Annotated in this window: 49 protein-coding genes (1 of these 49 running past the window's edge); 15 read left to right on the plus strand and 34 right to left on the minus strand. The window is 49.1% G+C overall.

All coding sequences use genetic code 11. The features are described 5' to 3' along the window. Nucleotides 1-384 precede the first annotated feature (384 nt). Nucleotides 385-594: a hypothetical protein gene (locus AC14M5_RS12335; protein ID WP_484029969.1), complete on the minus strand. Its 210-nt coding sequence runs from the start codon at nt 592-594 to the stop codon at nt 385-387. 443 nt (nt 595-1037) lie between these two features. Here AC14M5_RS12335 and AC14M5_RS12340 point away from each other — a divergent pair, with 443 nt between their 5' ends. After that, entirely contained in the window at nt 1038-1724 is a 687-nt protein-coding gene (locus AC14M5_RS12340) for a response regulator transcription factor (protein WP_484029970.1), read from the plus strand. Here the strand turns inward: AC14M5_RS12340 and AC14M5_RS12345 are convergent. Continuing rightward, complete coding sequence (locus AC14M5_RS12345) at nt 1693-2658, minus strand: polyprenyl synthetase family protein (protein ID WP_484029971.1); 966 nt, start codon at nt 2656-2658, stop codon at nt 1693-1695. The two genes, AC14M5_RS12340 and AC14M5_RS12345, sit on opposite strands and share 32 nt — an antisense overlap. A gap of 48 nt (nt 2659-2706) precedes the next feature. After that, nucleotides 2707-2880: a hypothetical protein gene (locus AC14M5_RS12350; protein WP_484029972.1), complete on the minus strand. Its 174-nt coding sequence runs from the start codon at nt 2878-2880 to the stop codon at nt 2707-2709. Between the two features lie 162 nt (nt 2881-3042). Between AC14M5_RS12350 and AC14M5_RS12355 the strand changes: the two genes are divergently transcribed. From AC14M5_RS12355 to AC14M5_RS12370, 4 genes are all read left to right on the plus strand, one after another. Continuing rightward, the gene (locus AC14M5_RS12355) at nt 3043-5295 is read left to right on the plus strand and encodes a sensor histidine kinase (RefSeq protein ID WP_484029973.1); all 2253 of its coding nucleotides are present in this window, start codon (nt 3043-3045) and stop codon (nt 5293-5295) included. 116 nt (nt 5296-5411) lie between these two features. Further along, nucleotides 5412-6812 carry a helix-turn-helix domain-containing protein gene (locus tag AC14M5_RS12360; protein ID WP_484029974.1) on the plus strand — a complete coding sequence of 467 codons (1401 nt, stop codon included), beginning with the start codon at nt 5412-5414 and terminating at the stop codon, nt 6810-6812. Then, a complete protein-coding gene (locus AC14M5_RS12365) occupies nt 6788-8125 on the plus strand; it encodes a tetratricopeptide repeat protein (protein ID WP_484029975.1) in 1338 nt (445 codons plus the stop codon). Before AC14M5_RS12360 ends, AC14M5_RS12365 begins: the two co-directional genes overlap by 25 nt. Continuing rightward, nucleotides 8122-9255: a hypothetical protein gene (locus tag AC14M5_RS12370; protein WP_484029976.1), complete on the plus strand. Its 1134-nt coding sequence runs from the start codon at nt 8122-8124 to the stop codon at nt 9253-9255. Before AC14M5_RS12365 ends, AC14M5_RS12370 begins: the two co-directional genes overlap by 4 nt. Before the next feature lie 123 nt (nt 9256-9378). Here AC14M5_RS12370 and AC14M5_RS12375 read toward each other — a convergent pair whose 3' ends face one another. Further along, nucleotides 9379-10041: a nucleotidyl transferase AbiEii/AbiGii toxin family protein gene (locus AC14M5_RS12375; RefSeq protein WP_484029977.1), complete on the minus strand. Its 663-nt coding sequence runs from the start codon at nt 10039-10041 to the stop codon at nt 9379-9381. Continuing rightward, nucleotides 10034-10327 (minus strand): hypothetical protein, encoded by a 294-nt coding sequence (locus tag AC14M5_RS12380; RefSeq protein ID WP_484029978.1) that lies wholly within the window; start codon nt 10325-10327, stop codon nt 10034-10036. Before AC14M5_RS12380 ends, AC14M5_RS12375 begins: the two co-directional genes overlap by 8 nt. 37 nt (nt 10328-10364) lie before the next feature. On the opposite strand from AC14M5_RS12380, the gene recQ reads away from it, so the two are divergent. Together recQ and AC14M5_RS12390 are read left to right on the plus strand one after the other, a co-directional pair. Next, nucleotides 10365-12542: a DNA helicase RecQ gene (gene recQ, locus AC14M5_RS12385; protein ID WP_484029979.1), complete on the plus strand. Its 2178-nt coding sequence runs from the start codon at nt 10365-10367 to the stop codon at nt 12540-12542. A gap of 328 nt (nt 12543-12870) precedes the next feature. After that, on the plus strand, nt 12871-13773 hold the full coding sequence (locus tag AC14M5_RS12390; RefSeq protein WP_484029980.1) for a YihY/virulence factor BrkB family protein: 903 nt from the start codon (nt 12871-12873) through the stop codon (nt 13771-13773). 97 nt (nt 13774-13870) lie between these two features. On the opposite strand, the gene AC14M5_RS12395 is transcribed toward AC14M5_RS12390, so the two are convergent. The 5 genes from AC14M5_RS12395 to AC14M5_RS12415 form a co-directional block, all read right to left on the minus strand. After that, on the minus strand, nt 13871-14806 hold the full coding sequence (locus AC14M5_RS12395) for an HD domain-containing phosphohydrolase (protein WP_484029981.1): 936 nt from the start codon (nt 14804-14806) through the stop codon (nt 13871-13873). Between the two features lie 95 nt (nt 14807-14901). Then, complete coding sequence (locus AC14M5_RS12400) at nt 14902-15177, minus strand: hypothetical protein (protein ID WP_484029982.1); 276 nt, start codon at nt 15175-15177, stop codon at nt 14902-14904. Beyond that, nucleotides 15174-15764 (minus strand): DUF5317 domain-containing protein, encoded by a 591-nt coding sequence (locus AC14M5_RS12405; RefSeq protein WP_484029983.1) that lies wholly within the window; start codon nt 15762-15764, stop codon nt 15174-15176. The genes AC14M5_RS12400 and AC14M5_RS12405 overlap by 4 nt, the downstream gene beginning before the upstream one ends. Beyond that, the gene (locus AC14M5_RS12410; protein ID WP_484029984.1) at nt 15764-15907 is read right to left on the minus strand and encodes a hypothetical protein; all 144 of its coding nucleotides are present in this window, start codon (nt 15905-15907) and stop codon (nt 15764-15766) included. Before AC14M5_RS12410 ends, AC14M5_RS12405 begins: the two co-directional genes overlap by 1 nt. 153 nt (nt 15908-16060) lie before the next feature. Beyond that, the gene (locus tag AC14M5_RS12415; protein ID WP_484029985.1) at nt 16061-19282 is read right to left on the minus strand and encodes a tetratricopeptide repeat protein; all 3222 of its coding nucleotides are present in this window, start codon (nt 19280-19282) and stop codon (nt 16061-16063) included. A gap of 254 nt (nt 19283-19536) precedes the next feature. Here AC14M5_RS12415 and AC14M5_RS12420 point away from each other — a divergent pair, with 254 nt between their 5' ends. The 3 genes from AC14M5_RS12420 to AC14M5_RS12430 all read left to right on the plus strand — a co-directional run bounded on the left by AC14M5_RS12420 (nt 19537) and on the right by AC14M5_RS12430 (nt 25765). Further along, on the plus strand, nt 19537-20820 hold the full coding sequence (locus AC14M5_RS12420) for a hypothetical protein (RefSeq protein WP_484029986.1): 1284 nt from the start codon (nt 19537-19539) through the stop codon (nt 20818-20820). 187 nt (nt 20821-21007) lie between these two features. Further along, nucleotides 21008-24961 carry a DNA polymerase III subunit alpha gene (locus tag AC14M5_RS12425; RefSeq protein ID WP_484029987.1) on the plus strand — a complete coding sequence of 1318 codons (3954 nt, stop codon included), beginning with the start codon at nt 21008-21010 and terminating at the stop codon, nt 24959-24961. Nucleotides 24962-24982: 21 nt separating this feature from the next. Continuing rightward, complete coding sequence (locus AC14M5_RS12430; RefSeq protein ID WP_484029988.1) at nt 24983-25765, plus strand: S1 family peptidase; 783 nt, start codon at nt 24983-24985, stop codon at nt 25763-25765. Nucleotides 25766-25923: 158 nt separating this feature from the next. On the opposite strand, the gene AC14M5_RS12435 is transcribed toward AC14M5_RS12430, so the two are convergent. The 12 genes from AC14M5_RS12435 to AC14M5_RS12490 all read right to left on the minus strand — a co-directional run bounded on the left by AC14M5_RS12435 (nt 25924) and on the right by AC14M5_RS12490 (nt 39448). After that, nucleotides 25924-26235, minus strand: coding sequence for a hypothetical protein (locus AC14M5_RS12435; protein ID WP_484029989.1), 312 nt, complete (start codon nt 26233-26235; stop codon nt 25924-25926). Continuing rightward, entirely contained in the window at nt 26223-27464 is a 1242-nt protein-coding gene (locus AC14M5_RS12440) for a TolB family protein (protein ID WP_484029990.1), read from the minus strand. The genes AC14M5_RS12435 and AC14M5_RS12440 overlap by 13 nt, the downstream gene beginning before the upstream one ends. Before the next feature lie 111 nt (nt 27465-27575). Then, nucleotides 27576-27836 (minus strand): cyclic-di-AMP receptor, encoded by a 261-nt coding sequence (locus AC14M5_RS12445; protein ID WP_484029991.1) that lies wholly within the window; start codon nt 27834-27836, stop codon nt 27576-27578. A 119-nt stretch (nt 27837-27955) separates the two neighbouring features. Then, nucleotides 27956-28294, minus strand: a complete 339-nt coding sequence (locus tag AC14M5_RS12450; RefSeq protein WP_484029992.1) for a cyclic-di-AMP receptor — start codon at nt 28292-28294, stop codon at nt 27956-27958. Nucleotides 28295-28317: 23 nt separating this feature from the next. Further along, nucleotides 28318-29604 carry an ArsB/NhaD family transporter gene (locus tag AC14M5_RS12455; RefSeq protein WP_484030028.1) on the minus strand — a complete coding sequence of 429 codons (1287 nt, stop codon included), beginning with the start codon at nt 29602-29604 and terminating at the stop codon, nt 28318-28320. Between the two features lie 2 nt (nt 29605-29606). Continuing rightward, nucleotides 29607-30065, minus strand: coding sequence for a CBS domain-containing protein (locus AC14M5_RS12460; protein WP_484029993.1), 459 nt, complete (start codon nt 30063-30065; stop codon nt 29607-29609). Between the two features lie 58 nt (nt 30066-30123). Next, a complete protein-coding gene (locus AC14M5_RS12465) occupies nt 30124-30684 on the minus strand; it encodes a histidine phosphatase family protein (protein WP_484029994.1) in 561 nt (186 codons plus the stop codon). Next, on the minus strand, nt 30681-32480 hold the full coding sequence (locus AC14M5_RS12470; RefSeq protein ID WP_484029995.1) for a glucosyl-3-phosphoglycerate synthase: 1800 nt from the start codon (nt 32478-32480) through the stop codon (nt 30681-30683). The genes AC14M5_RS12465 and AC14M5_RS12470 overlap by 4 nt, the downstream gene beginning before the upstream one ends. A 59-nt stretch (nt 32481-32539) precedes the next feature. Then, a complete protein-coding gene (locus tag AC14M5_RS12475; protein WP_484029996.1) occupies nt 32540-33754 on the minus strand; it encodes a glycosyltransferase in 1215 nt (404 codons plus the stop codon). Between the two features lie 127 nt (nt 33755-33881). Further along, on the minus strand, nt 33882-35225 hold the full coding sequence (locus tag AC14M5_RS12480) for a glycosyltransferase (protein ID WP_484029997.1): 1344 nt from the start codon (nt 35223-35225) through the stop codon (nt 33882-33884). Nucleotides 35226-35298: 73 nt separating this feature from the next. After that, entirely contained in the window at nt 35299-36981 is a 1683-nt protein-coding gene (locus tag AC14M5_RS12485; RefSeq protein WP_484029998.1) for an alpha-amylase family glycosyl hydrolase, read from the minus strand. An 82-nt stretch (nt 36982-37063) separates the two neighbouring features. Then, on the minus strand, nt 37064-39448 hold the full coding sequence (locus AC14M5_RS12490) for an MGH1-like glycoside hydrolase domain-containing protein (RefSeq protein WP_484029999.1): 2385 nt from the start codon (nt 39446-39448) through the stop codon (nt 37064-37066). Between the two features lie 119 nt (nt 39449-39567). Here AC14M5_RS12490 and AC14M5_RS12495 point away from each other — a divergent pair, with 119 nt between their 5' ends. The 3 genes from AC14M5_RS12495 to rpoC all read left to right on the plus strand — a co-directional run bounded on the left by AC14M5_RS12495 (nt 39568) and on the right by rpoC (nt 47705). Continuing rightward, the gene (locus AC14M5_RS12495) at nt 39568-40017 is read left to right on the plus strand and encodes a MaoC/PaaZ C-terminal domain-containing protein (RefSeq protein ID WP_484030000.1); all 450 of its coding nucleotides are present in this window, start codon (nt 39568-39570) and stop codon (nt 40015-40017) included. 54 nt (nt 40018-40071) lie between these two features. Continuing rightward, the gene (locus AC14M5_RS12500) at nt 40072-43164 is read left to right on the plus strand and encodes a transglycosylase domain-containing protein (RefSeq protein ID WP_484030001.1); all 3093 of its coding nucleotides are present in this window, start codon (nt 40072-40074) and stop codon (nt 43162-43164) included. Between the two features lie 293 nt (nt 43165-43457). Then, the gene (gene rpoC, locus AC14M5_RS12505; protein WP_484030002.1) at nt 43458-47705 is read left to right on the plus strand and encodes a DNA-directed RNA polymerase subunit beta'; all 4248 of its coding nucleotides are present in this window, start codon (nt 43458-43460) and stop codon (nt 47703-47705) included. 240 nt (nt 47706-47945) lie between these two features. On the opposite strand, the gene AC14M5_RS12510 is transcribed toward rpoC, so the two are convergent. The 11 genes from AC14M5_RS12510 to AC14M5_RS12560 form a co-directional block, all read right to left on the minus strand. Then, complete coding sequence (locus tag AC14M5_RS12510; RefSeq protein ID WP_484030003.1) at nt 47946-48653, minus strand: SH3 domain-containing protein; 708 nt, start codon at nt 48651-48653, stop codon at nt 47946-47948. A gap of 83 nt (nt 48654-48736) precedes the next feature. Next, complete coding sequence (locus AC14M5_RS12515; RefSeq protein WP_484030004.1) at nt 48737-49129, minus strand: protease inhibitor I42 family protein; 393 nt, start codon at nt 49127-49129, stop codon at nt 48737-48739. Between the two features lie 10 nt (nt 49130-49139). Then, the gene (locus tag AC14M5_RS12520; RefSeq protein WP_484030005.1) at nt 49140-49556 is read right to left on the minus strand and encodes a sensor histidine kinase; all 417 of its coding nucleotides are present in this window, start codon (nt 49554-49556) and stop codon (nt 49140-49142) included. A gap of 13 nt (nt 49557-49569) precedes the next feature. Continuing rightward, nucleotides 49570-50214 carry a hypothetical protein gene (locus tag AC14M5_RS12525; protein WP_484030006.1) on the minus strand — a complete coding sequence of 215 codons (645 nt, stop codon included), beginning with the start codon at nt 50212-50214 and terminating at the stop codon, nt 49570-49572. 65 nt (nt 50215-50279) lie between these two features. Further along, nucleotides 50280-51476: an aminomethyl transferase family protein gene (locus tag AC14M5_RS12530; protein ID WP_484030007.1), complete on the minus strand. Its 1197-nt coding sequence runs from the start codon at nt 51474-51476 to the stop codon at nt 50280-50282. Between the two features lie 19 nt (nt 51477-51495). Beyond that, the gene (locus tag AC14M5_RS12535) at nt 51496-52248 is read right to left on the minus strand and encodes a hypothetical protein (RefSeq protein WP_484030008.1); all 753 of its coding nucleotides are present in this window, start codon (nt 52246-52248) and stop codon (nt 51496-51498) included. 12 nt (nt 52249-52260) lie between these two features. Then, a complete protein-coding gene (locus AC14M5_RS12540; protein ID WP_484030009.1) occupies nt 52261-52587 on the minus strand; it encodes a cupin domain-containing protein in 327 nt (108 codons plus the stop codon). A gap of 181 nt (nt 52588-52768) precedes the next feature. Next, a complete protein-coding gene (locus AC14M5_RS12545) occupies nt 52769-53329 on the minus strand; it encodes a hemerythrin domain-containing protein (protein ID WP_484030010.1) in 561 nt (186 codons plus the stop codon). 44 nt (nt 53330-53373) lie between these two features. Beyond that, a complete protein-coding gene (locus AC14M5_RS12550) occupies nt 53374-53955 on the minus strand; it encodes a DUF998 domain-containing protein (RefSeq protein WP_484030011.1) in 582 nt (193 codons plus the stop codon). Nucleotides 53956-54043: 88 nt separating this feature from the next. Next, nucleotides 54044-54355, minus strand: a complete 312-nt coding sequence (locus AC14M5_RS12555) for an RNA recognition motif domain-containing protein (protein ID WP_484030012.1) — start codon at nt 54353-54355, stop codon at nt 54044-54046. Between the two features lie 107 nt (nt 54356-54462). Continuing rightward, on the minus strand, nt 54463-54867 hold the full coding sequence (locus AC14M5_RS12560) for a hypothetical protein (RefSeq protein ID WP_484030013.1): 405 nt from the start codon (nt 54865-54867) through the stop codon (nt 54463-54465). 311 nt (nt 54868-55178) lie between these two features. Here AC14M5_RS12560 and AC14M5_RS12565 point away from each other — a divergent pair, with 311 nt between their 5' ends. Both AC14M5_RS12565 and AC14M5_RS12570 read left to right on the plus strand, forming a co-directional pair. Then, nucleotides 55179-55952 (plus strand): enoyl-CoA hydratase-related protein, encoded by a 774-nt coding sequence (locus AC14M5_RS12565; protein ID WP_484030014.1) that lies wholly within the window; start codon nt 55179-55181, stop codon nt 55950-55952. 60 nt (nt 55953-56012) lie between these two features. After that, complete coding sequence (locus tag AC14M5_RS12570; protein ID WP_484030015.1) at nt 56013-56792, plus strand: AAC(3) family N-acetyltransferase; 780 nt, start codon at nt 56013-56015, stop codon at nt 56790-56792. 117 nt (nt 56793-56909) lie between these two features. Here the strand turns inward: AC14M5_RS12570 and AC14M5_RS12575 are convergent, their stop codons facing one another. Next, nucleotides 56910-57671, minus strand: partial view of an ABC transporter ATP-binding protein gene (locus tag AC14M5_RS12575; protein ID WP_484030016.1) — the final stretch only. It continues 1248 nt past the right edge of the window; the window shows 762 of its 2010 coding nt (coding positions 1249-2010); its start codon lies off the right edge, out of view; its stop codon occupies nt 56910-56912.

A 57671-nucleotide genomic window follows, 5' to 3' on the forward strand; every position in this document is an offset into this window, starting at 1 on the left:
ATATTCTTCTGAACCCTCAACTAGCACGATGTAATATTTTTTTTCTGAATCAAGCACGGGAGTCGGAACTGCAATAATTTCTTCGCACTCCAATACAGTATTAGGATTCTTACCCTCGAACATTGAACAACTCGATAGTGTATAAATAATGAAAGATAAGAAGATTACCTTTTTCATATACATGATTATCCTCTTTCTCCTTTAGCAGAATATATTATAGTTACATCTTCTTTGTATGTTTCATAAAGTTGTATAGATTAGAAAACAAAAAAGCCACGACAACACCTGATCAGGATGTGTCATGACTTCCGGGAATCTTTCGCCCTCGCCAAAGCCGAGTTGTTCTTAAGTTGTCGTACGGGATAATCTGGAAGATATTACAAACTAACTATTGTCTTCCTTATTCCACAGTTTATAACTTTCAACCTTATTGATATATCTTAACTCGCCTTTTTGCACAATAATGTGTACCTCACCATATTCTCCAAGTTCGTCAATTATTTCATCAATCCGCCTGATCTGTTCAAGCGTGAGCTTGTACAATTTCAGGTCGACAGGAAGCTGAACTTTCCTCAAATGTTCCTGATCTTTCATTTTCTCCTCCCAAAATAGATAAACGAATAAAATACGAAAAACTGTTTGAAATTACTTGGTATGGGGGGAACTTTCAACAACCACCCAAAAGTACTATGTCAAGTATTTTACATCTTTTCTTCATAATTTCAAGCCCCAATTTCCCCCAAAATACCCAGATGCGCTTCAACCTCACCCACCGGTCTCCCGGCGTTCGAGCCGCCCGCAAGGTTGAAGCACATCCTATCCCCTTCCCCGCTTTGCAAATGGAATTGAGAACAATGGGCCATTCCGTATGACACAGAGTCTGGTATCTTCACATTGCTTTCATTATTGTAGGGGTTTCCAATTTCATCTTCAATAGACAGGCAATCAAAAGACATAGGCATTTGTACTGAATCCTTGAAAGGTCTTGTAATAGGAGAGCCTTTTTGTTACTCTAATATGGAGAGGGAACATATTGCATGAATAAAAAAATACGCGTAGCAATACTGGACGACCATCAATCCATTGTGGATGGATATGTTTATCGATTGGAGAAAGAGCCTCAGATCGAAGTAGTGGCAATGATGGGTTTTGGGGATGAATTGGAGCCCACGCTCAAAAATATTCCTGTGGATGTTCTGTTGTTGGATGTAAACGTCCCCACATCAAGTGAAAATCGAAATCCTTACCCGATCCTGCACGCCATTCCGAGGCTGCTGCAAGCGCACCCCGACCTCAACATCCTGGTCATCAGTATGCACGCCGAACGCGGATTGATCCGCGCAGTGATGGATGCGGGGGTAGGCGGATATATCTTGAAAGACGACCAGGCCGTTCTTAAGGATTTGGGAAGCGTGGTGAAAGGCATTGCAGGGGGCGGAATCCATTTCAGTCAGATCGCGCATAAGTTATATTCCAAATATTTATCCACCGAATCAACTGAACTTCTCACCCCGCGTCAATTGGAAGTATTGTCCCTGTGCGCCGCATACCCCGATGACTCCACTGCTGACCTGGCAGAGAAGATGAACGTGAGCAATTCCACAGTGCGAAACTTGCTCTCCGGTGCATACTTCAAACTGGATGTTCACAACCGCGCCGGGGCCATCGCCAAAGCGCGGCAACTGGGGTTGATCACGCCGAATCAACCTGAGACGCCCAGGTAAAAGTTTTATCCACTTCCTGAAAAAGCTGAAAGACAGGCTGAACTACATCTTCAAAAATCTTTTCAAGGATTTCACGCCGCTTAATTGGCAGGTCAGTTAAAATTCCCTGCACCATCTCATATCGACTCAATAACTGATAAACACAATAACTAATCGCCCCGCAGCGGATCAGGATTTCCTGCGCTTCATCCAAAAGCTTTGGGTTGCTCCTGACATGCGGATGGATTTCCTCAAACCGCGCGCGCAAGGGGTGTTCCACCAGGCGGGCAAAAAGGATCGGCAGCGGCGAGCGACCATCATCCCAATCAGGCTTTGCGGGAACAGCCAGCGTATCATTGATATCATCGTGGATTTGGATCATTTCCCCATACAAATTCCCCAACTCTTTAATTTGCAAGGCAAGCTGTACCGAAGCCCCACCCATCAACGCACCGATTTGCAATGACACGCTGAAGAACGGCGAGCTCTTTGCCTTCGCTATTCTCCAATACGAATCTTCATCCGCAACAATCGAGTTGACGTCCCAATGCTGGCCAATGGTTGTAGCAAGGAACATTTCGTTCACGCTTTCCATCGCCAGCAACTTTGCGTCTGAGGTCATTTCACAATGGGAAACTATCGCCAGCGCCGCGGATTGCAAAGCAGAAGCCATATTCGCAACGGCAGGCTCTCCAACTCTCAAATGCTCGCCGCGTGGGTCAGCATCCAGCATATCGTCCACCAGCACAATGCCAATATGGCTGCAAGCTACAGCCACCAATGCCGGGATGGATTGCTCCACAGTTCCTCCAACGGCTTCACAGGTATGCAAAGGCAGGAGCCAATGTGCGGGCTTCACCGATGCAACGCGGCGAAACAACGTCTGTAATTCAGGCCATTCCTTTACGTGCGAAATTTCTGAGAACTCATCAACAATTTTTTCATATAGTTCCATTTAATTTACTCCTTGTGCAGGCCGGGTTTCCCCGGCCTGCATACTTTCTTACGATACGCTGGCAGGTTCGCCAGCTTCCCAAATGTACCAGGGGTTGAACGCGGCAGCCGAATTGACCTGGTCGCGGCTGAGGCGGGTCAATGCTGCCAAATGGCGTTGAAGGGATGTGGATCCCACATTCACAGCGGATAACCACTCGCGAAAGCTATTCATTTGTTTCATTGGAAATACCTCCAGAATATAGTTTTTACAAACTGCCGGCTTTTATCAAAAAGCTTTGGCATGAACGGATAAATTACGTTAAAAATCTTTACACTGCGCTATAATCGAACCACCTCCTTCTTTGAACAAGCAAACCCAATCCAGTTCCATAAAGAGAAACCCATGCGCAAAACCTCACCCCAACGCTGGCAAATCAGTGAACTGCTCATTCCCGTTTCTGTATTATTCATATTGGTTTGGTATACCTACGGCGTTTTGTTCGTCGACCCCTATTCCGGCTTCGCCTTTAATAACAGCAATGGGCGTGTTGTAGAGATTTATTCCCAACCCGAGCAAGCACCCACTCTGCAAAAAGATGATTTGTTGGTACAGATCGGGCCTGTCACCTGGGAAAATTACAAAAGAGATGCCAGAGTTCTCTTCTTCGAAGGTGTGCAAGTGGGGGAAATCGTGCAGATCACCGTTATCCGCAATGGCGAAAAATTAACCATCCCGTGGGAATTCCAGGGGTTCGATCCGGCTGTATTCAAAACGCGCTTCATTAACATCTGGGGGCTGGCTTTCATCTTCTGGTTCTTTGGCACCGCCGCGCAATTGTTGATTCGTCCAAAAGATGATCGTCGCAGGTTGTTTATTGCTGCCAATTATCTGACCGCGCTTTGGCTTATCTTTGGCACTTTGTCTGCCTCTCATCTTTGGGAAAGCTCGATCCTGTTACACGCTATCACCTGGCTGCTCTTACCTGTTTACCTGCACTTGCATTGGGTATTTCCCCGTCCGCTTAAAGAACTGCCAAAAGTAGCATGGATTCTCCTCTATCTGACAGGCCTCACTTTTGCAACAGCGGAGATCACACAATCCCTTCCAAAAAGCCTGTATGCTCTTGCCTTTCTTGCGGCCCTGCTTGGAAGCATCACTCTTGAAATCATGCACTTTGTTCAGCAGAAAGACCAGCGCCGTGATGTGAGTTTGCTTGCCTCTTCCATGATCCTCGCTTTTGTTCCATCGATCATTTTTGGGATTCTTGTAACCGTCGGCGCGGTTCCATACATCGGGCCTGCCGCCCTCTTTGCCCTGCCCTTCATGCCGCTGGCTTATTTCTACGTTATCTACCGCCGCCAAATGGGAGGGCTGGAAGTACGTCTGAACCGGTTCATCTCGCTTTATGCTTTTCTGATTCTTTTTGGAACAGCACTATTAATTCTTGTTGTCCCCATCACAAGCCTGGATATGAACCTTGAAACAGCGATCTTTATCGGTGTACTGGTGATCCTTGCCGCCATGTATACGGCAATTACCGCTTTCCCTATTTTTCAAGCCTTCGTGGATAAACGTTTTTTCGGCATCAAACTTCCCTACCAAAACTTTCAGGAAGCCTATTCAAACCGCATTACTTCAAGCACATCAATTCCCAGTCTTCTGCAATTTCTTAATGATGAAGTATTTCCAAGTCTGCTTGTCCGTCAGTTCGTCTTCATGCAGGTTTTCAATGGAAAACTAAAGACACTGCTCACTGGAAACATCAACCCTGAACAACTCCCTCACGAAAACGACATGAATGAACTCGCCTCGCAAGCGGGGGTGTATCTTCCATATGTTTCTTCAGCCAGCGGTTGGACCCGCCTCATTCTGCCGCTCAAGGTTGGTGATTCTTTCATCGGCTTCTGGCTTCTCGGACGCCGCGACCCGGACGATATCTATCCCCAGGCAGAGATTCCGATCCTGCAATCTATTGCCAACCAGACTGCCATCGCGCTAAGCAATATCCTTCACTCAGAACAATTACGGAAGTTGTATCAGACCGACATTGAAAGGAATGAACAGGAACGCATGCATCTCGCGTTGGAATTGCACGACAGTATTTTGAATGAGCTTGCATTCCTTCGCACAAACCTTGGTGAAACCAGCCTTTCACCAAAGTTCCAGACTTCCTACGAAGAGATAACCCATCGCTTGCGCGAAATCGTCAGTAACTTGCGCCCACCTATGTTAATGTATGGTCTCAAACCCGCCATCATTGAACTTGCAGATAACCTCATGGAGCGAAGTGGCGACAAGGTCAGGATAAAAGCAGATCTTGAAGCCAGCGAGGAGAGAGTTCCGCAGCACATCGAACAGCATTTGTTCCGCATTGTGCAGGAAGCCTGCAAAAACAGTCTTCAACACGCCGATGCAAGAACTATTTCCATCTATGGAACCCTAACTTCGGAAAAAGTGGATTTAAATATTCATGATGACGGCAAAGGCTTTGATGCTGATTCAAAACTTGAGCTGGACAGCCTGCTGGCGAATCACCACTTTGGCCTCTCTGGCATGGTCGAGCGTGCGACCCTGGTTGGCGCAAACATCAAAATCCACTCCGGCTCAAATAACGGCACGAGAATTCACGTCACGTGGGATAGTAATAAGGATTAAATTATTAAGGTGCAGTGGAACACAAACTTGCCTTACCGCCACTTATACGATTAGCCGATACGGGAGTCCATCAGCATTTGCTTATGGCTTCTCAAGCGTTGCTTAAGGGATGATTTATGGAAAATTTCGGAACATTATTGCGTGGCTTTCGCAAACGCTGCAAGGACCCAGATGACCCCGAGCGAATTCTCAGCCAGGCAAAATTTGGGGAATTATTGGGAGGGGATATGGGAGCCGGTTTCAGCGGTGCCGCAGTCAGCGACTGGGAACGTGGGGTTAGTAAAATTCATGCCGACCAGCGCCCGGTTCTGTTGAAGATCATCAAGGTGTTTCATCAATGCAGTGGAATGACTAACCCGGGCGAGGCAAACAGCTTACTTCACGCTGGAAATTATCGTTCCCTCGATCAGGAGGAAATTGATTCTATATTTCCCCTCACCGAATCTGCACCCCATAACGGGAACAACCTATCATCGATGGATTTATGGCCCCCTGGAATCCCAGATGAAGACTACTTTTCCTTGCCACAACGCGAGCAACAATTTGCAAAACTACTGGAACTCATGGAAAGCGATAATGGCCTTCCATTGATTTCGATTGACGGCCTGGGAGGAATGGGAAAAACTTCGATGGCTGCTGAATTGGCTCGTCGTTGCATAGGAAAGGGTTTGTTTCAAGGAGTGATCGGAGAAACGGCCAAACAGGAGATGCTTACCGGAAACGAAATTATTTCATTGCAATCCCCGATTCTCAACTATGAAAACCTGCTGGATGCGTTGGCACGCCAGTTGCAATTGTGGGATTTATTCACACGCGATATGAAAGCCAGAGAAACTGTGTTGAGTCAGATTTTAAGGCGTGACCGCTATCTGGTTTTTGTGGATAACCTTGAAACCATTGAGAATGCAAATGTACTTGTGGGTCGTCTGAGAAATATTTTGGGAGCAAGCCGGGCCATTATCACAAGCCGCGTCAAAGTCCACTTTGGCTTTGCCCATTCCTTTACACTTGAAGGTTTGGAATTGGGTGATTCCATCCTGTTTATTCACTCTCTAGCTGCAAGACTTGGCGTGAAGCAAATTCAAAACGCAAACACGGAGACACTTGCGGAAATTTGGCAGCTCACTGGCGGCTCGCCTTTGGCAATCAAACTAGCAATTGCCCAGGCCAGGTTCGTAGATCTGGATTACATTCTCAACCAAATGCGCGGAGCAAATAACAATTTGTATTTCTTTATTTTCAAAGAAAGCTGGGGACAGTTATCTGAAACAGCCCGGAGTATTCTGGTCTATATTGGAAAAACAGCCATCGAAACAGTTGGCCTGCAAGAGTTGCTCGGCACCGGACTCGCGGAGAACAAGACCGAACTTGCAAATTCCCTTGAACAATTGATTAATTATTCTCTGCTTGATGTGTCTTATGCAGAGGAACAAATCCGTTATGGCATTCACCAACTTACGAGACAGTTCATCGCCAGAGACCTGCCGGTAATATGGAAAGAACAGGGATTGCTCTGATAGAGTCAGCCTTACATTCCGTAGGAAATAAGCATCAAGAAAATGCCTTTCTTCTGTGGCACTCTTCCGGCCCGAAGCTTGCCGCTGAGGGACGCCTGAGACTGTTATCAAGTATCAAGGATCAGCCCGGCCAGATCGACAGGGAGTTCGCAAACATCCGCGCCTCAGTGGAGTGGTTAAAGAAACAACACGAGCGCTACGCTGCTGAACTTTTGCTCGCGTACATGGAAATTTTGGAACCTTATCTTCATTTGAGAGGTCGTGATTTCGATCTTGCGGATTGGTGTACAACAGGGTTGGATGCGTGCGACAGATTGAAAAGGAATCCTTCGCAAGTATTGTTAATCCTTGGGAATGCACAATATTCGCTTGGGCAGTGGGAACAGGCAGATGCTAGTTGGCAGGCTGCTATAACAGCAAGCCAGGAGAATAATCAGAATATCCACGCACGTGCGGTATCTGCGCTTGGTCGGCTTCAGATCAATCAGGGAAAATACAGAACTGCATTGAAAACGCTGGCACACGCAGAGGAGTTGCTTAGCAAAGTCAATGACACGCAGTCGATTATCAGTGTTCGTTCTGAGGTCGCTGCCTACTACCTGAATCGGCGCGAACTAGATAAGGCGCTCAGGTTGTATCTCGAAATCGATGATCTCTGCAAAAAAAATGGAATGGTAGCATCGTCTGATCAGATTACCCTCATGCTCGGAGTTGTCTATAGACAAAAGGGGATATTCGATAAGGCAAATGATTACCTGTTGGAGTTGTGCCGTCGTGGTGAGGTGCACAAGGATATCTCCAGCCTGGCCACTGGGACGCATCACCTGGCATGGCTCCATTATGAATTGGGGGATTTAGAGCAGGCACGCTATCTGTGTGGGAAGGCGCTGGCACTGTATGATGAACTGAAGGATCCAAGAGGTCTTTCGGATGGTTATGAACAACTGGGCGCCATCTTAATGGAAATGGGCGAGTTGGAAGGTGCAATTAATTTCCTTGAACAATCAATCCAGGTCCGTCAACAAATTGGGAATGACCCAGGCTCCATCAGCAGCCTGCGCCGTCTGGCGCTGGCATATATGTTAAAGGGAGATCGCGGCTTGGCTATAAGGCTATCCATTCGTGTGTTGATGCGTTATATGCAATTGGGAATTCTCAGCCCCCAACGCATTTTGGCTCTTTTCAGGGATTTCCTGGCTGGAATCTCGCAAATGCTACTTTACTGGATTAGAGGGAGCAAAATCAAGTCCGTTATGGAAAGATTTTCACATGCCTTGGTGCGACCTAAAAAGCAGGACCGCACCCGTTTATGAACGCCTTTGGCAAGCTTTTGCGTAACTTTCGCAACAAGTGCGCCGATCCCTACCATCCCTATCGAAGGCTTTCACAGGAGAGGCTTGGGGAGTTGCTCGGGGAGGAGCTGGGTGATCTGGGCTTCAGCGGCGCAGCCGTCAGCGATTGGGAACGCGGCAAAAGCCAGATCTATAAGAATAACCGCCTTGTATTAATCGCTATTCTCAAGATACTGTACAAAAACGGCGGTCTCGGGACTTTATCGGAGGCAGAATCCCTCTTGGAAGCCGGGAACTATCGCGCGCTTGATGAAAATGAAAAACAGCAGATCTTCCCAAAAGAACTGCTTGAAATACCAATGCAACCCATAATCAGTAATATGCAAGAAGACCCGCCTCCTGCCGAACTGTCATCAGGGGATGTCTTTTCTATATTTGGCATTCAAAGACTGGTGAATGAAGTCCGCGATGGGCCATTGCCCGTCTGGCCGCGTGTTACAACAGCTATCATGCGGAAAATAGGAGATTGGGTTGGAGGCTTAGACCTGATTCATGCATTTATCTGGCTCGCTATATGGATTCTCTCTTACATCCTAATAATCCCTGCCCTGCGATGGCCCTTTCCCAACCGCCAAATAGCAAAAGACTTGGTTACCATTTATATCGGCGCTTCATTTATCTTGCCACTTCTCATTGGTCTATTGACAATTACAGATAAAAACCCTGTATGGAAGGATAGACAAGGGGCATCTCATGTAATAATCCGCTTGTATACCCATCAAGGTGCGTTTATCGGATTTCATGTAGGGTATTTCGCAGTTTTCGCCATCCACCTGATTGCGTTCTACTTACAGTTCGGACTTGCCGTGTGGTTTCAATTCATGCTCGCAGGATTTCCCCTCTTCATGGGTGCGGTTGCAGCGCATGTTGTCCCGGACAATTTGTGGCGTGCTTATAAGCGGTTATGGCTCTCCGATGGATGGATCTTTTTTGTATTTATCCCACTTGGCCCAGTTTGGGGTTGGTTCTTTTTGGAATACTACTTGTGGCTGATCTATCCCGTTCTGGGGTCGATCATCATCGTAGCTGCTCTGATTCTCACCACACGGTTAACAAAGCGCAAACAACCAATCTCTTCAACTCACCACTAATATTATTGATTTCTCATAGAAACCTACAAAACAGGGGAAGGATAATCAGCCAACCATGTCCAACTCCGAATCCATCCTTAAATCCACTTTTGGATACCGTACTTTCAAGCCGCGGCAGTGCTACTACACTAACAATAACCCTTCCCCCAATTGATTTACTTGAGAAATAAAAAGGTCAACGGGCGGCGCGTTAATCCAGCGGACTGCTTGCCAATCTGCTGGTTCTACAGAACAGAGTACGCGCGCGAGGTCGGCAGGAAAAACTCCAATTGCCTTTCCCTGCGCGCCGTTGATCGCTTCTTTTAAAGAAAGTCCCTTTCGAGTGCAAAGCCCCCAAATATCTGCAAAGTCTTTTGGCTCTTCACGATCCAAAACGGCGGTTATTTTATTTGCAAGAATATTTTCAGCAGAATCCATCCGCCCAAGTATGGGATGATTCACAATCTTTCCCACGCGAGCGGGAACATCATTTACAAACTCCAGTTTGAGCAAAAGATCATTTTCGGTCAAATTCAGTCGGGCAAATCTTTCTTCTTTCATCAAGACTTGGCATGACCAACCTTTGGGTTGTGCGATGGCTTGAATAATACGCTCCACCCATAAGCCAAAACGATTATCGTCGTTGACGAAATAATCCAGGTCATCTGAAAAGCGATGTTGTAGATAACCACGCGAGGAAGCCGTTCCGCCCGTAAGATAAAACTCAGTATCCGCCTGGTTGAGAACTTTAATCACACGGTCCTGAAAAGGATATAGTGTGTCCAGGTAAAAAGAAGGATTATTCATTTAACAACTCCGGATGTTTCTCTGGCAGCCACTGTACCAAAAAATCCAGGCCGCGCACACGGCTTTTTGAGCGAATTTTTCCACGCCAGCGCCGCCAATTTTCCACGAGACGTTTGAATCCTATTAGATGAACGATCTCCTCATAAGAAGCATATTCAATCAAACGACGTGCCGCCCAATCTGAATCCAGCCGCCCTAACGTACGGCGGCCTTCCAAAATCTCCTTGAATTGAGTTGCGTCAAAGTCGTAGTCCCAAAGATAAGGCAATCGTCGTGTCTCTTGCATGGTTTGATTATACACTTCACGACGGTATAATCGAGCGATGCCCAACTCCGAATCCATCCTCAAATCTACTTTTGGATACGATACCTTCAAGCCGTTGCAGCGCGAGATCATCGACAACGTGATGGCGCGGCACGATACGCTGGTCATTATGCCGACGGGCGGTGGCAAGTCGCTCACTTATCAAGTGCCCGCGTTGATGCTTGAAGGCCTTACCGTTGTCGTTTCGCCGCTCATCGCTTTGATGAAAGATCAGGTGGAGCAGCTACGCGCGCTGGGCGTGCCTGCTGTTTTTCTCAACAGTTCGCTGGCTCCCGAAGAATATCAAATGAATATGGACTCTGTGAAAAGCGGACAGTCCAAACTGCTTTATGTTGCGCCTGAGACTTTACTGACTCCCAGGATTTATTCGCTTCTTTCCTCGCTGAAACTTGACCTGCTCGCGATTGACGAAGCCCACTGCATCTCAGAGTGGGGACATGACTTCCGCCCCGAATACCGTCAACTGGTGGATGTGCGCAGGAAGTTCCCATCCGCTGTCTGCATGGCGTTGACTGCCACCGCCACCCCACGGGTCCGCGCGGATATTAAGTCTTCGCTGGGGTTCACTGAATCGAACGAGTTCCTTGCTTCTTTTAATAGAGAGAACCTGTTCATTGAAGTGACACCCAAACGCGACCCCGTCTCGCAGACCCTGCGTTTCCTTGAAAACTTCAAAGACCAATCAGGGATCATCTATTGTTTCTCCCGAAAACAAGTGGATGAACTCGCTGCAACACTGGCACGCTACAAATATTCCGTAAGACCCTATCACGCAGGGCTGGAGGATAGCGAACGCAAGCGCAATCAGGAAGCCTTCATTAGAGATGATGCACAGATCATCGTAGCGACAATCGCCTTCGGCATGGGCATCAACAAGCCGAATGTGCGCTTCGTGATCCATTTTGATTTGCCGAAAAGTGTGGAAAGCTATTATCAGGAAATTGGCCGCGCAGGGCGGGACGGTTTGCCTTCGCATTGCTTATTGCTTTACAGTTATGGCGATGCGAGCAAGATCAGGTATTTCATCGATCAAAAAGAAGAACCTGAGAGAAGCTCTTCCTATCAACATTTGGAGGCGATGACTCGTTACGCCCAGGGAAGTATTTGCAGACGCAAACCTCTGCTTTCTTATTTTGGCGAGACTTATTCTCAGGAAAATTGCGGCACCTGCGATAACTGCGGCGCGGAGCCCAGCGCACAAACAGACATCACCATCCCTGCCCAGAAATTTCTTTCCTGCGTCAAACGCAGCGGGGAGAAATTTGGTGCGGCGCATATCGTGGATATTTTGCTTGGCTCTAAAAATGAAAAGGTTGAAAAATATAAACATCATGAAATATCCACGTATGCCATTGGAAAGGAATTAACCAAGTCACAATGGATGCACATCTCCCGTCAACTGGTGGAACGTGGGCTGTTGATTCAGGAACCCGCCTATCGTGTGTTGTCGGTGACGGCTAAGGGGTTGGAAATGCTCAAATCGCGGGAGCAGGTATTCGGTCAGATCAACGAGGCGAAGCGAAGCGAAAGATCAGGCGCGAGAGTCAAATCCAAATCCACAGAAGAGTCGGATTATGACAAGTCACTCTTCGCTTTACTGCGCAATAAAAGAAAAGAACTGGCAGATGCGGCGAACGTGCCTCCTTATGTAATTTTTTCAGACAAGACGCTGGCTCAAATGGCCGCATATTTTCCACAAGATAAAGATGGCTTATTAAACATGAGCGGGATGGGCAAGGTGAAGTATGAAAGATACGGCGCGGATTTTCTGGCGATCATCAAAGAGTATTGCAGGGAAAACAAGATCGAAGAAAAATACAAAACGCCGATGCGCGATAAAGACAAGGATGCAGGGCGGCGATATGTGGTGGTGGGCGAAGCCTATAACGCGGGCGAAAGCATTGAGGCCTTAACCATGCGTTATGGTGTGACCGCAGATACGATCTTGAATCACCTGGCGCGATTTATTATGGCGGGTAATCCGCTTCGCACGGCGGAGGATTTGATTTCGCTTTCAAAGCTGGACGCTGACCAACAGCAAAAAGTATTTCATGCCTTCGACGAATTGGGCGCGGATATGTTGAAGCCTGTGCACGAAAAATTAAATGCAACTATAAACTATGATGAATTGAAGATATTAAGGTTATGTTATTTAGTGAGCTCGCACCAATCGTGATTCCCTCCTGAAGGATATCGGGATGATGTGAGCGACAGCGACACATGCACCGCGTTGCGGATACAGTGCGGTGAGGGTCTCTATGATAATCCTAGAGATTCTTCGCTGTCGCTACTAAGGAACAAGGATTCTAAAAATCTTTTGCCACGGATTTACCCTTCGGGCACGATGTCGCGAATTTACACAGATTTTTAAAACCAATTCGCGAAATCCGTGTAATCCGCGGCTAAGCTCTTGTTTCTTTGGCTTTGAACGGCGTCTGTTGCACCGTGGTATTACTAAGCAGGACACCACGTAAAACGTGTTATTTATGCCAGAAGAGATAATAATGAAGACACCGCACCACATATCTGATTTTTTGATGGCCCTTCAACAACATGTTGGCCGAATCGCTCACAAATTGAATGTGCTTTCACGCGGCTGGTTACGGGTCTTATGGGCTGCGACACAAAGGACTCTAAAGCCTGATACTGGAATCATGGCCTCAGCCATCGCCTATTTTGCGCTGTTTTCACTCTTTCCATTAATTCTCTTGAGCATCTCCATTGCGAGTTTTGGCCTTGGCCCGAAGATAGACCAGCACGTTATTGTTCAAAGGCTGGAATTCATTGCGCCGGCCCTGGGTCAATTATTGGGGAAAAACATAGATCAGATCATTCGAGCACGCGGGGCTGTCGGCAGCGCCGCTTTGATCGGTCTGATATGGTCAGCCTCTTCGGTCTTTTACACACTCAATCATACGCTTAATGACATCTGGGATATGAAGCAAAGCCGCGCGGCCTGGAGGCGGCGGGGAAGAGCGATCCTGTTTGTGCTGGCTTTTGTCGGGCCGACTCTCTTCCTGATCTCCCTTGCAGGCAGTGTGATCGCCAACCTCCGATTTTGGCTGCCCAACCTGATCCTGCCCCTTAGTGGATGGATCGGTTCGGCGCTGACTACCCTATTGGATATTGCTTTATTTATGGCAGTGTATATGATGCTCCCACACGGGAAATCCACCTGGCGTGAGGTTTTGCCCGGCGCAATGGGAGCCGGGTTACTATGGGAGCTTGCAAAGAAAACCTTTTTGGCCTTCGTTGCCACTTATATTTCAATTTCAAATCTGGTGTATGGAACAGTGGCAACCATTATTGCCTTTCTATTTTGGGCGTATATCAGCAGCCTGGTCTTCATCTTTGGGGCTTTTGTGAGCGTGGCTTATTGGGAGCATAAACAGAAGGAAGTTTCCTAAATTAAAATACACGCTGAGTTATCCTCAGCGTGCACCCCAATTCCCCTTTTCGTATCTGCATTCCCCTCACGACCACCGATACGCCGAAAAGCAATAATTAATCTGCAACCATACTGATAAAAACGGGCACGATGGATGGGTCAAAATGCTGGCCTGATTGTTTGAGAATGTAATCGAGTGCATCCGTCTTGGACCAGGCAGGCCGATAAGGCCGGTCTGATGTAAGTGCGTCATACACATCGGCAAAGGCGAAGATGCGTGCAAAGAGCGGGATGGCTTCCCCTGCAAGCCCATCGGGATAACCGCTTCCGTCCCATTTTTCGTGGTGTGAACGCGGGATCGGCAATACCAATGCAAAATATGGAATCGGTTTAAGGATTTCCGCAGCGATCAGAGGATGCCGCCGCATGATTACCCATTCGTCCTCTGTCAGCGGGCCGGGTTTAAACAGGATGCTGTCTGGAATCGCCACCTTTCCCATATCATGCAAAATGGATCCGCGTTTGATATGGATCAGATCTGAGTCAGGGATGCCCATGCGGCGAGCAAGCCGTAGCGTTAGATTTGTAACGCGGCGAGTATGACCTTCCGTCTCTTGGTCGCGAAGATAAAGAGCGTTCGACCAGCTTTCAATTGTCCTGTCATATGCAAGGGTTAATTCTATATTCGATGATTGTTTATGTTTGGTAATGTTCCTGACGAACATAATGTTCTGATCCCCGGTAAAAGGGACAAGGCAGGATTCGTACCAGAACTCGCCTGCGTGCATCGGGAGCATATATTCAAACAGGGCCACTTTGCTTCCATTATGAAGCTCGCGAATTGCATTTTCATATTTCTGGCGGGCTTCACCGGGGAAAAAATCCTGAAATCTCAAAGGAGCTTGCGGGGGAACTGGAACTTTCAGTTGTGAGCCGCTGCCGGCTTTATAATCCAGTATCTTTCCGCTGTGATCCAACACAAGCAGAATATCGTCAAATGCCTCGAACATGGCGTTTAGCCTCTGTGCGGGGTTGGGAAGTTTGTTCAACATAAGGTCTGTGATCATAGCAATAGGCGGATGTGGATGGTTGCAGGAATTCTGTTGTTACTGCAATTTTTTCACATGATGGTTGCCTGATACTCAAGTTAGTATTGATTCCTAAGGGCTCTATTTATTTGCCTGGCAAAGTCGGTGAGTGATTCTGCGCGGATAGAGGCGATCAGGTCACGTTCTTCATTGCTGAGCGAAAAGGTCTCACCAAGGTATCCTTTTTGAAGCGCGACCTGGGGGTCTTGAAGGAGCTGTTGGCAAAACTGGCGATTGACGATTGCAGCGGCGAAGATACGGCTCAATCCGTTTGATTCGGAGATGGGTGCCATACTGATTTTCATTTTAGGTTGATAGGTAAGTGGAGAGATCATGGTGTTATACCTCCAAGGGTAAGGTTTTTTTGTGGGATTCTCTGGCGGGCCAGCAACCAGAAAACACCGATAGCGATAAATACGTCACCGAGGCTGAAGGCCACCTGGTAGGTGGACCAGGCCGGGGGTAGGAAACGATCCGCAAGCCATTCGAAGCGGGTATGCTCCGGGATTAGGAGAATGTCTTTCGTGCCAAAGCGCTGGCCAGGCTGGATATCATCCAATACTTCCTGTGGAACCAGATGACTTGCCGTTTGCGGGCTGATCGGCATAAACCCGCCGTTCGCTGCCATAACCGTTAGGTTGAGTGCCGCTCCAATAAGCAGGATTTTCATCCCGGGCAGTTCTCGGTTGAACCAGGCAAACCCCAGAAACAGGAGCTGGGAGGTGGTTAGAAGAACTGCCGCCCATGAATTTGGGACTCCCTGGCGGGCATTCGGAAGATAGAAGAGGATGAACTGCGGCAGGAAGGCGGCAAAGACCATCCAAAGATGCTTCAAATCAGGCGGCTGGTATGGGTGACCGCGCCAACGCGCCCACCCCAAACCCAGCAGCAATCCCGTCACAATGCCGGCAAGCAGGATCACTATTTGGTTACGCCACCACCATCATCCGGGGCGCCAACGCCGAGAACAAGCATTGTCAGGGAGAGGATGACGAAGAAGAGTTGAATATGTTGGCGGTTGATCTTTGGGAGGGATGAAACGATGAGATTAATTTTGTTATTCATGGCAGGTTTCCTTTTGAATTTATGGGTTGGGTTAATTTGTTAATTACAAGATACTCATTCCCAGGCTTCAAAGGAGGCTTCAAAAGATTAAAAAGAAACAGCCCTAAAAAGGGCTGTTTTGAAAATTTGTATAGATGTATTTAGTGCAAGGGTTTATTTTGTCAGGCGCTGGTAAAGTGCCCGGGTATCGTCTGAGGGTGGCAAGTTGAACAGCTCTTTCATGGCATCCAGGCAGGATTGATAAATGCGTGTGATGGAAGCGCGGTCGCCAAGGCGGCTGTAGGTTTGCATGGCTGCCCGATATGCCGCTTCACAAGCAGGGTCATATTCAATTGCTCGCTTGCAAGCTATGAGCGCATTTTCAGGCTGTGCATGTTTTTGATATAAATCTGCCAGGGTTACAAGCGCATTGAGATATGCCTGGCCCAAACGTTCTCGGTCGTGCAGTGCCCAATCCGCATATATATCATTTAGATATGGGCCAAGCACCAGGTCCACCGCTTTTTGATACAGGCTTATTTGTTCCCTGGCATCTTCCGTTGATTTCGCCTTGGCGAGAAAATATTCGAATGCCTCAACATCATATTCATAATCAAGGTTGCGGTTAAAGCTATAGAAAACATCCTTGAAAATAATGACATCCTGGCCGATGGCACGGCGCAGCCGGTAGATCTCATTCTTGAAACGCAATTTTAGTTTGGATGGTTCATATACATCGGGCCAAAGCACCTCGCCGACTTGCTCCTTGGCGAGCGGTTTGGATATTGAGAGCAGGTAAAAAAACAAATCGCGAACTGACTGGGTTTGCCAATCTGATAAGGCCAGCGGTTTGTCAGCGACGTAAACAGTAGCCGACCCAAAAGCCTGAACGGTGATGTGGGGAGTAGGGCTCGGAACCACATGCGCCTGCCGCCGTAATTGACGACGAATCGCAGGTATTTTGCCTGCAAGGCGGTCAGCCTGCGCAAACAGTTCACGAGCGGTGCGCCCAATCGTTGAGTCCTTTTGCAGGCCGTTCAACCAGTCACGCGCCTGGAGAGCGGTGATCAGGATGGTATTGGAAAATTTTCCGCGGTTCGCAGGCATAGCAGTGACGATCTTAATGACTTCATTGTGATCACCCTCCTGATTACAAGCCGCTGCGCGCCATAGACGAGCCGAAACTGCTTCAATACTCCGGCCGTCTTCAGTAAAATGTTTTTCTGCACCTTCCAATTCCTCAACGGCCTTGTGTGGGTTGCCTTCCAACAAATAAAGACGCCCATGAAAAAGATTGAGCAAGCCATTCTCATAGTTTGAACCGCCTGAGTGAATTGAACCCATTACTTGTTCGATAATCTCACGAACAAGGGCGGGGTCCTTTTGCAATAATGCCAGATTTGCCTGCGCGAACGCAAGAAAGTGAAGCAAGAAACGATCATCCAGGTCTTGAAGAACTTCAGATGCATGTTGATAGTTTTGCTGAGCCATTTCAAAATCTTCCAGTTCGGCGTACAGGTCCCCCAGCCCAATGGAAATCAATATATCGAGGCGGGTATAGTGACTGCGCTGGGCACAAAGCAGGCCCTCTTCGAAAGTTAGTGCGGCCTTTTCATATTCACCCTGACCATGATACATACCTGCCATATTATTCAGCAGGCTTGCCTGCCAGAAAAGATTCCCTTCCTGCCGCCAGATATTCAGGGCTTTTTCATAAGCAGTGGTTGCATCCGAGTAATTTCCAATCGCCCGATAGGCCATCCCGGTCTCCATGTATAAGACCGGTATATTGGCTTCATCCTTCAAACGTATGTACAAGCCCAGGGATTTATCAAGAAACTCTATCGAGTTGCGCGCGTGCCCCAAACGATATAAAACCAATCCCTTGATCCGAAGGGCTTCCGCATAAAGCATACTAAGGTCATCGTGATCTTCAGCTAATTGGATTACCTCATTTACATCGAGAAGCGCTTTTTCGTATTCGCCGAGAAAACGGTAGACAATGGCACGCCGCGATAAGGTCAGGGCTGTCCCAAAGATATTTTCCTGCTGACGAAACAACCGTTCCGCTTCATTTAACAACGTTAAACCTTCCCGTAAATTCCCTTTTGTGTAAGTGATCGTCCCTCGAATGGAAAGCAGACCTGGTCGCGTCCGCAACATGGATGTGGGCAGGTCATTCAGCCAGGATTCCAGTGTGAGATGCGCACGCTGCACCATGGATGTGCTGGCTCGTTCGATCATCCCGGCCAGCAGATCCATATCATTCAGTTTCAGGCAGATATGGTGAGCATTTTCCCATTCGCCCATAGCCTCATAAGCGGATTCGAGGCGGGAGAGGATCAGCGTTACTTCCTGCGGGCGTTCCCATTCAAAACGCGCGCGGATAAAATCACGGAAGAGGTGATGATAGCGCAGCCATCTCCCGTCCGCGCCGACAGGCAGGGCAAATAAATTATTATTGGAGATGGTCTTTATCCATTTTTGCCAGTCTTGTTCTTCTGAGTAAAATGGTGACAGAACCATCTCACAAAGGGATGCATCGAATTCTTCAAACAGGGCGGTGCGTAAAATAAACTCCTGCAAATCAGCGGGTTGTTGACCCAGCACTTGTTGACCCAGATAATCGAATAATGCTGTTCCATCTCCAGCGGCAAGGTTGGTTGGGTTCTTTGGCAGAATCTCCGCCCCTGAGAACTGCAGACCTGTGATCCACCCTTCGGTCTCTTCAATTAATTCTCTGGCTTGTTCATCCGAAATTTGCAGGTTGTTATTTTGTGCGAGCAAGGCCTGCAGTTCCTGCGGCTGAAAGGCGAGGTCTGAAAAACTCAAGCCGCTGACTTGTTCACGCGCCACAAGCAGGGGTAGGTTACTCAATCCGGTGAGAATCCGCGAGGATATTACCAGATGACAGTTCTCATCCATCAATTGAATAAAGCGGTTGATAAAATCCTGAACGGGCCGCACACCCTCCAGCAGGTGAAAGTCATCCAGCACAAAAATAAAATGCTCGCGGATCTTTTCGATGATCTCATTGCAGATCGTTACCAGCAGGCGTTCCATATCCTGCTCGAACGAGGACATGTTCTCAAGAACATTTTTCGACTGACTGCCAAAATTTGGAAAACGCTCTGCCAGTGCAGCAATAAAATATGCTGCAAAACGTTGAGGTTCGCGGTCCAGTTCATCCAGCGCCAGCCAGCAGGAGGGCAATTCACTTTGATCGACCAGGTCGATCAATAAGGAAGTCTTCCCATATCCTGCAGGTGCAGACACAAGTGCCAGTTTTCTATCGAGCGCCTCGAACAGCATATCCAACAGCCGTTTGCGCGTGAGAAGTTCAGAGCGTCGGCGGGGCGGAATGATCTTGGTTTTACTAACAGGGATGGATAACATGTATTTGCATTGCCTATCAAGCTGACAAAACCGATCGACACGATCCGTTTCATATTTTATCCTGTAAATGGCTCTCCGGGACTTGGCATGACTTGTACACCAACTTCGCGGAAAAGAACTGATTATTAAGTCACAAAATAGTCGCTTTGGACGCGAGTGTATAATGTCTGAATATGAAATCTAAAATTTCACCGTTATTTTTATGGGTCATGCTTTGTATTCTCTTTACCATATATCTTTTTCAGCCGGGGTATATGGACAATGACGCAATTGATCAGTTTATACAGGCAGGAAGCGGCGTCTATAGCGACTGGCACCCTCCGGTCATGAGTTGGGTTTGGGGGCAGATAAATCTTCTCATTCCCGGACCCATGGGAATGTTTTTATTTCAGGTTGTTTTATTCTGGGCCGGGCTTGGCATGTTAATAAAATTTTTATCTCCCAATTCAGCAGGCGGGAATTTATACCTGTTGATCGGATTTTACCCGCCCGCGTTCATGCTTCTAAGTACAATGGTCAAGGATGTCTCCATGACATCTGCCTTGATCTTTGGGTTCTCCCTTATTTTATTATCTGGAAAAAGCCGATCCATCAAACTTTTTATTCCAGGAGTTATTTTCCTGGGATATGGGATGTTGATCAGGCATAATGCGATTTTGGCTGTTTTCCCTTTATTTCTGTATTCAGGATTTGTATTGGCTGAAATCTATTCCTTCAAAACAGGCAGGCAGCTCTCGTTTTGGAAAAACATGATTTCAGGCTTCGTTCTTTTCGCCATTGTTTTTGTGATCGGAAACCTGGCAGATAATTTGATCACAAAAACAAAAACATACCCCTTCCAGCAGATCATGTTACATGATCTTGCGGGTATCTCGATACATACAAAAACATACGTCATTCCAGAATATATGGCTTCTTCTCAGCAGCCAACCCTTATGGATCTGAAGCAGATTTACCGGATAAGGTCGATGAAAAATTTGTACTGGCCCGATTTTACGAATATTCATTTCAAGATACTCGAAGACCCTGCACTGGTCAAAGATCTTGCAAATACCTGGATTAGTGAGGTTGTTGACCATCCGAGAGCATATCTCAAGCATCGTTTGAATGTGTTTGTGGGTGTCCTTAATTTGAAAACCGGGCGTGTGTGTGCCCCCTATTATTATGAAGAGACCATTTACAAGCCAAAGGGTCGTTATCAAAGCGAAGGAAATTACTTTTCAGCCAACCCGTCAACAGACCTTCTTTTTACCTGGATGGAACCCTTGCGGACAAGTTTTATTTATTTGAACTGGATATATGTCCTTATTTCACTAGTGTCATTTGCAGCCTCGCTTTTTCTCTTTCTCGAGACTCGGCCCAACAGGCAGTCCTATGCGGCTATTGCGCTAGTCTTGAGCGCGAGTGGATCTTTATATGGTTTGGGATATGTCTTTGTTGCGACTGCCTGTGATTTCCGAATGGTCTACTGGGATGTGATAGTGATGTTAATGTTATCCATTCTTTTAATTCAAGCACGGATTGAAAGAAAGCAGTGATTAGTGAAAATCCATTTATTGCACCCATGTCACAACGTAGCCATAAAATTTTAAGCCAACCGTTAACTTCATAGTTGAACATGCGTGCTATAATCGCATTTAGTTCGATAGTTGCATAGTTTTGTGGTTACGTAGTTGAACCGCTACCTCCACCTATCAAACTAAACAACTGCCAGACTACCTAACTATGAGTTTCGCCCACTTACACGTCCACACTGAATATTCACTGCTCGACGGCTTCTCGAATATCAAGAAGCTGGTTCGGCGCGTCAAGGAAATGGACATGCCCGCTGTGGCTATCACAGACCACGGCACAATGTTCGGGGTGATCGATTTTTACAAGGCCGCCAAAGCGGAAGGGGTCAAGCCGATCATTGGACTCGAAGCCTACATGGCCGCCCGTGGCATGAAGGATAAGGATTCAAAACTCGATCGTTCCTCCTTTCACCTGCTTCTGCTTGCTGAAAATGAAACTGGCTACAAGAATCTGCTGAAGATCGCCTCCGCTGCACAGTTGGAGGGCTTCTATTATTATCCGCGCATTGACCATGACTTCCTGGCCGCACATTCCGAGGGATTGATCTGCACTTCAGGCTGCATGTCTGCTGAGATTCCACGCTCGTTATTACAAGACAAACCCGAAGAAGCCGTGCGCCGTATGAACTGGTATTACGATGTCTTCGGCAAAGACAATTTCTTCGTTGAGCTGCAGCAGCATAACATCAAAGAGATCACAGACTTAAATAAAAAATTGCTTGAAATGGGCGCACGTTACGAGGCGAATTACATCGCCACCAATGACGTGCATTATGTAAACCAGGAGGATTCGCGTCTGCAGGATATTCTGCTCGCGATCCAGACCAACTCTACAGTCAATGACCCGGACCGAATGCGCATGTCGGATGATTCATACTTCCTGCGTTCGCCATCCGAAATGAATCGCCTCTTCGCTGAGGTGCCTTCATCGCTTTCAAATACTTTGCTAATTGCCGAGCGTTGTAATGTAGACCTTGGCTTCAAAAGTTATCATCTGCCTGAGTTCACCGTTCCGGATGGATATACCGGTGAAACCTATCTCCGCTTTTTGTGCGAGGCCGGGGCGAGGAAAAGATACAAGGATGACGCAACCAGCCAACAGATTAAAGAAAGACTCGATTACGAATTAAGCGTCGTCCACGAAATGGGATTCGATGCCTACTTCCTGATCGTATGGGATCTGTGTCGCTTCGCCCGTGAAAATGGAATTTGGTACAACGCGCGCGGCTCCGCGGCTGGCTCGATCATCGCTTATACGCTTGAGATCACGATGGTGGACCCGCTCGAACATGCGCTCATCTTCGAACGCTTCTTGAACCCTGGCCGTATCTCGATGCCCGATATTGACCTTGATTTCCGTGATGATCGCCGCTCTGAAATGCTGGAATATTGCGCGCAAAAATACGGCAATGACAAGGTGGCGCAGATTATCACCTTCGGCACGATGGGAACCAAAGCCGCCATCCGTGATGTGGCGCGCGTGATGGAAATTCCATTGCCCGAAGTGGACCGGGTTGCCAAGCTTGTGCCTTTCGTTTCAGGCCGCTCCACAACCATGAAAGATGCGATGGAAGTGGCCGAATTCAAGGATATTTATGACAAGCAAAAACACCTGCGTGATGTGATCGACATCGCCGCAAAAATGGAAGGGACCGTGCGCAACGCTGGCACACATGCGGCAGGTGTGGTCATTTCCGATAAGCCGATTGTGGATTACCTCCCGCTGCATCGCCCAACTTCAAATTCAGAAGATACACCCATCAAATCAGTGACCCAGTTTGAGATGGGCATTCTCGATTCGCTGGGCATGTTGAAAGTGGATTTCCTCGGCCTGATCACGTTGACCGTGATGGCACGCGCCTGTGACCTGATCGAAAAACGTCATGGCATCAAATTTGATCTGAGTAACATTCCGCTTAATGATATGAAATCTTTTGAATTAATGGGAAGCGGGCAAACAGCAGGGCTGTTCCAAATTGAAGGCGGAGGCATGACGCGCTGGATCGTGCAGATGAAGCCCAAGTCTTTGGATAACATCATCGCCATGGTCGCGTTGTACCGCCCGGGCCCAATGCAGTTTATTCCCGATTACATCTCGCGCATGCACGGCGAATCAGAGGTGGAGTATCGACACCCCGCCATGCAGCCGATCTTCCAGGATACGTATGGCATCCCCGTGTATCAGGAACAACTGATGCGCGCCGCGGTGGAACTCGCAGGCTACACTCCTTCCGAATCCGATGACCTGCGCAAAGCCATATCAAAGAAGAAGAAGGAAGACATTGAAAAACATCGCGCCAAGTTCGTGAAGGGCGCAGTTGAAAAAGGCATGGATAAATCCATTGCCGACGCAATTTACATGGATTGGGAAGAGTTCGCGAGGTATGGATTTAATAAAAGCCATGCCGCCGATTATGGCGTGATCGCCGTACAGACTGCATACCTCAAAGCGCATTATCCAGCTGAATATATGGCAGCGCTTATGTCTGCTTCGGCGGGACAAACTGAAAAGGTGGCGCTCTACGTTGCGGATGCGCGCGCCATGGGTGTGCCTGTGCTTGCGCCTGATATCAACGCCTCTGAATGGGACTTTGGCATTGAAGATATAGATGGCAAACCAAGCATTCGTTTTGGATTAGGCGCAATTAAAAATGTCAGTGAAGGTGCTGTCAGCATTATCATTCAGGCTCGCAAGGAAAATAAATTCACTGACCTCAACGATTTCGCCCGCCGCGTGGATTTGCGTACCGTTGGCAAACGCTCGCTCGAATGTCTCATCAAAGTGGGTGCGCTTGATCAATTCGGCAACCGTGCATCCATGCTGGCTTCATTGGATCGCATCGTAGCCATCAGCAGTAATCACTTCCGTGCCGCGGATGCAGGGCAGATGAGTCTCTTCGGTGCGAACACCGGCGTTGTGGAAGCGATCCAACTGCCCGAAGTAAAAGATGTTGAGAAGCGCGACATGCTCAATTGGGAACGTGAACTCATTGGCCTTTATATTTCAGACCATCCGCTCAACGAATTCCAAACACAGCTCGCGCAGATCGTCAGCTATTTCTCCGGTCAATTACCCGAAGCCAATCACGAGGAAAAAGTCCGCGTGGCAGGGCTCATCACAGCCGTTCGTCCGTACACCACCAAAACTGGCAAGCCCATGGGCTTCGTCACCATGGAAGATATTCAAGGCAATATCGAACTCGTGCTCTTTCCAAAAACATGGGAAAAATTCCGCGATGGCATGAGCATCGGGCAGATCATTATTGTGGAAGGCAAGGTGGATCAGAGCAATCCGCCGCCCAAGATTTTGGTGGATACGATCAGGACCGAGATCAATGTGACCATGGCCTTGGATGATACATACGCCAAACAAGATTCGACTCCCAAGCCTTTGCTCCCGCGCACCGAAGTGGACTCGCCCCGCCGACCCGCCTCAACACCTAAGCCGACAACTGTTCCTATTCAAAAGGCGACCCAACAACCCAAGCCGCTTGCACCTAAACCCATACCACAAGTTGCAGAAAAATCGCCCGCTTATACCCCCCTGTCATCCCCCCAAATTCCCGGGGAATTTGGGGGGAGCGAGGGGGGGGATATGCCGCCCCCGCCAGATAACTTCCCTGATGGCTGGGACAGTGAATGGCAACCGTCCTTTGACGAGGTTGCAATTGCGGCAAAGCCTGAACCAAAATTTAATAAAGATGAGGAAGTAACTCCGCCTTTGGTGACTCGTGCGGTCACAGCGTTGGCAAGTGTCGAAGAGTTGGAGCAGGCCGAAGAACGGCATGAAGCGATGCTTCCATCTTTGTATGTCCCACTGGCAAAAGAGGACAAAAACAAGGAACACCCGCCGCAGCAGATCACCGTCACGCTTCGTTCAACCGGTGACCATGACCGCGACAAGCGCCGCATCAAGACTTTATACGGCACGCTCATCTCGCATCATGGCCGCGATAAGTTCAGTTTTCAGATCTTTGAGAATGGCAAGGGACACCTGATCGACTTCCCCAACGACACCACCCGCATCGGCCCCGAACTACTGGAGCGGCTCAAGAAGCTGATGGGCGAAGAAGCCTGGCGCGTGGAGCCGATTACGTTTCAATAAGTGATTCCAGAGACATGTCTTATGAATCAAAAAGTTATCACACCAAATATTCTTTCACTTTCTTCTTTATTTTTAGAACCCACTTTTGGAGATATTAACTTAGCGATTGCAACAGGTTTTGTCTGGGAGAATAACGGGGAATTTTTTCTGATCACTAATTGGCATGTTGTTTCTGGTCTTCACCCTGAAACCAAACAATCTATAGATCCCAATGGTGCAACTCCTGACTTCATCAAGGTTTGGCTTCATCATTCTGACGGTTTAGGAAAGTGGGGATCTTATGACATTCCACTCTTTGACAAACAAAATCGACCAGTATGGAAAGAACATAAAGATTACGGGCCCAATGTTGATGTTGTAGCTATTAAGCTAGTTATACCGCCCGAATTCAGAGTATTTCCAATTAATAAATTTTTGAAAGATGAATTCAAAACAGAAATTGCTCAAGATGTGTTTATATTAGGCTATCCAAAAGGTATTACTGGTGCGGGAAAGCTCCCAATATGGAAACGTGGCAGCATAGCGTCAGAGCCAGATGCAAATCTTGGCAACCTACCCAAATTATTAATCGACAGTACAACAAGAGAAGGAATGTCAGGAGCGCCAGTTATTGCTCAATATGTTGGATATCATGGTGACCCTGTAAATCCTGGCGAAGATGATTGGATTGGAATGGCACGCAAGTTTCTAGGAATATATTCTGGACGTCTACCAGGACAAGATGAATTTGAAGCACATTTAGGAATTGTATGGAAACAATCGTCGATTGAAGAAATTGTTGAGTCCGGCATTAGACCCGAATGATTTATACTAAAATTAGTTAGTTTCTCTAATAGACCTCCGAGATTTTGAATATCTCGGAGGTCTATTACAATGCCTATTATGACCACAAACCTTCTTGAACTCGCCCGAAAAAACGGAAACCCAATCATCCAGGGGAATCAAGTCACCTTTGTGTGGTGTTATCCATACCGCACTGCTTCACATCGTTCGCACTTGGGTCTTCCGCAAAGCAAGGCATAGGGGTTCCCGTGGATCTTTTCCACCACAGCTTTCAGTAAACCTTTTAAACGAATAGCCTGCACCAGCGCGTCGTTGATCTCCACACGGCGCGTATATTTTTCGACATCAGGGATAATGGCATTGAAGCCTTCGGAATCTCCGGGGAAGCCAGGGCATTCCACTACGCGATCCTTCGTCAATGCCCAGCGGATGAACTGTATCCGTCCCGCAAGTTTTTCAGCATAATGAATGCTGTTCTTTACGGCCCCCACTTCATATCCATTGCAAACTGCAGGAGCGGGAGCATGGCTTTTTGCCCATCGGCGTAATACAGTTGCGCCGCGCCGCCTTGATAGATTTCAGGAAGGGCTGGGTTGGCAACAATCACAAAGCTGGCATCCGGTGCCCAGAGTGCTTCATTCATATTTTGGAATGTCTCTGGGCGCAGAACGGTTCGGCCTGTCACACCATCCGCAGCCGAGCGGACGAGTTGCAAGGGCGGGCGGTTGATGAATTCTTCCGGGTTGGGAACACTGGCATAGAAATAATATAGCTGCCCATTCGGGGCGAGGAAGGGGTTATCAGCTACTTCGGCAGGATTAGAGTCAAAATCGCCTAAAAGCAAAGTGGTGACATCACCCGTGGTTGTATCCACCCGCCAAAGACCGGCCCTGAACATGCCTGAGCTTGGGCTGGCCGCAAACAGCGTGGATGCATCTTCGCTGAGATCGTAATCACCGCAGCAAATGATCGCACCTTCGCCGCCATTCAAGCGCACCAATGCACCTCCGTTTACATAATAGATCGCAGTGGATGCGCCTTCGTAATATCCCAGCGTGATGATAAGTTTGCTGCCATCGGATGAATACATTTCAGGCCAGTACAACTCTTGCGGAACAAAGAGCCCGCCGCCAAGATCATTTATTTGATCTTCCAGCACACGGTTGGACTGTCCGCTTATAATCGAATAGAAATTCAAGCCTTTATGACCGAAAGCAATCGTTTGACCATCCGGTGACCAGACCGGGCTGGTGATATTGGTCATGAAGGGATTGTTCTCATCGGCCACACCGCCTTCCACGATCATACTGCGGCTGCTTCCATCGGCGTTGACGTTGAGTAATTGGTTATTGGACACATACACAACGCTTCCATCTACAGGGGAGACATCGTAATCGCTCACAGCCGCAGGCTCAAATGTGAGTTGTGTGACTGTAACTCCATCCTTCTCCAGCCGATAGACTTGTGCGAGTCCTGCAGCGTCATTGTTGAGAAAATACATCGAATGCGGGAGCAGGCCTGAGGCGGCGCCCGGAGTGGGTTGAAGAGTCGCGGGTGAAGGTTCGGGCCCTTGTGTCAACGCTTGAAATGTAGCCGCCACAATCGTCTCTACATTGGCGGGGCTTTCGGGGGCTGCCGTCCCAGCAGGTGGAATCGCACAAGCGATGGCGGCAATCAACAGAACAATTAATGCAAGAAGATGATTCGATTTTTTAAACATAAATACCTCATGAATTAAGTAAGTGACCTTGGCAAATTAAACAAAACAAAGACGCTGCCAAAACAGGAAAGTTCCTGCTCATTCACGTCTTTGCTGATGCCATTGAAAAAACTAAACTTGTTCGAAATGATGCACAGGGACAACAAAAATGGTGGCGCGTTTTTGATCGGCTTTTGGGGGCAGTGAATTGCGAATGGTTTGCAAGACCGCATCCACCTGATCGTCCTCCACGCCGAGCAGCATGGTCACAACCCCGCTCCGTAAAAAGCCGCCAGTGGATGCCACACGTGTGACGCGGAAACTGCCCGCAGTGAGGGCCTGTGTGAGCATATCGGCGTCGTTATCTTTGATGATGACAATGATCATTTTCATGGTGAATTCTCCTCAACACTTAAACCTGACAGGTCTTATGAGCGTGCTTGACGACTCAGACCTTGGGATGGATGGCAGCGACAATAAACCCGAGTCCGCGGAGACCTGTCAGGTTTGCTTTAGATCTGTTCAAACCTTTCTACCGGCAAAGCAAACACAGTTGCGCCGCCTACGGTAACAGGCACAGGCGCGGGCATGGGCATGGGTGAACCTTCAAGCGGAAGCGTCATATATTCAATGCGCTGACGGCAGGCTTCATGCAATGCGGCCAATGCCTCGGATTCTTTTTCAACAGGCAAGCCGATCAGCAGGGTGGCGTTGCGCCTTCCTAAAAATCCGCCCGAGCTTGAAAGATAAGTAAGCGCCGCGCCAATATTTTGCAATGCCTTGGTTGCGGCTTCGAGATCCTGGTCTTGTACCACGGCGACAAGTAGTAAGTGAACGGCTGAGTCTTTCATATTGATACCTCTGTCATGATTCGCTAAAACCAATTATAGACAATAGTATACAAAATACTGGCAATTGTACAAGTCACCAACATCACAGGCAGCCCGCGTTTCACCCACAAAGTTGAGGTGATGGGCGTGCGTGTCCTTTCTGAAAGCTTTGCCACGATGATGTTGGTGGTCGCACCGACAATGGTTCCATTGCCGCCAAACCCCGCACCGAAGGCAAGTGCCCACCACAAAGGCGTCACATCCATGCCTGTTGCGCCGAGTCCCTGAATGACGGGAATAAGCGCGATTGTGATCGGGATATTATCCACGACTGCGGAGAGGGCGGCGACGATCCAGATCAGGCACACGCCAAATAAGACAGGTGAGATGTTAGATGCGCTTCCCAATAAGCCGACAACTGCTTCCAATACCCCAGCCGACTCCAACCCCCCGACCATGATGAAAAGCGAAGCGAAGAAGATGAGCACACTCCATTCGATCTTCTTAAGCATCTCATCGAGATCGGGCTGTACCCAGGCCAATGCTATCGCCGCTGCGCCTAACGCAATAAACGACGGGCTGATATGCAGCAAATGGTGGACAAAGAAAAAGAGGATGGCAACACCCAGCACGATCAAAATACGGCGCGCAGTATAAGGGTGGTTGAACGATTCTGCGGGGTCAAGTTTCATTACAGCGCGGACGTTGCGCGGGCGTTTGGATAATTCTTTCTTGAAAAGATAGCGCAGCAAGAACATGGTCCCTATCCATGTCACTACTACGATCGGCATCGAATATACAAGAAAGTCGTTGAAGGAAAAGCCAGCCGCGGAGCCGATCAACACGTTTGGCGGATCACCGATCAAGGTGGCCACGCCGCCTGTATTGGATAACAATGCTTCCGCAATGAGATAGGGAATGGGATTGATACCCAGGATTTCACTGATCAGGATCGTTACTGGCGCGATCAATACGATGGTTGTCACGTTCGGGAGGAACATCGCCAGGACGGTGGTGATGCTCCCAAGCAGGACGAACAAACGCATGGGGTTTCCCTTTGACGCGCGCGCTGCGAGTACCGCCAAGTATTCGAAAAATCCTGTTGGCTCAAGCATTGCCACAAGGATCATCATGCCCAATAGCAGGCCCAAGGTGTTGAAGTCAATCGCTTCGAGCGCAGCTTCCTCTGAATAAAAATTCAGGAGCCTGCCCGTGAGTACCATGAACGCCGCCCCGGCAATGGCCGTGATGGAGCGGTTGTACTTCTCCGAAAATATGAGACCCAGGCTTCCAAAAAAGATGACGGTTGATAAGATGGCAGGGATGAGCATGTTCAATCCGCCTTTTCCCAGGCGGATAGAATGGCGATACCGATATCCACACGTGAGGCAACGCCTGCCAGTTTTCCCTCTTTTGAAACAACCAGAATATCGTGCAGGTTGTGTTGCAGCATTAAAGCATACGCACGTAATAACCCAGAATCCGCTTCCACGGTGATGGCTTCCTTCATCAATGATTTTATGGATTTATCCAATGTCTTCGCAGGCGGGCGGGTGGTCTCCACGGCGCCAAAGTCATGGACAAAATCCACATCCGCGATGAAGTTGACAAAGTCCGGCAGTTCCAGGGAGAGCAGGTCACGCAAGCCGACTACACCAACGGGCTTGTTGTCCTTATCTACAACCGGTAAAAGGCCCACGTGTTTCTTCACAAATACTGCTGCCGCCTCGCGTATGGATGACGCCAAATGGATTGAAACCACATTATGTTTCATGCAGGATGATACGTTCATACAGCCTCCGAACGGTAATTGAATTTTGAAAGTATAACCCAAAGAATTATTTTAATTTTCATCCCACATGATAAGGCTTTGCGTTTTCAGGGATGTGGTCATACACTTCATCCAATGGAATTCCTTGTGAGTGGCAAATGATGATTGCCAGGGGAACGCCATGTGCAACGATCAACACGGATTGGTCGGCATGTTTTCCTGCGATGTCATCCACGGCTGCGATGACACGTTCTGCAACTTCCAAGGGAGATTCGCCTTGCGGCGCTCGCGTATGAAGAGGGTCTCGTGTGCGTTCTGCCAATTCCTGCGGATATCTTTCCTGAATTTCGACGGAGAGCATCCCCTCCCACTCGCCAAGATTCATTTCCCGCAGGCGCGGCTCCAGCGTAACCCTCAGCCCCATAGGTTCAGCGACCAGCTCCGCAGTCTGGCGTGAACGAAGCAGGTCGCTGGAATAGATCGCGGAAAAGCGCACATCCTTCAATTGGTCATAAGCAGCAAGTGCCTGGGCGCGTCCCATATTATTTAATGCTGGCGCGTGTGGAGCCTGTCCCTGCCATCGGCCTGTCAAATTCCAATCGGTTTGTCCGTGACGAACCAGCCACAGATCCGTCGTCATTGGTTTCGTTTCAAATATTCCTGAACTTCGATCATGGGCGGACGTTCACGTTCGGCGATCTCTTCCACTTCCAGAAAATAACCTTTATTTCCATGGCGGATCAATTTCATCGACCTGTTCACATCCTCCAAAACTGCGCGCCCGAAGCGGCTTTCCAATTTGCGAAATACGGTTTGGATAATGGCAAAAGACATTTTGCTCAACGCCTCCAGATGCTGGTTGTGATGGATGCGTTCAAGCAAATCCACTTGAGCGATGGCGTGCAGGCCGAACTTTTCATAAATATCGATCAGCATTCCAGTTTCAACACCATAGCCGGAGAAGAAGGGGATTTGTTCCAAGGCTGCGCGCCGGCCTCCATATTCACCGGAAAGCGGCTGAACCACACCGGAAAGTTCGGGGTAGAAGAGATTCAATAATGGCCGCGCAGTTAACTCGGTCACGCGTCCGCCGCCACCTGCCTGAATTTTTCGCCCTACTCTCAAAGGCCGCCGATAGAAGCCTTTTACTAATTGCACTTGCTGATTGGACAATAGCGGCCCGATGATCCCATACACGAAGCGCGGATGAATGTTGACGATGTCGGTATCGATCCACACAATAATGTCGCCGCGCGTCACCAGCAGACTCTTCCACAGACCATCACCTTTGCCCTCCCGTGGTTTTAATCTTTCCAGCAAATGCTGGTGAATATAAACAGGCACATCCGCCTTTTCTGCGATCTCGCGCGTTTGGTCTGTCGAATTTGAATCCATCAAAATGATCTCATCCAGCAGCGGCACTTTTTCGATCAGTTCCTTCTTCATCATGTTGATGACTTTCCCGACTGTTTCCTGTTCGTTGAGGGCAGGCAATGCCAGGCTGATCGTCACACCTTGCTGCCGCTTCAACTCCATCAGCTCATTCAAGTGTGAAAATTCATCGGCATGATATGTATTCTCGGCAAACCATTTATCTACCAGTAACGAGATGGCCTGCACGCCCGCGCTTTCATCATAATTTACCTGCGGCAGTGGTCGTCCGCTTTTCACGGCGATCACCACGCCAGGCGCTTCACGCAAAATACGGTCTGCAAAAGGGCCGAGCGAAACGGTACTTGCTGCGGGCTGGGATGTAGTTCCCACAATGATCACATCCGACTGCTTTGCAGTATCAAGGATCAACTGCGCCGCATCATCTGTAACTGCAAACTGTTTCTGTACCTCGGGCATTTGTTTCAGCACGCGATCGAGCCCCCTGAACGGCGCATCGCTGCCTGCCTCAGGATCATCGCTGGCGCGAAGATGCAGGGCCGTCACGCCTTTTGGATGTAAGCCCAGGCCGACGCGTAGCGCCAATTCAGCATGAGGCCCGCCCCTTACCGGGACGAGGATCTGCTTCGGTTTACTGGAGAGTTTTCCGCGCACCAAAGCGACGTTGCATGGCGGTCGTGTCAACACATCGTTGACTGTCACACCCAGAGCTTGAAAGTGTGCATCCCATTCAAGGCAAAGCAGATCGGGTTCTTCGGCTTGCAATAATTTCACCAATTCCATCCACGGCTGGTATGAGACGATGATCTGGGATTTGCTCGTGATCCGTTCGTCTTTTCCGTGATGTCGCAATTGCTTTCGCAAAGCACGCGCGGCAGGGGCGGCTGTGCTAAGTGATTGCTCGGCAGGTACAACTACGATTCCCACCAGCACGATCTCTGCATCAAAGTGACGCGCAATTTCAAGCGTATGAGCGCCCGGCCCATCATGTACAAAAGGAATGAGGATCTTATGAATAGGGACAAATTCGGAATGTGTTCGCATGAATGTTATCCTCTCACTATCTTGCTCATTCGGGGACTTAACCCCCGAATGAGCAATACCTACACCAACATCGGTGCTATATATTGTTTATAGATCGCATCCCAACGGAAGGTGGAACGGATGCGTATGGCAAGGCGTGCTGACGGGTCTACCTGAAAATAATTCACGATCAAACCTGCAATGTGCTCTGGTCTTTCATCAGGCGAAAAAAAAGTTGCATCGTCCAGTCCCAACTCGCGCAGGGGAGGAATATCCGCGCAAAAGGCTGGTAAATGACTGAATGCGGCTTCGATCAATGGTATTCCAAATCCCTCTTCGCGGCTGGGGAAGAACAACGCATCCGAAACCCGATAAAAATCTGCGATGACTTCATCGGGCAAAAAGGAATCTATCAGTTCTGCCAGAAAATGCACTGAACCCTGCAAGCCCAATTGCGCGCGTAAATTGGAAAGCTGCTCAAAGTATTTGCGATTGTTGGCATTATGCGGGCCTAGTGGGCCAGTCACCACCAACGCAGCCTTTGGAAAATTCTTTTTCAATTCATTCAGGGTATGCAAGGCAAGCTCAATATTCTTGCGGGGCGTCACGCGCACAGGCAATAGCAGAATGGGTGCGGCATCCAGTAAATGCGTTTGTTCAAGCACAGTTTGTGTCTGCTGTTCAAGTTTATAAAAGCGTGCCGCATCCACGCCATTTGGGATTACATGAATGGAATCAGATTCGATTTTCATCAAACCTGCCAATTCTGCGCGGCGCAGTTCAGAGACAACCACGTGTGTGACCCCGCCCCAATCGGTGCGTAACAAGTCCCAGGGGTAGCCATTGTGTAGTTCGTGTTGATAACGCGGTGTTTTCCATGCCAGGTCGTGATGCCAGAGAATCAAATGGGGAAGTTTTTTGGATGTGTGCAATTGATAGAGAGCAGCAGTGAGTGCGAGATTCTTATTCAACGAGCAGACGTTATGCGCGATCAAAAGATCCGTGCCAGATAGCGCGGTTTGTAATTGATTTACGAGTTCATCACGCAGCGACTCGAAATCCTTTGTTACTTCGCCGCGATCCAATTGCTCTTTCATTTTTGTCACGCGCTCATGACGCGAATCCGCAAACGGGATGCTGGTCAACGGAATCTGCTCACTCAATGATTCGCCGCGCGCTGCAATCAAGCGTACGTTATGACCATCCGCAGACATCAGCCGCGCATGATGGGCGATCACACTTTCCACACCGCCGACGATGGGTGGCACGGAGTAGTGAAGAATGGCGATGTTCATATGGTATATCCCAACTGCGTGTCGCTCTGAGGGTAGCGACATCGTGCCCGAAGGGAAAGAGTCTCGCATTTCTTGCGCAGAGGCCCTTCGTCGAAAAGCGGCTCAGGGTGACGCTCCCGAAGGAAGGTCATATCTGCTGACCCAGGCAATCTGCGAGAACGGATTGCAGGCTGTGTTCCAGAACGGTAAAGGAGAAGTGTCGTTTTGCGAGTTGATAGTTTTCCTCAGCCCATTCCTCTGCCTTTGTGGGATTCTGCAGAACGTAACGCACCACTCCCAGCGTCTCCTTGCTGATGAAGCCATCGAACCAGATGGCGCGAAACCCCTTTGGCTTGATGTCCACTTCATAAATGGAATAGTTGTTAACCAGGATTGGACGTCGATAATACACGGCTTCCAAAAAGGCGTTGCCAAATCCTTCAATGCTGGATGGATACGTGACGAGGTCTGCGTGTGGATACACATCGCCCAGTGTATAGATCTTTTTGCCATCAGCTGTCAGTCCGCGTACGTCCTGCACCTGGTCGGCCTCAAAGCGGACGGTTACATTCAGTAAATGGGCATATTCCTGCACACGTTGTTCATAGTCAGTGCCTTCGTCACCTGAGGCATGTGATATCACAAGTTTCGCAGGAAGCTCAAGGCGGCGCACGAGTTCCACGGCGTGTTCTATCCCCTTGCGTTGGATGACGCGTGTGGGCTGCAGGAAAAAGTATTCGCCCGGCTCGATGCCAAAGTCCTCCCGCACGCTTTGGGTGTAGTCATCAGGAACTGGCGGTGGCGAGTCGAAATCCATCACGTTGGGGATCACGCGCGAAGTCACGCCATAACGGGAGGCGATCTGCTGGGCTTGTATCGAATTGATGACTACATGCCGAATGGAAGGCAGGGTGGGGGGAAATGCCGCAGCAAGATAATCTCCCACGCAGTTGACCTGAAAACGCTGGCGCTCCCAATGAAAATCATGATGGTGAGCGATGGTGGGGAAACCCGTCTCGGCGATAAACTCTGTCAACGCCAGACCAAGCGGTAGATTAAGCGGGATCGTCACTGCATTTTCGATCACCAGTATTTCAAGGTCAAAGCGATGCGCGAATTCATATAATTCTGCCTTCAAATACTCCTTCAACTCATTGACACGGTGTGTCATCTCAGGCGGGCGGATATACATGGAGAAAAAGTCCTTATGCAGCGACGCGATCTCTGGATGCGCCTTGCGCGCCTCTTTGGTGACCGTCCAACTGCCCGAATACGCTTGTTGATTCAGTGCGTCGATCTCGGGGTGACGATAGAACGCCTCAGGCACAATCTGGGATATGTCTGCTCCTCGATCGCATCTCCCAGCGAAATAAAAACATTGGTGCCCGAGCCGCTCCAGCACAGTCGCCCACTTCTGCGTTTCTAGCGAAACGCCGTCTGTTCCCGCAAAACGGGTTGAAATGAAACCGATGTGATGTGAAGGATTCGTCATAATTTTTAACCTGTAAGTTTCTTCATTACGGCTCATGCAGGGGTTTAGCCCCTGCATGAGCCGTAATGCTTTTTTACAACTTTACCCAGACTACCTGATAGGGTTCGAGTGTGATTTTTGAGAGTGGTACTGATTGGCCTGTGAAAAGATCTTCTGCGGTCGCGTAAGATGTTGTAAAAGTGATTTCCTGCGCGCTGACGTTATGGAAACATAATGCGCGTGATCTTGAATCGGGTGAGATGCGCTCCACAGCAAAGATGGCTGGATGAACGTCCAGTAAATTTTGCATGCCGTGCGGATCAAAGGCAGGTGAACCGCTGCGCGCCAGGAGCAGCTGGCGATAACGGGCAAAGACCTGCGCGCGCAACGAACTCTCATCTGCGAGCTCACCTTGCAAAGTTTCAAGCTCACATTTCTCGCGGTTGATGGTGCGATTACGTCCTGTTTGTTTTACGCCTTCGAGCCAGCCGCGTGAACCAAACAGGCTGTGGAAGTAGATGCCAGGCACGCCGACCAGCGAAAGCATGATGGCCTGCGCGGCAATGAAGCGATCGATCTGCAATTCCAAAAGTTCGGCCCCGTTTGGGTTTGACAGCGCATTGAAATAGTTGATGTTCATCTCATACGGACCTTGCGAACCATCCGGGTTGTGTTTATAGGAGATCAGGCCGCCGTGTTCAAGCGCCTTGTCCACCAAAGAATCAATTTCCTCGTCAGACAGGATTCCTCGCGCGGGATTCAAGCCAATGCCGTCATGCGAAGCAAGGAAATTGAAAAAGGTCGTTTTATTGGACGGCAGGGTTAATGTGCTGGCCCAATTGGATAGGGTGCGAGCATCACCCGTATGGAATGTGTGAAGGGTTAACGGCGGCAGGGCAAAGTTGTAAACCAGTTGGGCCTCGTTCGTTCCGTCGCCAAAATAGGAGATATTATCCAAGTGAGGCACATTCGTTTCCGTGATCAATTGGACGTGCGGGGCAACTTCATTCAGCGCGCCACGCAGGAACTGGATCACGTGATGCGTTTGCGGCAGGTGAATACAGGTCGTGCCGATCTCCTTCCACATGTACGCAATTGCATCGAGGCGGATAAAGGTTGCGCCGCGCTCCACATACATTAATAGTATATCGAGAATTTCAAGCAGGACATCAGGGTTTTGATAATTCAGATCGATCTGGTCGTCGCTGAATGTCGTCCATACCCGCTTTGCGCCCGAGGGGGTGTGACATTCTGTCAGCAAGGCCAACGCACGCGGACGAACCACCTGTGATAGATCAGGCGAATCTTCCACAACGATGAAATAATGGCGATACTGCGGGTCATCGTGCAAGAATGCCTTGAACCATTCGCTTTGCGATGAGATGTGATTGATCACGCCGTCGAACATCAAGCGGAAATCACTCTCCATGGATGTAATATCATCCCAACCCCCTAAATTTGGATCCACCTTGCGATAATCCACCACCGAGAAACCGTCATCCGAGGTCCACGGGTAGAAGGGCAGGATGTGAATTCCATTCACTACACTTCTTAGATATTGTCTGCAAAATGAACTGAGAGTTTGTAGCGGTTTTTCACCTGGCGATTGCACCTGGTCGCCGTATGTGATCAGGATCGAATCCCGCTCTGTTAGACCTTCTTCTCGCTTGTGTATTCGCCCGCGATATCCCGCCAGGATCTTCTGGGCACGCTCGTGCAATTGCGGCGCTTTGTCCGCCCCGTACAAGTAATCAAGATGTGATAAAAGGTTTGTCATCGTATTATTCTAAAATTATTTCTCCAATATGACGATGAACTTTGGAATTGCATTCGTAAGAATCTCGAAAAATTTATACCACTTACATCTCAACGATACAAGGCGTTTCTTCTTTAACGATGGCGCTTTCACCTTTCATAAATGTGATGGTCGTTTGCTCCATGCCGCGCACAATGGTGAGACCTTTGTATTTGATTGTGACAGGCCAGGGGAATAAATTCTTGCCTTCCAGTTTCACTCTTGTGGAGGAAAGAATCATAACGCCAAGCGCCTGCATAAATAAACCAACAGGGGCAAAGCCATGCAGCGAATTTCTTTCGCCAATGCCTGCACCTTTTTCAGCGTGATAGCGTTGATAAAAGGCGCGGTTCTGTTTTAAATTTTTAATGACCGCATTCATTAAATGCGCAGTCAGGCGTGTGGCTTCGGCGCGGAATCCATATGCAAGCAGGCCCTCGCACACCAGCATGTTCCAGGGCAGGCTTACGCTCATTGAAACCGATTCAGCTTCAGGGCCTGGTGAGAGCGGAAGCGAAGGCATTCCAAAGGGCCGGTCAAATCGTTCGGCGGTCATCACATTGCGCCCCACCATCGCATAGGCTTTTTGCTTTTCAAGAATCCCAGCCCAGAGCGGCAATGCCAGCGTAATGTCTTCACCGGTTGTATCCACGATGCGCACATTGATCTTATCTGTTCCATCCAGGCCCATGACGGAGACACGCCCGATGCGGTTAAATATCTTTTGACTCGTTGCCACCAGCCCGCCTGTGCGCCATTGGAATTGATGCCCCAGGATCGTCTCCACTTCGCCCTTGGTTTTGGTGAAATATTCGCTGATCTCCACTTCCGGTCGCTTCGCGCCTGGATCTTTGGTCTGGATCTCGATCAACAAACGGACACCACTCTCAGACTCGAATTTCGGGCGCATGTTGCCGTTGCCTTTTTTCTTTGCGATGATCTTGCCTGTTGAAACCAGCCCTGTTTCGCGATCTCGATAGGAATAAAAGCTGGTGCGTGGATTCCAGCTTGCTTCGATGGATGTTTTTATTTTCTCAGCCTGTGCCTGGATGAGTTCAGTTTCTTCATCGGGCTTGCCAAGTTTTTGGGCGATCTTCGCCAGGGTTTGCGCTTCACGATATAACATGGCTTCAAGCGCAGGGCTGTGCACGAGCGAAATATCCAAGCCCTGCGACCAGGGATTCCAAACATCAAAGATGGGGTTATCGTCAAAGCCTGTTTGCAGGATGTTATCCCATTCCGGCGTGCCATCGCGGTTGCGGTCATGTGCGCCGGAGAACCATGACCAGAAGAATTTAATTAATTTTGGAAATACATCAACTAAGAAAACTTCATCTTGCGTGGCTTGATAATATTTCCATGCAAGGCTGGCGAGCAGGGGAGCGGCCAGAAATTTCCCACGCTGACCTGCCAGCCCGGGCTTGCCATCCACTTCGCCATCTTCATCCTGCGTGGAGAGGAAGTTGAGCAGAAGATTCTTTGCCACCTGCGGCACGCCATGCAGAATGCTGGAAATGTAATATGCTTCCAATGGAAATTGACCGTTCCATGCGGGCGGATAATCTGTGCCGTCACCTTTGCGTGAAAAACCATGATCGATGTAGCGAGAGTTCACGAAAGATGGATTTGGCAAATGTTCGCTGCCACTGAAGAATAATGAGTGCGCGGCTTTCTGGCTGAAGGCGAGTGCGGCATCCCAATCAGGGTCGCCGGTGCGGATATCTAATATTTGTGAGGCATCCAGCATTTCGATGCGGGCAAGTTCGGCTTGCCATGGGCGGGCGGCAGTTTTACGTGCAAGTTCAAATGCTTCGGGGATGGTGTCGAGTGCGGCTTCAGCGAAGGATAAGGTCCGTGTGGCACCGGGACCAAGTTCAAGGTCCAGCATGAGCGAGGGATGAGGACCGGGGCCGTGCTTTGGGCCGCCAGTCATAAAGAGCACGGGGGCGATTCCGCTGGTTTGTCCTGCAAGGATATTCACAAGTTGTTGTTGAGTGGGGATGATGGATTGCCCATCCAGTGGGGCGAGGGCGGCGCAGACTTCGAGCTTGATCTGGCGGATCGCATTGCTTTTATTTGTGAGTGTAACCCGCCCGGCTACGGCATGTGATTCAGGAACCCAGAAATCTGTGGTGACAGAAAGGTTTTCAAGGGGAACAAAATCGAGCGTTAGGAAGTTTGGGTAGAAGCGTTTGAGAGACGGTTTGGTGATGAAGGTGTTAGGGTCTGTAACTGTGCTGCTGCCTTCGGTAAAGCGCAAATATATCCGCATGGAGCGCGCGCGTAAACCAAAGGTTGTGTATAGCGCAACGGCTGCGCGTTCTGCATCTGCTGCACCAAATTCCACTTCCCAGATGTGGTCATTGACGTAATCTGGCTTGCAAAGACGGGCATCTGCCGCGAGGGTGAGGTGGAGTGGGTCGCCGAGAGTTAATGACCAGTCGCGCATGGGCTTATTGTACGGGCAGATGAGCGGATGGTCAAACGGGTATAATTTAGTTTGGTAGTTCGATGGTTTTGATAATTTGGTAGTTGTAATGAAGAGATCAGAGACAAGAGGAGACTTACATGGCCGGACTTTACTTCGAAGAATTTTCTGTGGGGCAAACTGTGAAAACCTTAGGCCGCACCATCAGTGAGGATGCAATCTTTTCATTTGCAGGTCTCACTGGTGATTACAACCAGATCCACACCGATGCGGCTTTTGCAAGCCAGACTCAGTTCGGCCAGCGTATTGCACATGGGCTATTGGGCATGTCTGTTGCTGTGGGGCTGATCATGCGGACTGGTCTGCTCGAAGGCACTGTGCTGGCCTTCCGCGAGATCACCGAATGGAAATTCGTGAAGCCGTTTTTCATTGGCGATACAGTCCATGCTGTATTATCCATCTCTGAAACCAAGGCATTGCCGCGGATTGGCGCAGGTGCGTTGATCGCAACTGTTGAAGTGTTCAATCAAAATGATGAAGCCTGCCAGCGTGGCACGTTGAATTTACTGGTATTGAGCAAGCCGAAATAATTACGGTAGGGGCGCTGCGCCGCTGCGCCCCTACACCATTGATAGGTTATAGAAATGAGTAATGAAGATAACGATAGATTACGCCGACTTTTAAAATCAGAAGAAGAGACTCGTGGCGACGTAAAGCCCACGCCTCAGACTCCGCCGAAACCTGATTCTGCAAATACGGGCAACACCACACCCCGATTCACCCGCCCCGCTCTCGACAAAGACAACATGCCCCTGCCACACCGCGTGGATGAGGTTGACGTGGAAGGTACGAGTGTCACAAATGCCGCGTATAGGCAGACATCAAATCAACATAATCAGGTACAGCACCCTATATATCAAACACCTGTAAACCATCAACATCCCGCGTATGTTCCACCTACGCCTCCATCTCAACCATCCTATTGGGATAAATTTCAATCCATCATACGCGGCAATAAAGGATGCCTTCTGCGTGGATTGATCGTCTCAGTATTTGCAATGGTGGTGCTCGGCTTATGCGTCGGGTCATACTTTGTTTATCGATATTACTTAATTGCCAGCACACTCCCCGAAGTGGGTGACCTGCGTGATCGAGCCTCGCAATTTGAAACCACTCGCATCCTTGACCGAAATGGTCAGCCGCTCTATGAGATTCTTGATCCCACTGCCGGTCGCCGCACCTACGTTCCCCTTGCAAATGTCTCCCCAAATTTGATCGCGGCCACCATCGCAACAGAAGATAAGGATTTTTATAATCACCCGGGCTTTGACCCCATCGCCATGACCCGCGCCTTGTGGCAGAACTATCGCAGTGGAGGGACGGTTTCTGGCGCATCCACTATCACCCAACAACTGGCGCGCGCATTGCTTCTCTCGCCCGAAGAGCGTGCTGAACAAACATACACGCGCAAATCGCGTGAGATCATCCTCGCCGCAGAAATTACGCGCCGCTACTCCAAGGATGAGATCCTTGAACTCTATTTGAATGAAATCTATTACGGCAATCTTGCTTACGGCATTGAAGCCGCCGCTGAAACCTATTTCGGAAAATCAGCCAAAGACCTGACATTAGGCGAAGCTTCATTCCTAGCGGGGCTGCCACAGTCTCCTGCCGTGTATGACATTTACACGAATCCCGATGTCACCATGATCCGTCAACAGCAGGTATTGGTACTCATGTATGAATTAAGCACAGCGGAAGGGTGCATTGAAGTAAGCAACAGCCCTGAACCTGTTTGCGTGGATCCCGTCACCGCAACCCAGGCTGCTAATGAAATGAAGACATATGCATATCGTCCGCCTTCATTTGATGCGAAATATCCGCATTGGGTTAACTACGTCCGCGCGCAGCTTGAAGAGTTATATGATGCTCAGACCATTTACCGTTCAGGTTTCGTAGTCTACACTACGCTTGACCCTATCATGCAGGACCGCGCACAACAACTCGTCACAGAGCAGGTTGCTGCGATGGTGAATAACAACGCGCGAAACGGCGCATTGGTTGCCATTCGCCCATCCACGGGCGAAATCCTCGCAATGGTCGGCTCTCCAGATTTCAATAACGTGGAAATTTCAGGGCAGATCAATATGGCTGTCAGTCCCACCCGTCAGCCTGGCTCCTCGATCAAGCCGATCAATTATGTCGCCGCATTTGAAAAAGGATGGACTCCCTCCACCCTTATTTGGGATGTTCCTAGTCAATTCCCTGATGGCGCAAATCCCCCTTACGAACCCAGAAACTATGATGGCAAATTTCATGGCGGCGTAACAGTCCGCGTGGCGCTTTCCAACTCCTTCAACGTCCCTGCCGTTAAGACTCTCGAATTTGTAGGTATTTATGATGACCCGAACACGCCTGAAAAAGAAGGCATGATCGGTATGGCGGAACGGCTTGGCATTACCTCGTTTACCCGCAATGACTACGGATACTCCCTCACACTCGGAGGCGGCGATGTCAGCCTGATCGATATGACTTCCGCCTATTCCGTTTTTGCAAATGGCGGAGAACGTATGCCGCCTATTGCCATTCTCAAGATCACCAACTTTGCTGGTGATGTGATCTACGAATATAAACCACAAGAAGGTGAGCAAGTCATCCGTGCAGAACATGCCTATTTGATCTCATCCATTCTTTCAGACAATGAAGCCCGCTCGTGGATGTTCGGCCACAACTCACCTCTGAATTTGTCCTTCCCTGTTGCGGCAAAGACAGGTACCACCAATGACATCCGCGATAACTGGACCCTGGGTTATACCCCCGACCTCGTTACCGGAGTTTGGATCGGCAATGCAGATTACACACCTATGTTCAGTACTTCAGGGTTAAGCGGCGCCGCTCCCATCTGGTCGCAATTCATGGAATTTGCTGTGCCTTATGTCACCAACGGCGCGCCTACTGCATTCACTCGCCCGGATGGAATTGTGGATAAATTAGTTTGTCGTTTGTCAGGAACGGAACCATCCAACTTCTGTAAATCAGAATACACCGAGGTCTTTGCCTACGATCAACTTCCCCTGCCTCCGAGCCAGGACCTTGCACGCCGTCTCAATATTGACCTGTGGACAGGGCTACAAGCATCCGATGCTTGCCAGGGGCCGAGTGAAGAAGAATTCGTTATGAACGTTACGGATAAATGGGCGCGTGAATGGTTTGAAACCCGCGATGGGAAAAACTGGCTGGATGATAAAGGACTCCCTGAAGACCCTTACTTTGCGCCTGAACGTGAATGTAAAGAGGGTGACCCTCAACCATTTGTTGAGATCAACTTAAATGATGGCGAGGTTGTCTCCTCTCCAATATTGGAAATCAAGGGTACCGCTGATGCCGATGGAGGGTTTAAAAAATGGGTACTGGATTATGGTTTGGGTGAAAACCCGGATTCGTGGTCTGTTTTGAGCGAAGGCAACAATCCAGTGAAAGATGGAACACTGTATTCATGGAATTTAAGCGGCTTGCCAAATGGGATCATCACTCTGCGCCTGACTTTAATCGGCGATAAAGCAGAAGTGGACAAACGCATCCGACTTAACCTCAACCTGCCCACTCCCACCTCACCGCCTCCTCCGCCGACAGATACTCCTGCTCCCATCCCTCCCACGGAGACTCCCACAGCATTCATTGTCCCAACAGATACACCTGTACCTACAGAAACAGAGACTCCTATTCCAACGCCATAGAATCAACTATCAGTGAAGGGAAATGCCTGGGTGCCTGGGTGGGTGAGGCAGGCTAAAGGTCCACAAAGAGGCGGTGTGGCTTTGGAATCCACATCTCTTCACTGATTAACACCCTTGACGAGCATCCCCTGTGTGCATATAATAGCCTTTGTTGGATGTAAAAAAAACGAGCTAAAAACAGCAAGCGCTTGAGAAAATACTCTCAAAGCGCTTGCCTTTGTTTGTCTCTGATATTAAGCGACTACACGCTATAAGAGAAACTCTAACCGTATTCTTATCTAGGAGAATATCCAGTGGAAACTAAGGGATTAACCGCATTACGTATCAGCCTTGCATCTCCTCAAACAATTTTGTCGTGGTCATATGGCGAGGTGCTTAAACCCGAAACGATTAACTATCGCCGTTTACGCCCTGAGAAGGATGGGTTGTTTTGTGAAGCCATCTTTGGCCCCACTCGCGATTGGCAGTGTTATTGCGGAAAATACAAGAACCCCCGTTATAAGGGCATCACCTGCGATAAATGCGGTGTTGAAGTAACCCGCTCTGCCGTCCGCCGTGAGCGCATGGGCCACATTGCGCTTGCCACCCCCGTTGCACACATTTGGTATACCCGCCGCATCCCATCACAAATGGGCATGTTGCTTGATGTCTCACGCCGCAACCTGGACCGTGTGTTGTATTTCGCGCAGTATATTGTTACCTATGTGGATGAGGAAGCGCGCAAGAAAGCCCTGCAGCGCTTGGAAGATGAAATCTCTGTTTCTGAGCGCGAACAAGCTGCCGGTGTCAATGCCCGCATTGCCGAGATCAAAACCAAACGCGATCAAAAGACAACTGAACTAAAACAAAAACAAGCTTTGCTCGAACAGGGCTATGACGAAGGCATTGCCGAGCAGATGGACCCCATCATCAAGGAAGGTCAGAAGTTCGAAAAACAACTTCAAGACCAGATGGGCGAACCTGCCAAGAAGACCATTGTTTTCGAATCGACTGGCGAGAAGATCATCGATGCCGGCGATAAGGTTGCAAACAAGCATATTACACTCATTCAAAAGACCGTCCAAAAGAAATTGGAAACTCTTGAAAATGAGTTGAAGGATAAGAAGCAGCGTGAGTTGGAAGAACTGAAGACTCAAACTGCCACGATCAAAGCACAGGCAGATCAAGAGATGGAAGCGCTGCGCAGTGAGTTGGAGACGCAGACCTCCGTTTCATCGAATCAATCCTCGCGCCTGCGTGATGAATTGTTGGAGCTTCGTCCCTTTACATTCCTGAGCGAAATCCGTTACCGCGAACTCAAACAACGTTGGGGGCAGGTCTTCCGCGCAGACATGGGCGCTGAGGCCTTCTTTGACATTCTCGAACGCCTTGACCTTGATAAACTCTCTGAAGAATTATGGCATGAAGTTCGCACTACCAAGAGCAAGCAGAAGCGCAAGAAATCCACAACCCGTTTGAAGGTAGTGGAAGCTTTCCGTCGCTCTGGCAACAGCCCCGCGTGGATGATCCTGACCGTTCTGCCCGTCATCCCTCCCGATCTGCGCCCAATGGTGCAATTAGATGGTGGCCGCTTTGCGACCTCTGATCTCAACGATCTTTATCGCCGCGTGATCAATCGTAACAACCGCTTAAAGAGATTGCTCGAACTTGGCGCACCGGATGTCATCATCCGCAATGAGAAGCGTATGTTGCAGGAGGCTGTTGACAGCCTGATCGATAACTCACAGCGCGGCAAAGCACTCTCGCGCCGCGGACGCCGCGAACTGAAATCTTTGAGCGACATGCTCAAAGGCAAGAAAGGTCGTTTCCGCCGTAACCTACTTGGCAAGCGTGTAGACTACTCTGGTCGTTCCGTGATCGTGGTAGGCCCGCAGTTGAAATTGAATCAATGCGGTCTGCCCAAGAGCATGGCGCTTGAGTTATATCGTCCGTTCGTGATTGCCCGCCTTGTGCAGAACAATTATGCGGCGAATGTTAAAGGTGCGCGCCGTCTCATCGAACGCAACCGTCCCGAAGTTTGGGAAGCGCTCGAAGGCGTGATTGGCGACCGCCCTGTTCTGCTCAACCGTGCACCTACATTGCACCGTTTGGGTATTCAAGCCTTTGAACCGATCCTGATCGAAGGCTCTGCTATTCAATTGCATCCACTTGTAACCACTGCTTTCAACGCGGACTTTGACGGCGATCAAATGGCTGTCCACGTTCCGCTTTCACAAAAGGCTGTAACCGAAGCACGCGAATTAATGCTCGCTTCAAAGAACCTGCTCAAGCCTGCCGATGGTGAGCCCATCATTTCCCCGTCCAAAGACATGGTATTGGGTGTGTACTACCTGACCATGGAAAAGAAGGCCGTTCATCGTGGGGATGGCCGCGCCTTTGCAGATATTGATGAAGTGGAACTCGTATATGCTCTCAATCAAGTGGATGTGCATACCGAGATCAAATTCCGCGCGAAGACCTGGTACGACGATAAGGGTGATCGTCTGCCCCAAGCTGAGTATCGTGTCATCGATACAACTGTAGGCCGCGTCTTATTCAATCGCGTTTTGCCTGAACAAGTGCAATTCGTCAATCAAAAGCTTGATAAAGGCGGCGTGAAAGACCTGATCGCAGAAGTATATGAACTGTGCGGACAGGAAGTTACAACTGATGTGGCTGATGCAATCAAGAGCATTGGCTTTGAATACGCAACAAAATCAGGTACCACCCTTGCAGTGGCTGATATTTCCATCCCGCCGGAGCGCAAGGGTATTATTGATGAAGCCCTCAAAGCAGTCGAAGTGGTACTGCGCGACTTCCGCCGCGGCCTGCTGACCGAGCAGGAAAAGAATGAACGCGAGATTCAAATCTGGCAGGATACCACCGAGAAAGTGGGTATCGCCGTAAAGAAGCACATGGATCCCGATGGCAACCTTTCGACCATGGCCACCTCTGGCGCAACCAAAGGCGGTTTCTCCACGATTTCGCAGTTGGCTGGTATGCGTGGTTTGATGGCAGATCCTTCTGGACGCATCATCCCCATGCCGATCCGTTCCAACTTCCGTGAGGGACTCACCGCACAGGAATATTTCATCTCTACACATGGTGCACGTAAAGGTCTCGCAGATACAGCTCTCCGTACCGCAGATGCAGGTTACCTAACCCGACGCCTCGTGGATATTGCACAAGATATCATCATCAACGAACACGATTGCGGCACGCACGAAGGTGTGTGGATCCGCACTACTGACGATGTCGCGGGCCAGTCTATGATGAGCCGTATGTATAGCCGCCTCGTTGCCGAACGTGTGCTCGACCCGAAGACCGGCGAAGTGCTGGCGGAATACAATGACGTCATCACTCACGACTTGGCACGCAAGATCGCCAACGCGAATGTGGCTGAGTTGAAACTCCGCTCGCCGATGACTTGTCAGCTTAATCATGGCATCTGCTCAAAGTGTTACGGCATTGACCTCGCCCGCGGTGAAATGGTGGAGCTTGGTTCTGCCGTTGGTATCGTTGCGGCCCAATCGATTGGCGAGCCTGGTACGCAGTTGACGCTCCGCACCTTCCACACGGGTGGTGTAGCCGCCAGCAGTGCAGATATCACTACAGGTCTGCCGCGCGTGGAGGAACTGTTCGAGGCGCGTAAACAGCCGAAGGGTGAAGCAATTGTCGCCGAGATCGGAGGCGTGATCCGCATCCATCAATCAGAAAAATATGCAGACATGCGTGAGATCCGCATCGAACATGCTGAGATGGTCCACGATGAATATGCCATTCCTGAAGATTGGAAATTCATCGCAAAAGACGAATCCGAAATTCAGGCTGGTGACATCCTTGCTACAAAAGAAAAGGCCACGATCACAGCCCAACATAGTGGACGTGTTGCCGTAGAGAAGAAAGAACGCAAGGTCATCGTTTCCTATGAACAGCGTGAAGAGGTGATCGAGGATATCCCCAACACCGCACGCCTGCTCGTGAAAGACGGTGCACATGTGGAAGCCGGGCAGCCACTGACGGAAGGTTCGCTGAACCCGCATCGCATCCTCAAGATCCAGGGACGCGATGCCTGCCAGATGTATCTCATGACCGAGGTGCAGAAGGTGTATCGTTCACAGGGTCAGAATATCCATGACAAGCACTTCGAGGTCATCATCCGCAAGATGTTGAGCAAGGTGCAGGTCACACGCCCCGGCGATACCAAGTACCTGCCCGGCGATGCAGTGGACCGTCTTGAGATACGCAGAATCAACGAACAATTACTGGCGGATGCAAAGCAAGCGGCTCGCTTCCAGGAAGTCCTGCTCGGTGTTACGAAGGCCTCTCTCAGCACTGACTCCTTCCTCTCGGCTTCCTCGTTCCAACACACCATTAAGGTTTTGGCGAGCGCAGCCATTGGTTCCACAACCGACCCGCTCTTCGGCTTAAAGGAAAACGTGATCATCGGCAAACTCATCCCGGCGGGCACCGGTTTCATTCATGGCCGCTTTACAGATGAAGAAGCTACCAACAATGCCACGCAGTGGTCACAGCTCCCGGATGTCGGGCTTGGGGATTAATCAATAAATATTACGTAAACAAGGGCAGCCTTCAAAAGCTGCCCTTGTTTTTTTATTTCTACTTTGCTACCGTACATTCTATGAATTCATGTCGTTGCGAGCTGCCGCTCTTGTACTTTGGCGGCGAAGCAATCTCCTTTTGAACTGAAGTATCCCTTAAAACAGGGATTGCTTCGTCGGGAAGAACAAAAACCCTCCTCGCAATGACATTTGTAGGGTAGAGAAATTTCTACTAAAAAACTATGGTGTGCAGGTTACGGGGAAATTTACCTGCTCAAAACTTTCATTTGGCGTAAGTACATGCAGTTTGATCCAATAATCATTCGGCGCGTTAATTTGATAATACTCATTAATGACCTGCGTGCCAGCTTCTTCAAAAACGAGTGTGCCGTCGCCAGATGAAACGCCGGTGCTGGCTTCCCATCTCCATGTGAACAAGGTTGGGCCGTTGGCTGTGATCTCTGCCTCAAAAAAAACTGTCTGCGGAAATTGATCGCAAGCTACCACAATGCGATTGGGTTCCACACGCAAATTGACATCGGTAACAGTGACAAAAGGCGGCGGTATGACCGTTAATGGCTCGGTGTCACTTTGTGGTTCAGTCACATCAGCGGAGACCCAGCAAAAACCGCCTGGGTTGCCGGGATCTTGAACATACCACCAGGTGAATGCTTCGTTGCGCCCCACTGCCCGCAAAGACTGTCCCTCGCGCAATTCATTGACCAGTTGATATACAGTACCCGGCCCAAAGCGGCAGTTAATCAATTCATTTTTTATGAGCAGAGTAACCCGCGCAGGTGTGGGTGTAGGAGTGATGGTTGGCTCAGATGTGGCACTTGGCAAGATGGTCGGCGAAGAGGCAGGGATAGTCTCAGGCACAGTTGTTGAAATGTTACACCCCAACAGAGAAACGGAAATGAGTCCTGCAAGCAGGACAAGGCGATTCATATTTTCCTCCTTTTGTTTGTAGGTATCAACTCTCCATCGGCGTTGGAGAGAAAAGGCGACCCAGATGGATCGCCTTTATGCATCTACTTTACTGTAACAGTAAAAGTAACTGTTTGTTGCGGTTCCACAGGGTCATTTGAAGGCGGATAGTACCCAAGAGTGATATGGGCCTCCCCTGCTGCTACAGCTTCAAATATCCAAACCTCCACGCCGCCGCTGCCGGGTATCGCATCTTGCTTGCTTCGATATTCTTTCGAAACGAATTTCACGATAGTTTCATCCAATTCGTTTGCCAGTTCCCAGTGATAGCCTGTAGATGGGTTGGCATCGATGACGATCTTGAATTCATTTCCAACTGCGGCTTCAAGTTGTTTGGCGGCATCTGAGATCTGCAATTCGGCGGGCTGATCTGATTTGCTCTTGCAAGCCGCAAGAACAAATGCGGAAACGATCAGCAGAAACAGGATTTTTTTCATGATACTCTCCTTAATCTAAATCATTGGTCTCTTTTGCCAATGTGAAATAAAAAGTGGATCCCTTTCCCGCTTTGCTCTGGACCCAGATCCTGCCTCCGTGTACTTCGACGATTCTCTTAACGATGGCAAGTCCGACCCCCGAGCCCTCACTTTTGGGATCCAGCTTATCGAAAAGGCCAAAAATACGATGCTGTAATTCCTTTGGAATGCCGCGGCCATTATCGCGCACAAAGAAAATCGGTGAACCGTTTTCCTCGCCATCACACCCGATCTCAATCTGTGGGTTGGGCTGGGTGTCCATGAATTTGGTAGCGTTGTCGATCAGGTTTTGTAGAATTTCCATCAGGCGTGGACGATCTCCATAAACAGCGGGCAGGTTCGGGCGGAGTCTGACCGTGACGCGGCGTGATTCAAGTTGACCATGCATTATATCCATTGCATCATTTTTGAATTATTATTTGACCATTGCACTGTTGCAAAGATAGATTTCTTATTCTTCTGAGGATCACAAAAATTACCAATGCTACTATGCAAAATAGAGAAGAGATTGATATAACGCATAAATAATATAAGCCACTGTAGATAGTCTCAATCATTGAATCAGTTTCTACCCACACCCATATTGAGCCGTCGTCTATGAGAGAGTAATAAACGACAATTCCATATTCAGGTCCAGCAAACGCTCCACGCGCACATTCGACAATATTTTCTGGTGACGCTTTAGGAGGTTTTCGATTTTCGAACTGACAGGAACTTCCCTCTTTCATTGGTATTTCACCAGCACCGCCACTATCTACTTCAATGGGTATGGTTTTGCCTTCGCTCCATTGATCACAGTTTGGTTGAGCGTCACAGAAAACTTCCCTGTAGTAAATTTTGCCATCCTCAGTTTGCGCCCAAACCGCCCGAGAATTTGCATAAACTATGTGTTCAAACCTGAGAGAACTTTCAAGTAACCTCCAATATGGTTCGGGATCCAAGGGAAACCAAATGTTGGCGACCTTAACTCCCGGAATAATTCCCAAGGCAAAAAAGAAAGCAATTAATAGAAGGAACGAAAAACAGCCTTTGACTTTATGCCACATAATTATCTTTTATACTTCCTTTTACTAACAACCAATCTCTAATCCTCTAATCTCTGCTCTTTCTCTCACTTCTTCTTCCACTCAGGCTCATAAAACGGCAACTTAACCACCTTCGCAGGCGCGTGTTGACGGTGATGTTCGACCGTGATTTCCATTCTTACGTCGGTGTCAACTTCAAAATATGGCTTTTGCAAATGCGCGAGCGCGATATATTTTTTCAACACCGGTGACCACGTTGAAGTGGACGCATATCCAACCTGCACACTGCCAACAAAGATCGGCAGGCTGCCGCGTACTGCCATGCCAGGGATTTGCGGCGGCAAGCCAACATCTTTAAATATTCGCTCCATCCCTTCCCATTCCACTTCGAGTCCCATCAACTTCCATACGGAACCCTCGCGCTTTTCACGTTCCAGCGCACGGCGACCCACGAAGTAACCGGGCTTGTCGAGCGCTACCGTCCAATCGAGACCCAACTCAAAGGGAGATGATTTTTGCGGCTCGATCCACGCGTGAGTCGTAGAGGTGTAATCCACATCGAGCATGAAGAGACCTGCTTCCACGCGTGCCATGTCCATTGCAAGGATGCCGACGGGTGTAATGCCGTAGTCTGCGCCTCCTTCCATCAACGTATCCCAAATCTTGAGTGCGTCTTTCGCGTCCATCCAGATTTCGAAACCGAGGTCACCTGTGTAGCCTGTGCGTGAGATGGTGACATCGATCCCGTTGATCTTATTTTTCATCATGCGGAAATACTTCAACTCATCCACGAGTTTCTCAACAACTTTATTCAAAACCTTTCGTGTGTTGGGTCCCTGAAAACTGAGCGCCGCCACATCATCGGTGACTTCGGCGATCTCCACTTCCATACCAACTGCGTTCATTGTCAGCCAGCGCAGATTCGGTTCCGCGGCAGTCAGGCGGAAAGTCGATTCTTCGAGGCGTGTGACCGTGCCGTCATCGATCATCTTGCCTTCCTCGTCGCACCAGCCTGTGTATGCGACCTGACCGACTTTCATCTTGTGGATGTCGCGGGTGGTGACACGGTGCAGCAACGCCGCCGCATCCTTGCCAGTGATGACATACTTGATCAACGGCGAGACATCGATCAACGCCGCTGAATTGCGGATCGCCCAATACTCGCGGTCCAGTGTATGCTCATACGAGCCTGCGGCGAAATATCCCGCCCACTTGCGCCAATTCTGCGGCTGACAGAGTTTTGAGGTTCGTTCGTGAAATGGGGTGGTTTTGAGTTGGAGCATGTTATTCCTTAGCTAGAATTTAAGATGAACTTAGTTCAATGTATAAAACGTCGCTATCAGGGGATGCGAATGCGTTATGCATGATATATCCCTTAAGTACAATTTCCACATCGTTCTTTCTTTCTCTTGTTCCGTTCAGAACAACTTCAAAATAAAATTGATTGTGATATTGGTTTGATACAGGTAAAGGCTTGTTGATATCCCCAGCTAAAATGAGTATTAGATTTGTGATTCCGTCTGTTCTTACAAAATCTAGCCTTTCACTCGTTCCCTTTCCAATTGTTGAATTTGATAATTTCATTTTAGGAGCTTTGGAATTTGCAACTTTTTCCAGACAATTAGTTTTCATTCCATCTTTTTCAAACTCTAATTTTCGTAACACAGCAAAGCAATCGCTTATATCAGCACCACCCCCAACAATTTCAAGCCAAGCATAATAGTCTTCCCACAACCCAGGGTGTTCCATGCGAGGAAATATAGAAAGATTTATAGTTTCGGTATTTTGACTTACATTACTCTTAGGTTTCTTGGAAAACAGGATTCTCAAGTTCCAAATCCCTTTTATTAAAAATAGTAATCCCAATGCCATTAAGAAATAGAAGAAAAATCCAATGATATTTCCAGCCCTTTCTAGCAATCTGAGAGGATCGTTCTTGAAAAATCCAAAAATTATCGCAAATGCCGATGCGAGAATTATCCACGCCAAATTGGAAATTAAGTTTGAAGCAATGTTTTCTATATTTCGTCTAAAAAAATTAATAATTTTATTCATAGAATCACCGCCTTACTTATTCGAATACTCCGCAGGTGCGAAGAACACAAGTACCGTCAACTCTTGCTCAATCGCGTGGAATCTGTGCTCCACATTCTTTGCAACATACACCACTGAGCCAGCCTGCACGGCGTGGTCTTCATCCGCAACCTTGATATGTGCCCTGCCACTCACCACGTAATAGACCTCATCCTCCGTGTGCGGTTGTTGTGGATCAACTCCGTCTACGGGGAGGATGTATAGCCCCATGCTGAGGTCGGGGACTTTGAGGAATTCAAGGTAGAGCTTTTGGCTTTCTGCTCTTTGTGAAATGAGTTGTGTCAGTTCAAAGGCTTGCATGGGAGTCCTCCAAATTATGTAGGGGCACAGCGGAACGGTCGAGGACAACGTCGCACATTAGTTCCGCTGTGCCCCTACGACAAATAAAAATTATATATAATTTTACCTGTGTTTTTCTGAAATCTAAAAGCAAAAAGGGGCGGACAGCACTGTCCGCCCCTTCGTGTGTTCCTGTGTGGTCTTATCGCCAGTCGCTTAGTTCTTCTTCAAGCGCTTCGATCAGCTTGACGTATTTTTCAGGGCCATCTTTTAAGCCGCCTTCGAAGACAATCTTGCCGATCTCTTCGGATAATTTATGTTCATCGTCAATCGAGATGGTTTGTTCAAGCAAAGGCAATATCAACTTTTTAAGCCGCTCAAGGTGCTGGCGAATGGTCGTTGTGTACTCGCTGGTAGCCCAGCCCACATCGGAGCGTGCTTCCTCGTCCCCGGCGGCCTGCCACTGTTTTGCGGCCTTGAGGATTACATCGGCGGCTTCACGGCTTTTCTTTTGGTCGGCGTACATCGCGCTGATCGCCCCTTCTTCAGTTGAGAAACCACCGTCTGCCAATGTCTTGATCAGCAATTCTTCTTTTTTGAAAAAACCATTCTCAATATAATCTCGAATGAAGCCATGCGCCGAGATGAAAAAGCTGGGGCGTGCGTTTTTGTTGGTGCTCAAAATAACTGAGCCGCTGCCTAGCACGGCAATGAAACGGCTGATATTTTCCTGGTCGGGACGGAGGTTCTTTGCGATACGCATATCATTCCCTTGCTACTTTCGATTTATGATTCAACCCGAGTATATCATTCCCTCAACTTCCAGGCCACGACCTCATTCCATAACAAAATGGCAAACAGGAAGACATAGAATGCCGCGCCTTTTAACACAAAAGCAGGGATAGCGAACCCAAGCGTCAGCCACGTGTAAAGCGAAAGATTGCGCGATCTTCCATCGTTCTGGAATGCAAAGCCCAGCACGATAATGGCGGGAAAAAGCGTGAGACCCAGTAATACAAATGACAGATCGTGCAACTGTCCATGCCAGGTGGCGGGGGTATCACGGATGGTTGGGTCGGTGGCGAATGCCAGGGCAGCGAGGGCCAGGCCAGATAAAGCCAGCAGAGTTGACCCCGCTTGAGATGTAGGAGCAGGCTTGAGGTCAAAGAAGAGGCGCAGGGCAAGCAACATCAAGAGAAATCCGCTGATGATAAATGTCGCGGTCATGATGAATCCATATTCGCCAAGCGCGAGTCCACTGGGCCAGTCAAATGTGGGGTCGTTGATGGGATGCCAGCCGAGGCTGATCAAAAAATCATATTTGATGAACGTGAGCGTTATCACGACGCTTGCAAAAAGGATGGGCCCAAATAAGATGATTCGTTTCATGCCTCAATAATATCAGTCCGTTAAGGACTAACAGCCCCGCAATTGCGAGGCTGTCGATTTCATTCAGTGTTCAGGGCTGGAGATTTTTCTAGTAACGATTCCGTCCGCCGCCGCCGCGATTTCGATCTCCGAAATTCCGCTGCGGACGTTCTTCACGAGGCTTGGCAACGTTAACTGTAATTGCGCGTCCCATGAAGTCCTGACCATTAAACATACTGATGGCTTTTTGTGCCTCATCATTGGTTGCCATTTCGACAAAACCAAAGCCTTTGGCGCGCCCCGTTGCGCGGTCTTTGATCAAGGCAACTGAGGTGACGGTTCCAGCCTTGCTGAAGTGTTCTTGAAGGTCTTCTTCAGTAGCGGCGTAGGGCAGGTTACCTACATATAACTTGTTTTCCATCTCTTCTCCAAGGTATCGACGTTCCAGCCTGAACGTTGCCAAAGTTTATCATGGATTAATATTTTCTGAGAGATAAAAATGGATGGGAAAAACTGCCCGCTTCATTCTTAACTGTGGCCGCCCCACCCAACCGGCAGGATACTCACTCCAAAATAGATCAGCAAGAGCGCGCCGAGTACGCAAAATAAAGTATTACGAAAGCGAACACTACCTTCCGCTTTCCTCCAGCGCACGGGCAGGTGTGCCAGCACCAGGACAAAGAACATGGTAACGGCATGTTCAATGCGGATCACCGGAAATCCCTCACCCGATACCCCAAACCCGACCAGCATGATGATGCCAAGCAGGGCTTGCAGGTCCAATAAACCGCTAAAGCCTGCGGCGAGACCGCGATCCATGGCTTTGAATTCGCCGCCCCGCAGCCAGCCAATTGCAAACTTGATCGCGGCAACCACGGCAACGATCACGACCAGCCAGCGGATAAAGGAGTGAATGGGAAGCAGGGTGTACATGTTTATCTCCGATCTTGATCCGTAATATGAATGAGGTGAGATTCCCTGTTGCTATCTGGGAATAATCAAGAAAATACCCATCTTTGATAAATTATACAGTAATGCTTATCATCCTTTATAATCTGCGCTGCATAGAAGTGGATGATCTTGTGAGCTTGCCAAAAGATTGAACCACAGAGCGCACAGAGATCACGGAGAAAACCTCTTAAAAATCTCTGTGGACTCCGTGTTCTCGGTGGTGGAGATTTTTAGCCCATTGGTTAGCTACTTCCTACTGTGGGTGCTTAAGGCCCAAAATATTTGGAGGCAAAATGGCTTACACAACGGTCTTGACAGAAATTCGCGGGAGGGTGGGCATCGTGCAATTGAATCGTCCGCAGGCGATGAATGCATTCAATATCGCCATGCTTACTGAACTCTTCGATGCGCTCGAAGCATTTGATAAAGATGAAGCCATCGGCGCGATCATCGTCACAGGCAATGAAAAAGCCTTTGCCGCAGGCGCGGACATAAAAGAGATGGCGGAAGCATCCTATGTTCAAATGGTAGTGGAGGAGCGCGTGGAGATATGGGATCGCATCCGCGGGATCAAGAAACCTATCATCGCGGCCGTATCAGGTTGGGCATTGGGCGGCGGGTGCGAATTCGTGCTTTCCTGTGACATGGTCATTGCCTCTGAATCCGCGAAGTTTGGTCAGCCTGAGATCACCATTGGCGTTATCCCCGGCGCGGGCGGCACACAACGGCTGGCGCGTCTGCTTGGCAAACAACTCGCCATGGAAATGGTCATCAACAACCGCACCCTCACTGCCGCCGAAGCGCTCCAATTCGGGTTGGTCAATCGCATCGTTCCCGTGGAAGGCTATGTCGATGCCGCGGTTGCCTTCGCCGAAGAGATCGCTTCGCGCGCGCCGCTCGCTGTCCGCATGGCCAAGGATGCTCTCAACGCCGCGTTTGAAACGACCCTCACGGAAGGACTCAAAACCGAGAAACGCAATTTCTATCCGCTCTTTGCAACAGAAGACCAAAAGGAAGGCATGCAAGCCTTCATTGAAAAGAGAAAGCCGAATTGGAAAGGGATGTAATATCTATGATGCTCATTCGGGGGCTAAGCCCCCGAATGAGCATTGATTGAACTGACCAATATGCCCGCCTCTTTATCTGATCTCAAAACTTCTTTTTCAAAATTAAGCCTGACCAAAAACCCTGTTATCGCGCATGCCTCCCTGCATGCATTCGGTTCTGTGAAGGCAGAGACAATGCTGACAGCATTGCTTGACTCCACGCGCGGCATCATCATGCCGACCTTCACCTATAAAACGATGCTGAATCCCGAAGCGGGTCCGCCGCGCAACGGCATGACATACGGAAGCGAAACCGACCTCAACAAAATGGCGGAAGCCTTTCACCCCGATATGCCCGCAGACTCCACCATGGGTGTATTGCCTGAGGTGCTGCGAAAACATCCCAAAGCAAAACGTTCCCTGCATCCCATTCAATCTTTTGCAGGCATTGGCGTGGACGCGATCATTAATACACAAACCATTTACGAACCGTTTGCGCCCATTGCTGCGCTAGCCGAGCAGGATGGCTGGGTCTTATTGCTGGGCGTGGATCATCGCGTGAATACCAGCATTCATTACGGCGAAAAACTTGCGGGGCGGATGCAATTTATCCGCTGGGCATTGACGAAAGACCGAGTAGTAGAATGCCCTGGCTTCCCCGGAGATTCCGAGGGATTTAATGTTATTGCTCCCGATGTGGAAAAATACACGCGCCGTGTAGAGATCAACGGCGCGTTGGTGCAGGCAATTCATTTGAAGAGTTTACTTAAAGCTGTGGTGGAAAAGATCCACACCAATCCCTATGCCTTGCTTTGTGGAAGACCCGAGTGTGAACGATGTGAAGCGGTGAGATACGGATGATGATACATCTGGTGGTTCAGTAGGCGCTTGTAGATAGACATCAATCCATCGAATGATGCACCTAGCATACAAGCTCTCCGCCTGCAAATATTATTAAATTCGGGGCTATGTTTGTAACTATGCTGCTACTTGTTCCAGTTCTTCCTGCTTTTTGAATTGGCTCATATACAGGTCGTAATAGACACCTTCATTTGCAAGCAGTTCATCGTGTACTCCACGTTCGATGATCTGACCATCTTTCAGCACTAGGATTTGATCTGCATTACGGATGGTGGATAAACGATGCGCGATGACAAAGGATGTGCGGCCTTCGAGTAGATCATCGAATGCTTTTTGAATGAGACGCTCGGTTCTTGTGTCCACGCTGGAAGTTGCTTCATCCAAAATGAGCACGCGTGGATCTGCCAGCGCGGCGCGTGCAATCGAAAGCAGTTGCCGCTGTCCCTGAGAAAGACCCGAACCACGTTCACCTAAAACAGTATTGTATTTCTCTGGCAACCGTTCGATGAATGAATCAGCGTTGGCAAGTTTCGCGGCGGCGTAGACCTGTTCATCGGTTGCGTCGGGGCGGCCAAAGCGGATGTTATCCATGACGGAGGCGCTGAACAGGAAGGTATCCTGTAGCACGATGCCGATCTGCTTGCGGAGTGATTCAGCGGTGACATCGCGTACATCCACGCCGTCAATTTTGACCCAGCCATGAGTCACATCGTAGAAGCGCGGCAATAAGTTGATAATCGTTGTCTTCCCTGCACCTGTCGGACCGACAATGGCAATGGTCTGCCCGGGTTCTGCGGTGAAGGAAACCTTGTTCAAGACAGGTACGCCTTCTTCATATTCATGGCTGACTTCGTGGAACTCAACCCTGCCCTTGATCTC

It is taken from the genome of Candidatus Villigracilis sp. (assembly GCF_057083605.1).

Bases quoted from the DNA above. Each gene is read 5' to 3' on its own strand.
- AC14M5_RS12335 (WP_484029969.1), bottom strand. From the start codon at position 594: ATGAAAGATCAGGAACATTTGAGGAAAGTTCAGCTTCCTGTCGACCTG.
- AC14M5_RS12340 (WP_484029970.1), top strand. From the start codon at position 1,038: ATGAATAAAAAAATACGCGTAGCAATACTGGACGACCATCAATCCATT.
- AC14M5_RS12345 (WP_484029971.1), bottom strand. From the start codon at position 2,658: ATGGAACTATATGAAAAAATTGTTGATGAGTTCTCAGAAATTTCGCAC.
- AC14M5_RS12350 (WP_484029972.1), bottom strand. From the start codon at position 2,880: ATGAAACAAATGAATAGCTTTCGCGAGTGGTTATCCGCTGTGAATGTG.
- AC14M5_RS12355 (WP_484029973.1), top strand. From the start codon at position 3,043: ATGCGCAAAACCTCACCCCAACGCTGGCAAATCAGTGAACTGCTCATT.
- AC14M5_RS12360 (WP_484029974.1), top strand. From the start codon at position 5,412: ATGGAAAATTTCGGAACATTATTGCGTGGCTTTCGCAAACGCTGCAAG.
- AC14M5_RS12365 (WP_484029975.1), top strand. From the start codon at position 6,788: ATGGAAAGAACAGGGATTGCTCTGATAGAGTCAGCCTTACATTCCGTA.
- AC14M5_RS12370 (WP_484029976.1), top strand. From the start codon at position 8,122: ATGAACGCCTTTGGCAAGCTTTTGCGTAACTTTCGCAACAAGTGCGCC.
- AC14M5_RS12375 (WP_484029977.1), bottom strand. From the start codon at position 10,041: ATGAATAATCCTTCTTTTTACCTGGACACACTATATCCTTTTCAGGAC.
- AC14M5_RS12380 (WP_484029978.1), bottom strand. From the start codon at position 10,327: ATGCAAGAGACACGACGATTGCCTTATCTTTGGGACTACGACTTTGAC.
- recQ (WP_484029979.1), top strand. From the start codon at position 10,365: ATGCCCAACTCCGAATCCATCCTCAAATCTACTTTTGGATACGATACC.
- AC14M5_RS12390 (WP_484029980.1), top strand. From the start codon at position 12,871: ATGAAGACACCGCACCACATATCTGATTTTTTGATGGCCCTTCAACAA.
- AC14M5_RS12395 (WP_484029981.1), bottom strand. From the start codon at position 14,806: ATGTTGAACAAACTTCCCAACCCCGCACAGAGGCTAAACGCCATGTTC.
- AC14M5_RS12400 (WP_484029982.1), bottom strand. From the start codon at position 15,177: ATGATCTCTCCACTTACCTATCAACCTAAAATGAAAATCAGTATGGCA.
- AC14M5_RS12410 (WP_484029984.1), bottom strand. From the start codon at position 15,907: ATGAATAACAAAATTAATCTCATCGTTTCATCCCTCCCAAAGATCAAC.
- AC14M5_RS12415 (WP_484029985.1), bottom strand. From the start codon at position 19,282: ATGTTATCCATCCCTGTTAGTAAAACCAAGATCATTCCGCCCCGCCGA.
- AC14M5_RS12420 (WP_484029986.1), top strand. From the start codon at position 19,537: ATGGACAATGACGCAATTGATCAGTTTATACAGGCAGGAAGCGGCGTC.
- AC14M5_RS12425 (WP_484029987.1), top strand. From the start codon at position 21,008: ATGAGTTTCGCCCACTTACACGTCCACACTGAATATTCACTGCTCGAC.
- AC14M5_RS12430 (WP_484029988.1), top strand. From the start codon at position 24,983: ATGAATCAAAAAGTTATCACACCAAATATTCTTTCACTTTCTTCTTTA.
- AC14M5_RS12440 (WP_484029990.1), bottom strand. From the start codon at position 27,464: ATGTTTAAAAAATCGAATCATCTTCTTGCATTAATTGTTCTGTTGATT.
- AC14M5_RS12445 (WP_484029991.1), bottom strand. From the start codon at position 27,836: ATGAAAATGATCATTGTCATCATCAAAGATAACGACGCCGATATGCTC.
- AC14M5_RS12450 (WP_484029992.1), bottom strand. From the start codon at position 28,294: ATGAAAGACTCAGCCGTTCACTTACTACTTGTCGCCGTGGTACAAGAC.
- AC14M5_RS12455 (WP_484030028.1), bottom strand. From the start codon at position 29,604: ATGCTCATCCCTGCCATCTTATCAACCGTCATCTTTTTTGGAAGCCTG.
- AC14M5_RS12460 (WP_484029993.1), bottom strand. From the start codon at position 30,065: ATGAACGTATCATCCTGCATGAAACATAATGTGGTTTCAATCCATTTG.
- AC14M5_RS12465 (WP_484029994.1), bottom strand. From the start codon at position 30,684: ATGACGACGGATCTGTGGCTGGTTCGTCACGGACAAACCGATTGGAAT.
- AC14M5_RS12470 (WP_484029995.1), bottom strand. From the start codon at position 32,480: ATGCGAACACATTCCGAATTTGTCCCTATTCATAAGATCCTCATTCCT.
- AC14M5_RS12475 (WP_484029996.1), bottom strand. From the start codon at position 33,754: ATGAACATCGCCATTCTTCACTACTCCGTGCCACCCATCGTCGGCGGT.
- AC14M5_RS12480 (WP_484029997.1), bottom strand. From the start codon at position 35,225: ATGACGAATCCTTCACATCACATCGGTTTCATTTCAACCCGTTTTGCG.
- AC14M5_RS12485 (WP_484029998.1), bottom strand. From the start codon at position 36,981: ATGACAAACCTTTTATCACATCTTGATTACTTGTACGGGGCGGACAAA.
- AC14M5_RS12490 (WP_484029999.1), bottom strand. From the start codon at position 39,448: ATGCGCGACTGGTCATTAACTCTCGGCGACCCACTCCACCTCACCCTC.
- AC14M5_RS12495 (WP_484030000.1), top strand. From the start codon at position 39,568: ATGGCCGGACTTTACTTCGAAGAATTTTCTGTGGGGCAAACTGTGAAA.
- AC14M5_RS12500 (WP_484030001.1), top strand. From the start codon at position 40,072: ATGAGTAATGAAGATAACGATAGATTACGCCGACTTTTAAAATCAGAA.
- AC14M5_RS12510 (WP_484030003.1), bottom strand. From the start codon at position 48,653: ATGAATCGCCTTGTCCTGCTTGCAGGACTCATTTCCGTTTCTCTGTTG.
- AC14M5_RS12515 (WP_484030004.1), bottom strand. From the start codon at position 49,129: ATGAAAAAAATCCTGTTTCTGCTGATCGTTTCCGCATTTGTTCTTGCG.
- AC14M5_RS12520 (WP_484030005.1), bottom strand. From the start codon at position 49,556: ATGCATGGTCAACTTGAATCACGCCGCGTCACGGTCAGACTCCGCCCG.
- AC14M5_RS12525 (WP_484030006.1), bottom strand. From the start codon at position 50,214: ATGTGGCATAAAGTCAAAGGCTGTTTTTCGTTCCTTCTATTAATTGCT.
- AC14M5_RS12530 (WP_484030007.1), bottom strand. From the start codon at position 51,476: ATGCTCCAACTCAAAACCACCCCATTTCACGAACGAACCTCAAAACTC.
- AC14M5_RS12535 (WP_484030008.1), bottom strand. From the start codon at position 52,248: ATGAATAAAATTATTAATTTTTTTAGACGAAATATAGAAAACATTGCT.
- AC14M5_RS12540 (WP_484030009.1), bottom strand. From the start codon at position 52,587: ATGCAAGCCTTTGAACTGACACAACTCATTTCACAAAGAGCAGAAAGC.
- AC14M5_RS12545 (WP_484030010.1), bottom strand. From the start codon at position 53,329: ATGCGTATCGCAAAGAACCTCCGTCCCGACCAGGAAAATATCAGCCGT.
- AC14M5_RS12550 (WP_484030011.1), bottom strand. From the start codon at position 53,955: ATGAAACGAATCATCTTATTTGGGCCCATCCTTTTTGCAAGCGTCGTG.
- AC14M5_RS12555 (WP_484030012.1), bottom strand. From the start codon at position 54,355: ATGGAAAACAAGTTATATGTAGGTAACCTGCCCTACGCCGCTACTGAA.
- AC14M5_RS12560 (WP_484030013.1), bottom strand. From the start codon at position 54,867: ATGTACACCCTGCTTCCCATTCACTCCTTTATCCGCTGGCTGGTCGTG.
- AC14M5_RS12565 (WP_484030014.1), top strand. From the start codon at position 55,179: ATGGCTTACACAACGGTCTTGACAGAAATTCGCGGGAGGGTGGGCATC.
- AC14M5_RS12570 (WP_484030015.1), top strand. From the start codon at position 56,013: ATGCCCGCCTCTTTATCTGATCTCAAAACTTCTTTTTCAAAATTAAGC.